This window comes from Streptomyces sp. NPDC051738 (genome assembly GCF_044453205.1).
Lineage (GTDB): Bacteria > Actinomycetota > Actinomycetes > Streptomycetales > Streptomycetaceae > Streptomyces.
Genome location: NZ_JBITCM010000006.1, coordinates 345029 through 389367 on the forward strand (window position 1 = coordinate 345029; position 44339 = coordinate 389367).

A 44339-nucleotide genomic window follows, 5' to 3' on the forward strand; every position below is an offset into this window, starting at 1 on the left:
GTGGGCGGCGATGTCGGCGACGAGGATCCGGGCGAAGTCGGGGGAGTCGGCCTGCTCGGCGATGCGGTCGCAGGCCAGGGCCAGGACGCCCGCCGTGCCGCAGCAGCGGCCGTTGTTGTCCCAGAAGCCCGGGCGCAGGCGGTTCGGCAGACCCGAGTGCGTGACGGTGTGCCAGCAGCGGTCGGCGAGGGCCGACCAGGCGGGGTCGGCGGTGACGTCCCGCAGCAGCCGGAAGACGTGCGCGTCGCCCGCCGGGCCGTGGCACCAGCCGTAGCTGTGGCGGTCGATCAGGTCAGGAAGGCGCTGCGGGTCGGAGTGCGGTACGAGGAACCCTTCGGGGCCACCCTCGTCGCGGGCCACGACATCCGCGACGCCGGCCCGCCCCAGCTCGACGAGATCCGCACGATCGGTGGCCGACCCGACGGCGGCCAGCGCGTACGCGATGCCGAGCGTGCCGTGCGACATGTGGTGCAGCCGTGACTCGATGCCCCGCCGGAACTCCCACGTGACACCCGCCGCGGTGGCCTGCGTCGTGCGCGTGTACGGCTCCAGCGCCAGTACGGCCAGCTCGGCGTCGCCCGCCGCCAACGCGCCCAGCCCGATGCCCGCGTTGCCGCCCATCAGCTCGAACAGGTCGCCCCAGCGCGTCCCGTCGAACCGTGACCGCACTTGGTCGAGGGCGCGATCCGCGGCCAAGTCGGCGTCGGCGTACCCGAGTTCACGGTGAACGGTCCGCAGGACGAGCGCGATACCGGTGCGACCGAAGTAGAGCGAGTCGTCAGGGTGGTCGTCGACCACGTCCACCAGGGAACGCGCGGCGCGCAACGCGAGGTCGGCGTACGCGTCGTCGCCGAAGTGCCGCCACGCCTCCAGCAGCACCGGCACGACCCCGGCCGTGCCGTTGTAGAGCATCGGGTCGACTCGGCCGTCCGAGCCCTTGACCGGCCAGCCGAGCCCGCCATCGCCCGTCTCCCGCGCACCCGAGAGCAGCCAGCGCAGCCCGTCCACCGCCAGCGCCTCGACCTCGTCCGGCGTCAAGTGCGTTGCCTCAGTCTCCGTCATGGCGACCACTCTGGCACGGGGGCTTCCGGGACCTCAGGCCCGCAGCACGAAACACCGCACCCCGCCTCCGTCGAGGTCGTACCACTCACCACGCCCCCATCCCTCCGTCACGACCGCCATGTCCTCGGCCGTCACCCCGATGTACCGCCGCTTCTGAGGCAGTCTCTCTGCCAGCGGCGTCGTCACCACCCACACCCCGCCGGGCGCCAGCAACTCCCGCACCCGCTCCCCGACCGCCACCTTGTCCGCCATGAAGGCGAGGACCAGCCGCATGGTCACGAGGTCGAAGCCCGCCCGCGGCAGCCTCGCCCGCACCTCGGCCGCGTCCTCGAAGTCGAGGCGGCTCACGCGGAGTCGGGGCTCCAGATCCGCGTACCGGTCACGGGTCGCCGCCACCGCCGCGTCCGACCAGTCGACGGCGAGGGTTTCGTAGCCGAGACCGGCGAGTGCGGCGGCATAGGTGCCCAGCCCGCAGCCGATGTCCAGGGCCCGGGCGCCCGCACGCGGCCCCACCGCCTCGCCGAGCAGCCGCAGTTCCCGCTCACGGACGCTCCGAAAGCCACGCCCTCGCGCGAAGTGGTCATCCCAGCACGCCAGTTCGACGGTTGTCACGCCCGCCTCAGCAACCGGTTCATCGCCCGCCCGAACACATACCGAGCAGTCCGCTCCACCATGCCGTCCAAGCCCCCCGGCACGAACCGCACCCGCAGTTCCTCCCGCCACACCACCCGTGCCCGCCCGCCCGGACCGGGCCGTACCTCGATCTCGGCCCAGCCCGTGAGCACGCGGCCGCGCTTCTCCAGCCTGCACCGGCCCGGTGTGTCGTCAGTCGGGGGCTGCCACACCGTCACCTCCATCGGGTCGTCCACGGAGAGCGGGCCGAGGCCGGAACGGGCGACGAAACGCGTGCCCACGCCCGTCGGTTCGGGGGTCGTGACACGGACGCGGGTCAGGGGGACGACCTCGGCGTGGCGGGGCCACTCCGTCAGGCGGCGCCACGCCTCGGTGAGAGGGAGTGGAACCGTGCGTTCGAGGAGGAAGTTCGCCACGGAGGCGATCTTACGGAACGGTTCTGTGGAATCCGGGCTGGTCACGGCCCGGTCGTATACGGGTCGTGCAGGCGGTCCAGCCGGCTGTCGGCGGGCAGGCGTACGTGAGGTGAACTCGGCTTCGGGCGCCGTGCCCGGCCCGTACCCTTCCTCCCAAGAGTGGGCAATCCGCCCACCTCCAGGGGGAGTTGATCGTCATGCCACTGAAGGCCTACGGCGTACTGATCGGACGAGCCGTCGACACCCGGCGCGAGGGCGGCGACGACTCGCCGCACTACCAGATCCATCTCACCGACGATCACGGCACGAACTACCGTGCCGCCGTCAACGTCCTGTCCCAGCAGCAGCCCTCGGAGCTGCTGTACTTCGTCAGCGAGGACTTCCGGCACCCGATCACGGACCGGCTGGCGGGCCTCGCGAGCGGCTGGAACACTCTGCCGTCCGGCCCCGGCGGCCCGAACCTCGACTACGTGCGCGGCAACCTCTTCGACCCGGCCCTGATGCGGAAGCTGCCCCCGGACCTCGAAGGCCCCGACAACGACCTCGCCGACCTCCTCGACCACTCCGTCCGCCGCGCGGTCGCCGACCAGGAGGCCCGGGTGTATCTGTTCGGCGAGCGCTGGGGGCCCGAGGCCGGGGTCAAGGACAAGGTCTTCGGCTTCCTGCCCGGCAACGGCGTCCACGACATCCATATGAACCAGGGCAACAGCCGCCGCTTCCGCGGCGACGACGGCGTCTGGCAGGACGGCGGACTGCTCGTCCATTTCCCGGCGCGGTCCCGCTGGGTCGGCATCTTCCTCGCTTTCCAGAGCCAGTCCTGGAAGACGGACGACGCCACCGGCCACGCCATCGAGGACGTCGACGGCTCCCGCCCCGTGCCCGGCACCCGGCCCGTCCGGATCGTCGCCGCCCTGGTCAACCCGCGCGGCCCCGCCCCCGAGGCCGAGACGGTGACCCTCCTCAACGCCTCGCCCGACCCCGTCGACCTGACCGGCTGGCACCTCCAGGACCGGCTGGGCAAGCGCTCCGCCGTGCCGCCCGGCCCGCTCGCGTCCGGCGCCTGCCTCACCGTCCCCCTCGGCGTCGGCGCCCAACTCGGCAACCACGGCGGCGAGATCAGCCTCCTCGACGACCGGAGGATCAAGGTCGACGGTGTCTCCTACACCGCCGAGCAGGCCGGGCGTGAGGGGTGGTCGGTCGTCTTCTGACCCCAGGGGTGCGGGGTCTCATGCGGTGGTGTCGCGGGTGTCCGACCATGCCTCCCACAGGGCCGCGTACGGACCCGCGGCGGCGCGCAGTTCGTCGTGCGTGCCGGTCTCCACGATCCGCCCGGCGTCCATGACGACGATGCGGTCGGCGCTCGCCGCCTGGCTGAGACGGTGGGCGACGATCAGCGCGGTGCGGCCGTCAACGGCCCGGGTGACCGCCTTCTCCAGGGCGCGCGCACCCGCGCTGCCGGCCTCGGCGGTGGCCTCGTCGAGGATCACCAGCGGCGGATCGGCGAGGACCAGCCGGGCGAGCGCCAGGGCCTGCGTCCGGTCTCCGCCGATCCGGTGGCCGCCGTCGCCGACGACCGTGGCGAGACCGTCGGGCAGCGCGTCGGCCCAGGCCAGGGCGTCGACGCGGTCGAGTGCGGCGCGCAGTTCGTCGTCGGTGGCGTCCGGTTTGGCCAGGCGCAGGTCGTCGGCGAGGGTCCCCGCGAAGACGTGGGTCTCCTGAGTGATCAGGGCGACCGTACGTCGGGCGGCCGCAGGGCCCAGCTCGCTCGGCGGGACACCGCCGATCAGGACCGTTCCTGCGGTGGGCGGCTGGATGCCGGCGACGAGCCTGGCCAACGTGGTCTTGCCGGCCCCGCTCGCACCCACGAGGGCCACCCGCTCGCCCTGCCGGATCGTCAGGTCGATGTCGTGCAGCACGAGATGTCCGGGCCGGTAGGCATGGTTCACCTCGCGCACGGTGACCTCGACCCGGCCCGCCTCGACCTGGCGGTCGGACCGTGGGGCGGAGGGCTGGTCGGTGACGCCGACGAGCCGGGCCAGGCCGGCCGTGGCCGACTGGGCGTCGTCGAGGAGGACGAGGGCGGCGTTGATCGGCGTGAACAGACTGTGGAAGTACAGGGCGGCCGCGGTCGCCGTACCGATGGATGCCGAGCCCTGCCGCACCAGCCAGTAGCCGGTGATCAGTACGGCGGCAAGACCCGTGTACTCGGCGATGTGGAGACGGCTGTAGAAGCCCAGGACCAGCCGGATCCCGCGCATCGTCAGCGCCACCACCGACCAGGACCGCTCGGCGACCCGCTCGGCGTGCTCCCGCTCCAGCCGGAACGCCCGCACCGTGGAGCTGCCCGCGACCGTGTCGAGCAGTTGCTGCTGCTGGGCGCTCGCGGCCGCGCGCTGCTCGGCGTAGAGCGGCACGGCCCGGGCGACGTACCAGCGCGCGGTGGCCGCCTGTACCGGCACCGCCAGCAGGGCGGCCAGCAGGAACCGCCAGTCGAGCAGCGCCATCGCCCCGAGCGTGAGGACGATGGTCAGCAGTGAGCGGGCCAGCTCCGGCAGGGCGCTGCGCACCGCCTCGGCGATCAGGGACACGTCGGCGGTGACCCGGGCGGTGAGATCACCGGCGCCGGCCTTCTCGACCCGCTCCAGGGGCAGTCCGAGCGCCCGCTCGACGAACCGCTCGCGCAACCGGGCCAGCGTCGTCTCGCCCAGCCGGGAGATCAGCGACAGCCCGAACCCGGCGGAGACGCCCTGCACGACGGCCACGGCCACGAGCAGCGCCGCCGTGACGGTGATGGCGTCGACGGACGCGCGGTCGGCGGCCAGGTCCACGATCCGGCCCAGCAGCGGCTGCACCAGCAGGCCGACGGCGGTGGAGCCGACCAGCACCGCGAACCCGGTCAGGGCCAACCGCCGGTGCGGGCGCACCAGTTCCAGGACCGCCGCGCGGGTGCGCGCGGACGTGGCGACGGGGAGCAGGTGCGCGCCGCCGGTCCGCGCACCGGCTTCGGACCGGCTCACGCGAGCACCGCCGTACGGTAGGCCGCGCACTCGTGCACCAGCCGCTCATGCCCACCGCTCGCGGCGACCCCACCCCCGTCGAGCAGGACGACCCGGTCGGTCACGGCGAGCAGGGCGGGGCTCGTGGTCACCACGACGGTGGTACGGCCCGCGCGCAGACCTCTGATCCCGGCGGCGATCCGCGCCTCCGTGACGGCGTCGACGGCCGTGGTCGGCTCGTGCAGGACCAGGACCGGCGCATCGGCGGCCAACGCCCGCGCCAGGGCGACGCGTTGCCGCTGCCCTCCGGAGAGCGAACGGCCGCGGGCGGTGACGGCCGTGTCGAGGCCGTCGGGGAGGGAGCGTACGACTTCGTCGGTGCCGGATGCGGTGATCGCGGCGGTGAGGGTCGTATCGGTGCGCGCCCCGGCGGTGGAGGCCGCGGCCGCGACGTTGTCCAGGACCGTGCCCTCGAACAGGTCCGCGTCGTGTTCGGCGACGAGGAGTGCGGTCCGTAGCTCCGCCAGGCCCAGGGCGGACAGGTGTGTCCCGTCCAGTTCGACGGTCCCGGCGTCCGGGTCGGCCCGGCGGCCGAGGCAGCGCAACAGCGCCGACGCGTCGGCCGGGTCGGTGGCGACGACGCCGACCGTCTCGCCGGGCGCGATGTCGAGGTCTACGGCGCGCAGGGACCCGTACGACAGGCCGCGCAGCCGTAGTCGGCCCTCCACCCGGTGCAGGACGGCGCCCCCGGACGAGGGGCCGGCAGAAACGGCGCGCTCGGCGTCGAGGACTTCGGCGATGCGGGCGGCGGAGGCGCGACCCTGGGCCAACTGCGCGTTGACCCAGGAGAACTCGGAGAGCGGGCCGATGAGGAACAGGGCCAGCGCCACGCAGGAGACCAGCTCGCCGAGGCCGATGTCGCCGCGTGCGGCAAGGCGTCCGCCGACGAGGACGACCAGGGCCAGGAACGCGCCGGTGAGCATGGTCACGACGCCGCTCTGCCAGGCCTCGGCGCGGGCCGCGCGCAGGGTGGCGGCCAGCGAGTCCCCGCTGACCCGCCGGTAGCGGGCGACGGCCGCCTGCTCGGCGCCGATGCCCTTGAGTACCCGCAGCCCGGCCACGAGGTCCGCCGCGACGCCGGAGGCCCGCGCCGCGCGCTCCTGTTCGGTCTCGCTGCGCCGCTCAAGTGGCTTGCTCAGCAGGTGCACCAGCCACAGCAGCAGGGGGGTGCCCAGCAGGACGAGGAGCCCGAGGGGCACGGACACCCGCAGCAGCACGACCGCGCCCACCGCCAGCCCGGTCGCCGCCGCGAGACCGACGACCAGGGCCATGGCCACGGCACCGACCCGCCGGGCGTCCTCGGTGGCGATGGTGGCCAGCTCGCCGGGCAACCTGCCTTCGTCCGCGCCTCCTTCGGGGGCGAGGGCCCGGCCGATGAGGTCGGTTCTGAGGCGGTGGGCGGCGGTCACCGAGGCCCGTTCGCCGGCCCGGGCGCCGTAGCGGTAGCTAACGGACAGCCCGACGTAGACGACGGCCAGGACGCCCAGCCACCGCAGCAGACCGGCGAGGTCCCCTTCCACGACGCCCCGTTCGACGGCCACGCCGATGAGCACCGGCACCAGCGCCTCGCCCGTCTGATGAGCCATGGCCAGCACCGCGCCGACCACGAGGTCACGGCGCTGCCCTGCCACCGCCCGCCACAGAACGCCCCGTCCCGGCAGGTCCGCTCTTCTCACGCATCCCCCCGGAGCGAGGGTTCACGGCGCCCCCGCATCATGCAGTGCAAACTTAGGTAAGCCTAACTATAGCTCCCTTGTTCGACCAGGGCGGGGCGGGCACCCCGTCCCGCCCTGGTGAGGCTCCTACTGGGCGTAGAACGTGGCGTCCGCCCTGTCCGTCGCCGTGCTCGGTGTCTGCAGCTGCAGCAGGTATTCGTAGTGCCGGATGTAGCGCCCGGCGTTGTTGGACGACTCGTACGAGACCCCCGCCGATTCGGACAGCCCGGCCCGCTTGAAGAAGCTCGCGTCGGCCGCGAACTGCGCCGTGCCGTCGTTCTTCTCCACCCACACCTCGAAGTTCTTGTGCCGCAGGTAGTAGCCGGGGAAGTTGGCCGACTCGAGGGAGACCGTGCCGCTGCCGCTCAGGCCGGTGACCACACGGAACTGCGAGTCCGCGAGCGGGGAGACGTTGGCCTCGATACGGGCCCGGTACTCCCAGTGCCGGATGAACCGGTCCGCGAAGTTGTACGACGAGAAGCGCTGCGGCGTGACCCCGTCGGCCACCGGGATGCCGAAGTCGGGGGTGCCGTCGGCCTTCCAGTACAGCTTCTGGAAGCGGGTGCGGCGGTTGGGGTCGTTGAGCGGGTCGCCGCTGATGTTCTTGTAGTCGCGGTCGTGGTAGACGAGGATATCCGACTTGCCGTCCTCGGACGTGGTGAAGCTGTTGTGGCCGGGACCGAACTGGCCGGTGGTGTCGTTGCTCTTGAAGACCGGCTCGGGGTTCTTGGTCCAGGACGCCGGGTTCATCAGGTCGGCGCCGGCGTCGGCGGTCAGCAGGCCGAGGCAGTAGTTGGCGTCGGTGGCGCTGGCGGAGAAGGTCATGAAGACCTTGCTGCCGTGCTGGATGAAGGCGGGGCCCTCGTTGACGGTCGCTCCGACCTTCTCCCAGGCGTGGGTGGGCCGGGCGATCATCACCGGACTGCCGCTGATGGTCCAGGGGTTGGACATGCGGGCCAGGTAGATGTTGGTGCCCGCGCCGACGGCGGGGTCGTTCTGGGCCCAGCTGAGGTAGCGGGTGCCGTTGTGCACGAACGTCGTGGCGTCGAGCGAGAAGGTGTCCAGCGGCAGGGAGATGCGGCCCTTCTCGGTCCAGGTGCCGGTGAGCGGGTTGGCGGAGCTGGTCTCCAGGACGTACGGCCGGATCTTCCACTTGTCGTTGGACCAGCCGGCGGTGAAGTAGACGTACCACTTGCCGTCGATGAAGTGGATCTCCGGGGCCCAGATGTGGGCGCCCATCTCACCGCTGGCGTGCTTGGTCCAGATCGTGGTCTCCGGGGCGGTGGCGAGCCCCTGGAGGGTGGTGGCCCGGCGCATGACGATCCTGTCGTACGCCGGAACGGTCGCCGTGAAGTAGTAGAAGCCGTCGGTGTGCTTGAAGATGTGCGGATCGGCGCGCTGCAGCGCGATCGGGTTGGTGAAGGTCACGGCGGGGGAGGCGGGCACGGCCGCCTCGGCGGCGGGACCGGGCCCGGCGAGGCAGGCCGCGAGGGCCATCAGGACGGCCGTGAGCAGCCGTACGGCGTTGCGTCTCAAGGTGCTTCTCCAGTGCGGGAGTTGGAAGGAAGGGATCACGTCGTGGGGACGAGTCGCCACTGCTGGCAGTTGTTGTTCAGCCACGTCCACTGCCGTACGTCGGCGCCGTTCGCGGAGGAGCAGTCGGCCACGTCGGCGACCTTGCCGGTGGACTCGTTGACGAGCCGGACGTAGTCGCCGGAGGCCGTGAACACCAGGCGGTAGCGCTGGCACTTGTTGTTGAGCCAGGTCCACTGCCGGATGTCGGCGCCGTCGGAGGCGGAGCAGTCGGCGACGTCCATCACCTTGCCGGTGGCGACGTTGACCAGCCGGTTGGTGTCGTCGCCGAGGTCCTCGACCTTCCACTTCTGGTTGGCCCCGCCGGTGCAGGTCCACTGGAAGATGTTGGTGCCGTCGGCCGTGGCGCCCCCGTTCACGTCCAGGCACTTGCCGCTGTTGCGGTTGACGAGGGTGTACGACGTCGGCGTCACGGCCGTCTCGCCGGACGGGCCGGGAAGGGTGGTGCCGAGCGCGACCGGCGTACCGAAGTTCGGGGTGCCGTCGGCGTTCCAGGTGAACTTCTGGGCGCGGGTTGTCCGTCCGTTGCCGCAGCCGCCGTTCGACGCGGAGTTGGCGTGGTAGACGATCCAGTTCTCGGTGCCGTCGGGCGAGCTGAAGAAGCCGTTGTGGCCGGGTCCGTACACGCTGTTGGCGTCACTGCGCTGGAAGACCGGTGTCTGCTTCTTCGTCCAGGAGGCGGGGTTGAGCGGATCGGAGCCGGTCAACTCCAGCTGCCCGAGCTTGTAGTCGGCGGTGCCGCAGAAGCTCGCCGAGTAGGTCAGGAAGGTGCGGCCGTTGTGATACAGCGGCTCGGGGCCCTCGTTGACGGGGCTGCCGGAGCGCTCCCAGTCCAGGGTCGGGCTGGAGATGATCGTGAAGGTGTTGCTTGCCAGGGTGTACGGATTGCTCATCGGCGCGATGACCAGGCTCTGCGTACTGCCGTTGATGAACCCGCTGCCGACCAGGTACAGCTTGTTGTTCGCCTGGAGCACACTCGCGTCGATCAGCCAGCCGCCCGGCGTGAGGTTGGACCCGGTGAGCGAACCCTTGTAGGTGTACGGCCCCATCGGATCGGTGCCGGCGCTCTCCAGCACATGCGTGCGCTGCGAGTCGCAGCAGGCGACGCCGCTCTGGCCGGCCGAGTAGTACACGTACCAGTGGCCGTTGATCAGATGCATCTCCGGCGCCCAGATATTGGTGTTGCGGGTCGACGTCGTGTCCGACCACACCTGCACGTTGGGCGCGGTGGCGAGCCCCGCGAGCGTCGGCGACTTGCGGATGCCGAGGATGCCGGTGAACGTCGTGGTGATCAGGTAGTAGCTGCCGTCGTGGTACTGCAGCCACGGGTCGGCGCCCTTGGACGACTTCAGCGGGTTCGTGTACGGGCGACCCTCCGCCGCGGACGCCGGTTGCGTGGTCGCCACCAGGGCCAGCAGCGCGGCGAGTACGCAGAGGATGAGTGATCTGCGGCGCTGTCTGAGCGGCGGGTGAGACATCCGGGGCATACGAGACCGTCCCTGTCCGTAAGTTCCGTCGGTAAGCTCTGTCCGAGATTTCGAACGGAGTTCGTGATTCCGATCGTGATTGGGACAGAAGATAAAAGTGGGGCATGTCTCCGTCAACGGTTTCGACATATGTGCTTTACAAACCCGCGTGCGGACGCACACCTGGTGTGGGCGTGCGATGGTGCGCTTGCCCGTTCAGGTGATCAAACAACGGATGGGCTCCCGGGACCCCAACTGCCCCCGTATCCAGGGCATATGGAAAATCACCGCGCGCCTGTCGGCCCGACCTCCCTTTCCCGGCGGAAGTTCACGACCGCGTCCGCCACGACGGCCGCCGCCCTCGCCGCGTTAACTCCCGCACAGGCGTCCGCCGCACCGGCCGCGCCCACCGCCCCTCACCGGCCGAAGTCCACCGCCGACTGGGACACCTGCCTGGCCGTCGCCCGCGCCCTGCTGGTGGTCGACGAGCACGACCGGCCGCTCGTGCCGGAGTACCAGAAGGTCCTCGATTCCGGGCTGCCGCGCACGGCGACGAAGACCGCGAGAAAGATCCTCGTCGTCGGCGCCGGACCGGCCGGCCTTGTCGCCGCCTGGCTGCTGAAGCGGGCCGGGCACCACGTCACGCTCGTCGAGGCCAACGGCAACCGCGTCGGCGGCCGTATCAAGACCTTCCGCACCGGCGGGCACGAGCACGCGGCGCAGGCGTTCGCCGACCCGGCCCAGTACGCCGAAGCCGGCGCCATGCGCATCCCCGGCAGCCATCCCCTGGTGATGCAGCTGATCGACCAACTCGGCGTGAAACGCCGCCGGTTCCACCTGGTCGATGTCGACGGCGAGGGCAAGCCCGTCAACAACGCCTGGCTGCACGTCAACGGCGTCCGCGTGCGCCGCTCCGAGTACGCGAAGGCGCCCCGCAGGATCAACCGCTCCTTCGGCGTCCCGCGCGAGTACTGGGACACGCCGTCCTCGACCATCCTGCGCCGCGCCCTGGACCCCGTACGCGACGAGTTCAGCACCGTCGGCCCGGACGGCAAGCGCGTCGACAAGCCGATGCCCGAGCGGGTCAAGGGCTGGGCGCGGGTCGTGCAGAAGTACGGCGACTGGTCGATGTACCGCTTCCTGACCGAGGAGGCGGGCTTCGACGAGCGGACCGTCGACCTGATCGGCACGCTGGAGAACCTCACCTCACGGCTGCCGCTCTCCTTCATCCACAGCTTCATCAGCCAGTCGCTGATCAGCCCGGACACCGCGTTCTGGGAGCTGGTCGGCGGTACGGCGACGCTTCCGGACGCGCTGCTGAAGGAGGTGGCCGACGTCCTGCGCCTGGACCGGCGGGCCACGCACATCGAGTACTGGGCTCCCGGCCGGCCCGGCGCCGACGACACCTCCCACGTGGGCGCCAAGGGCCCGCACGTCTGGATCGACACCGTCTCCGAGGGGCGCGACGGCAAGGTCGTGCGCGAGGAGTTCACCGGCGACCTCGCGATCGTCACGGTGCCGTTCTCGGGGCTCAGGCAGGTGCAGGTCAGCCCGCTGATGTCGTACAAGAAGCGGCGTTCGGTGGCCGAGCTGCACTACGACAGCGCCACCAAGGTGCTGCTCGAATTCGGCCTGCGCTGGTGGGAGTTCACCGAGGCCGACTGGAAGCGCGAGCTGGACGCCGTACGGCCCGGGCTCTACGACGACTACCGCAAGGGCAAGGCGCCCGCCGACGGCAGCCTCCTGGGCGCCCACCCCTCCGTCCCGGACGGCCACATCAGCGACGCGCAGCGCGTGCACTACGCCGCCAACCGCTGGGCCACCCGTGACCAGCCCGAGGCGGCGCACATCATCGGCGGCGGGTCGGTGTCCGACAACTCCAACCGCTTCATGATCAACCCGTCCCACCCGATCGAGGGCAGCAAGGGCGGCGTCGTCCTCGCCTCCTACAGCTGGGCCGACGACGCCTCCCGCTGGGACTCCCTCGACGAGGACGCCCGCTACCCGCACGCGCTGCGGGGCCTGCAACAGGTCTACGGGCAGCGGCTGGAGGTCTTCTACACCGGGGCCGGGCGCACCCAGAGCTGGCTGCGCGATCCGTACGCGTACGGCGAGGCGTCCGTGCTCCTGCCCGGCCAGCACACGGAGCTGCTGGAAGCGATCCGCACCCCCGAGGGTCCGCTGTACTTCGCCGGGGACCACACCTCGGTGAAGCCGTCGTGGATCGAGGGTGCCCTCGAATCGGGCGTGCGGGCGGCGCTGGAGGCGCACGGGGACTGAGCCCCCGCGCGACTACGCGGCGTCCGCCTCCGCCCTGGCCCGTACCGCGTCGGCCGGATCCCATCCCCGGCGCGGTACGGAGGCCAGCAGGAGGCGGGTGTACGGGTCCTCGGGGGCGTCGAGCACCCGGTCCGTCGGGCCCTGTTCCACCACCGTTCCGCGCCGCATCACCACCGTCTCCTCGGTGATGTGCCGGACCACGGCCAGGTCATGGCTGACGAACACCAGGGCCACGCCCGTCTCCTGCCGGATCTCGCCGAGGAGACCGAGGATCTGCGCCTGGATCGACACGTCCAGGGCGGCCACCGCCTCGTCCAGGACGAGGACACGAGGGTCGACGGCGAGGGCACGGGCGATGGCCAGGCGCTGGCACTGACCGCCGGACAGCTCGTGCGGGCGCGCGTCCGCCTCCCGGGTGCCGAGCCCCACCTGGTCCAGAAGGGCCGCGATCCGCCGGTCGTCGGCGTCGCGGCCGTGCAGGCGCAAGGAGGTGCGCAGACACTGACGGGCCGTCAGGCGGGGGTCGAGGGAGACGTACGGATCCTGGAAGACCATCTGGATCTCGCGGGCCCGGGCCAGCCGGTGCGCCGCCCGGCCCCTGGCGAGGGACGGGGGTCGCGCGGCACGGTCCCGGCCGTCCACCGCGACCGTGCCGGCGTCCGGCCGCACCAGGCCGACCAGCATCCGTGCGACGGTGCTCTTGCCCGACCCGGACTCGCCGACGATGCCGAGCGAGCCGCCGCGCGGGACGGTGAAGGAGACGCGGTCGGCCGCGGTGAGGCGGTCGCCGCCCGGCAGTCGGTACGCCTTGGTCAGGCCGTCGGCCACCAGCAGGGGAGCCTCGGGCCGGTTCTCGGTCGTGGTCACGGCGTGCTCCTCTGGGCCGGGGACGATGGGGCGACGGCCGGTTGCGAATCGGCGGATGCCTTGGCGCGGTCCGCGTCCGGTGAGGGGTCGCGCGCGTAGGGCGGGCCGGGGAGACGGCGGTACGTGGCTGTCCCGGCGCCGTCGGCCACGAGCGGGGACGCCTCGGGCCAGGTCTCGGACGTGGTCACAGCGTGCTCCTCTTGGCCACGGACGACTTGACCAGGGCAGACGGGACGGTGGTGAGCGGCTGCTCGGTGGATTCCTGCGAGGTCTCGGGCAGGTCGGGCAGGTCGGCCAGCCTCCGGCACGCGGCCGTCCCGCCGCCCGGGACCGCGACCGGCTCCGGGGTCCACGTCGCGCACTCCGGCTCGGCATGCTCGCAGCGTGTCGCGAACGGGCAGCCCGTGAACGCGTCTGACAGGGACGGCGGCCGGCCGGGGATCGGCTTCAACGCGCGCTCGGCGTCGCCGAGTTCGGGGGAACAGGCGAGCAGGCCGCGTGTGTAGGGGTGTCGGGCGTGGGTGAAGAGGCGGCCCGCGTCCTGTTGTTCGACCACGCGGCCCGCGTACATGACGTACACCCGGTCGCAGAACGCCGCCGCCAGATGCAGGTCGTGGGTGATGAACAGCATGCCCAGGTCCCGCTCCTCGCGCAGCGTGCGCAGCAGGGCGAGGATCTCCGCCTGCGTGGTCACGTCCAGCGCGCTGGTGGACTCGTCGGCCAGCAGCAGCCGCGGCTCGGCGGCGAGCGCGCCGGCGATGACCACGCGTTGCAGCATGCCGCCGGACATCTCGTGCGGCCGTTGGCCGAAGCGCCGCTCGGGGTCGGACAGGCCCACGGCGCCGAGGAGTTCGACGGCCTTGGCGCGTGCCGCCCGCCGGTCACGCGCGCGGCCGGCGCGGAGAAGGCGTTCGACGAGGAAGTCGCCGACCTTGCGCACCGGGTTGAGGGAGGAGCGCGGGTCCTGGTGGACCATCGCGACCGTACCGGCCCGGTGTTCGCGCAGCCCCGCCCCGCTCAGGGCGAGCACGTCGGCGCCGTCGACCAGTACACGGCCCGCGACCGACGCCTCCTCGGGCAGCAGCCGCAGCACCGCCTTCGCGGTCGTGGACTTGCCCGAGCCGGACTCGCCGACGAGACCGACGGTCTCCCCGGAGCCGACCCGCAGGCTCACCTCCGCGAGCAGGGGCCGGGCCGCACTTGGCAGGCCCAGGGTCAGGTTCTGGATGTCGAGCAGCATGGGGCTACCTCCTGGCGCCGAGCCGGTCGGCGGCCCAGACCCCGACCACGTTGAAGGCCACCACGACGGCGGCGATGGCGGTGCCCGGCACCAGCGCGGGCAGCAGGGCGCCCTGGACGATGGCGGCCTGGCCCTCCTGGACCATCAACCCCCAGTCGGAGCTGGGCGGTTGGGAGCCGAACCCCAGATAGCTGAGGGTGGCCAGACTCATCAGGGCCTCGCCGAACAGCACGACGAGGTACCCGACGATCGACCGGGCCAGGTTGGGCACCAGATGCCGTACGCAGATCCGCAGCCCGCCCATGCCCTGCACCCGATAGGAGTCGACGTAGGGCTTGGCCCGCTCGGCCAGCGCAACGCTGCGGGTGTACTTGGCGATCGTCGGCGCGAAGGCGAGCCCGAGGCCCAGGACGGACGTGGTGATGCCGGCCCCGAACACCGCGATGATCAGGACGACGAACAGCAGGCCCGGGAAGGCGTACATCACGTCCGTCACCCGGGACACCAGCGTGTCCACCCAGCCGCCGCGCCAGGCGGCGACCGTGCCCAGGGTCACCCCGAGCAGCGCGGCGATGGCCAGCAGCGCGAGCGGGGCGATCAGGCTGGTGCGGGCGCCGTACAGGACGCGCGAGAGCAGGTCCTGTCCGGAGGCGTCGGTGCCGAGCAGGTGGTCGCCGCTCGTGCCGACCAGGGACGCCGACAGGTCGACGGCGTCGGGGGCGTACGGCGCGAGCAGCGGCGCGAACACGGCGGCCAGGATCACCAGGCCGAGGAAGACGGCGCCGGTGATGACGAGGACCGGGCGGCGGGGGCGCTTGCGGCGGGCCGCCGGGAGCAGCACGTCGGCGGGGACGGCGGCGGTCATGCGGGGCTCCTCACGGACTTCAGACGCGGGTCGAGCAGCGGGTGCACGAGGTCCACGAGGGTGGTGACGGTGATGTAGCAGGCGACCATCAGCAGCAGCACCGCCTGGGCGACCGGGAAGTCATGGCTGTTGACCGCGCCGACCAGCAGCGAGCCGATGCCGGACAACCCGAAGACCGTCTCGATCGCCACCGTGCCGGCCAGCATCCCGGCGGTGACCAGGCCGCACATGGTGACGACCGGGCCCAGCGCGTTGCGCAGGACGTGCCGGCGGATGATCTGACGCTCCGGCAGCCCGGCCGCGCGGGCCACCTCCACATGGTCGGCCGCGCCCGCCTCGACCATCGCCTGCCGGGTGACCCGGGCGATGACGGCCACCGCGCCGAGCGTCATGGCCAGCGCGGGCAGGGTCAGGTGGTGGAGCGTGCCGCCGAAGCCCTCCCCGCTGCCCGTCACCGGGAACCAGCCGAGCCGTACCCCGAAGAAGGCGACCAGCGCGATACCGCCGACGAAGGACGGCACGGACGCGGTGAGGGTGGTGGTCCCGACGACGGCCGAGTCGACCCACGTTCCACGCCGGACCGCGGCGAGCACTCCGGCGCCCACGCCCACCACGACGAACAGGACCGTGGCGTAGCCGACCAGCGCGAGCGTCGTCGGGAAACGGGACGCCAGCAGGTCGGAGACCTGGTCGCCGTACTGGAAGGAACGGCCGAGGTCGAGATGGAGGCAGTCCCACAGCCAGCGGCCGTACTGGACGACCAGTGGCTCGTCGAGGTGGTACTGCTCCCGCACGGCGGCCAGCCGCTCCGGGGTGAGCTTGTCGCGGCCCCCCGCCAGGAACACGGCGGGGTCGCCGGGAGCCGCGTACACGGCGGCGAAGATGACGAAGGACGAGGCCAGCAGCGTGGCCAGCAGCCCCGCGAGGCGCCGTCCGATCGAGGCGAACATCGGTGCTCAGCCCTTCTTCGCGCCGAGCTGCGCGGCCCAGGGGTAGTAGAGGTACGCCATCGAGGCGGGCGGACCGGTGAGCTTCTCGTCGATGACGAGCGCGGTCGGCACCTGTGCGACCGGGATCCACACGGCCGCGTCCGCGAACCGTCGCTGCACGTCGATCGCGAGCTGGGCGCGCTTGGCGTCGTGGAGCGTGCGCAGGCCTTCCTCGACCTTGGCGTCGTACGCCGAACTCTTGAAGCCCACCCAGTTGTTGGAGCTGTCCGACAGACCGTTGTCGTAGAAGCCGAGCGGGTCGCTCTTGGAGATGTACCAGTCGGCCACCAGGAGGTCGATGTCGGCGCGGGCCTCCTTGTCGCCGTAGAACTCGCCGTACTGGGCGGCCGGGACGGTCTTGATCTGGCCCTTGAGCCCGATCTGCGTCAGCGCGGCGCGCACGGCGTTGGCGATGACCATACGGCCCTGGCTGCTGTCGGTGCCGATGACGATCGGTTCGTCGGGCGCGTGCTTGGCGTTCCTGACCAGCTCCTTCGCCTTGGCGAGGTCGTCCGCGTCAGGGCTGGCCGGGGCATCGGTGAGCTGCTTCTGGGCGGCGGCGAAGGTGTCCTTCGCGTAGCCCCAGGCGCCGGAGCCGACCGGGGTGGCCCACGGCTCGATCAGGCCGCCGTAACCGGACTTGGCGATGCCCGTGCGGTCCAGGACCAGGGAGAGGGCCTTGCGGATGTCGGGGTCGGCGAGGCCGCCGCGCTCGGTCGGGATGAGGGCGAGGGTGGAGGTGCTGGGGCCGAAGTACTCATCGAGGCCCTTCTTGCCGCGCAGGGCGGCCGCGGTGCCGATGTTGTCGGCGTACGTACCGTCGGCCGCTCCGGTGGCGAGCGCGTTGACCATGGCGCTGTCGTCGGCCCAGCGGAAGACGACCTTGCCGGTGAGCGGCTTCTCGCCCCAGTAGGAGTCGGCGCGGGTCAGCGTGATCGAGTCGCCGGACTTCCAGCCGGACAGCTCGTACGGCCCGGAACAGGCGTCGCCCTGACCGGGCGTGCCGAACTCCTCGCCGGCCTTCTCGACCTGCTCCCGGTTGTAGACGAGCCCGGCGTCACCGGCCAGCGCCTTGGTGAACAGGGCGTCGGGCTCCTTGAAGGTGATCGTGATCTCGTCGTCGCCGGTCTTGCGCATCGCGGAGACGTTGCCGAACTCGTCCGACTGCTCCATCTCCGGTGCCGCGTGCCGCTTGAGGCTGAAGAGGACGTCGTCCGCCGTCATCTTCGAGCCGTCGTGGAAGGTGACGTCGTCGCGGAGGGTGAGGACCAGGTGGGTCGCGTCGGGGCGGGCCACCTGCCGGGCGAGGAAGGGGCGTACGGACATGTCGGGCTGGAGCTGGTAGAGGCGCTCGCAGACGTTGGTCAGCACGGTGCGGCCCGCGCTGCCGCCCTGGGTGTCCAGGTCCAGGGAGTCCGGCTCGTCCTCCAGCAGCCAGTTCACGGAGGAGACGGCCTTGGTGGCCTTCGGGGTGGTGGGCGTGAGTCTGAGGTCGGCGACGTCGGCGGCCTTGCCGCCGCCCGCGGAGGCGCCGGTGGTGGCACCGCTGCACGCGGCGAGCAGGGCCATCGTCCCGGCGACACCGGCGGCGGTTGTCACGGTCTTGAGCTTCATTGCAGGGGCTCCTGAGCGGGGAGGGAGAACGGGAGCGGGGGGTGTCGGGTAAAGCCGTTGGGTAAGGCCGTTGGGCAGATCCGGTGACGGGCCGTCAGTTCGGGGCGTGGGGGCCGTCGTAGAGGTTCCAGGGAACGTGCTGGTACTCGCGGTCGCAGGGGGTGCCCGCGGTCACGTGGTAGTCGCCGGTGGTGAGGTCGACGCAGGAGGAGACGAGGGTCGTCCAGTGCCGGACCGCGGGCCTGCGGGAGTCGGCGTGGGTGCACAGCGACTCCGGGAAGCCGAGGTGGTCCGACATGGCGTCCTTGATCAGCTTGCGGGACTCGTCGGCGCCGGTGGACTCGCGCAGCCGCCGCAGGCCCGCCTCGGCGCGCGGTACGCGCACCAGGGAGTCGGAGGAGATCGGCCGGTAGCCGTCGGCCAGGGCGGCGGGGATGCCCGCCTGGTAGTGGTTGCCGTGGACGAGGAGGCCGTCGTCGGGGTACAGCCAGCCGTGGCCGGCCGGGGTGGTCTCCAGGTCGATGGCGAAGCCCTCGCGGCAGGTGAGAAGGGCGTTGCTGGCGATGTGCGCCCGGGTGCGGCACAGCACGTCCAGTGCGTCGGTGATGGCGGACTGGTCGAGGACGCTGCGCCGGACCACGGTCTGCGGCAGGCCGACGGCCTCGCCGAACCGGCCGCCGAGACCGTTGGCGTTCAGCGCGATCCCGGCCGAGTTGGCGCCCTGGCGGCCGATCTGGCCGGCCTCCACCTGCATGATCAGGGTCGGCTTGGGCGGCTGGACGATCCGGAGCATGACGACGGTGTCGGCGACCCCGGCCCGCCAGTCCCAGTTCTGCCCGGCCCACACATGCCCGTCGCCGCTCGCCGGACCGTACGCGGCGAAGGAGGTGCAGCCCTCGGCGGGCTCCTCCTGCGCGGCCATCCGGACGAAGGAGTCGTCGTAGATGACCTCGCCGCGGGCGTTCAGGGCGAGGACATCGAGCAGGTCGAGGCCGGCGCCGTCCGCGATGCCCCGCATCTCCTCCAGCAGATGCGGGGCGTACTCACGGACCGGTTTCAGCCACCGGGCGGCCCGGGCGGTCACCTGGTTCCAGGTCAGCCCCGAGGACGCGCCGAAGGCCTCCGTGTAGTAACCGAGCGCGATCGCGAGCTGGGGGGCCACGGCTTCGCCGTACTGTCGTCCCCGTTCCAGGGGGGTCCCCGAGATCTCGATGACCGGCAGGCTCTGTTTCATCAACGGGGACTCCTCGGGGCGTGCCACTGCTGAGACTGGTGCTGTAACATCCGTTCCGAAAATTCATCTTCTTGGAACGAGATGCTCAGAGCGTAATGGCCGAAACGTGAGAGTCAATACTTGTAATGAAGAATCCAGAATCTGGTAGCGCGGGACCCGGGGGGCTCACGCGGCTGCGGGCCGCCGTCCGAGACATGTGGGACGAGCTGTCCGCCTCGGAGCGCACGGTGGCCCAGTACCTCGCCAGCGCCCCCGCCGAGCAGATGATGTTCGCCAGCGCCCAGGAGCTGGGCGCGGCCAGCGGCACCAGCAACGCCACCGTCGTCCGCGCCCTGCAACGTCTCGGATACGCCGGCCTGCCCGCGCTCAAGCGGGAACTCGCCGCCGACTTCACCTCCGCACTCGCCCCCGAGGTGCGGCTCCAGCAGCGCATCGCGCATGTGGGCCGGGATCTGGAGGGCATCTGGAACGACGTCTTCGACGAGACGCAGGAGCGCATCGACCAGTGCCGGCGGCTGACCGGCGCCGACGAGCTCAAGCGGGCCGTCGAGGTGCTCGCCGAGGCCCGTGAGGTGTTCTGCTACGGCGTCGCCGCCTGCGAACTCGCCGCCCGGCACCTGGCGTTGGCCCTCGGCCGGATCGGACGGCGGGCGCGCTTCGTCGGCGAGACCGGCTTCGCCCTCGCCGATCCGCTGCTCACGCTCGGACAGGGCGATGCCGTCGTCGTGTTCCAGCCGGGGCGGCACCTGGCCGAGCTCAACGTGGTCGTCGAGCGGGCGCGCGCGGTCGGGGCCCGGATCGTCTTCGTCACCGACGAGCTGGGCGAGGTCTTCGAGGACCGCGTCGACGCCGTCCTCACCGCGCCCCACACGCCGACCGGCAACACCAACGAGGCCCTGACCGGCCTCGTAGTCGCCGACGCCCTCGTCCTCGCCCTCACCACCCTGGACGAGACCCGGGCCGTGGAGCACTCCCATCAGCTGACCGCCCTGCGCGAACAGCTCCTCGCACAGAAGGAGCCGCGTACCCGCAAGACCTGAGACGACCGCGCCGTATCGCGCGTGACGGCCGTAAGGCGCGATACGGCGCCGTCGTGCGTCGCGTTACGGCCGTTACAGCTCGGTCGGCCCGCTCGCCGGGTCCGTCAGCGGCTGTTCCGTCCAGATCACCTTGCCGTTCGCCGAGTACCGCGTGCCCCAGCGCTCGGCGAACTGCGCGACGAGGAACAGCCCCCGGCCGCCCTCGTCCGTGGTGGCCGCGCTGCGCAGGTGCGGGGCGGTGCTGCTGCCGTCGGAGACCTCGCAGATCAGGGCGCGGTCGCGGATCAGGCGGACCCGGATGGGGCCGGTGGCGTGGCGCAGGGCGTTGGTGACCAGCTCGCTGAGGATCAGCTCGGTCGTGAACGCCTCCTCCGTCAGCCCCCAGTCGTCCAGCGTCCGCGTGGCCGCCGCCCGGACCCGGGCCACGGCGGCGGGGTCGTCCGGCACGTCCCAGGCCGCCGTGCGGTCGGGGCTGAGCATCCGCGTCCGGGAGACGACGAGGGCGACGTCGTCGCGCGGCCGCTCGGGCAGCAGGGCCTCCAGCACCGCCTTGCAGGTGGCCTCCGGCGTCCGGCCGTGCGTCGGCGGCGCCGCGGCGAGCGCCCCGCGCAGCAGCTCAAGACCCTCGTCGATGTCCCGCCCCTGCAGCTCGACCAGCCCGTCCGTGTACAGGACCAGACCGCTGCCCTCGGGCAGCCACAGCTCGGTCGCCTCGAAGGGCAGGCTGCCGCTCAGGCCCAGCGGCGGTCCGCCCGGGACGGTGAGGAACTCGACGTCGCCGTCGGGGTGGACCAGGGCCGGTTCGAGGTGGCCGGCGCGGGCCAGGGTGCACAGCCCGGAGGACGGGTCGTACACGGCGTACAGGCAGGTCGCCCCGGTGACCGGCGCGCTCCGGTCGTCGCCCTCGTCCTGGTCGATGCGGGCCACCAGCTCGTCCAGGTGGCCGAGGAGTTCGTCGGGCGGGAGGTCCAGGGTGGAGAAGTTGTGGACCGCCGTACGCAGCCGTCCCATCGTGGCCGCCGCGTGCAGCCCGTGCCCCACGACGTCCCCCACGACCAGTGCCACCCGCGCACCCGGCAGCGGGATGACGTCGAACCAGTCCCCGCCGACGCCGCCCTGCGCCGCGTGCGCGGGCAGATAGCGGTAGGCGACGTCGAGGGCGCTCTGGTCCGGCAGGGCCCGGGGCAGCAGGCTGCGCTGGAGCGTGACCGCCAGTGTGTGCTCGCGGGTGTAGCGGCGGGCGTTGTCGATGCTGACGGCGGCGCGGGCCACCAGCTCCTCGGCGACGGCGACGTCGTCCTGCTCGAAGGGCTCGGGCCGGTCCGCGCGCCAGAAGGTGGCCATGCCCATGATCACGCCGCGGGCGCGCAGCGGGACCGTGAGCATCGCGTGGATGCCGAAGTCGACGATCCTGCGGGCGTTCTCGGGGTCCTCCTCCTGCCAGCCGGAGAAAGCGGGCATGTCCGCCTCCAGCACGGTCCGGCCCGTGTCGAAACCGAAGGCCTGCGGGGTGGCCGGGGAGAAGTGGATCAGCTTCCCGATCGGGTAGAGCGGGCTGCCCTCCCGCACCCCTTGGAACGCGACCCGGCGCATGTCGGTGCGGCCCTGCTTCGGCTCCCCGCCGCGCAGCACCGGATCCGCGAGATCGACGGAGACGAAGTCGGCGAACCGCGGCACCGCGAAGTCGGCCAGCTCCTGCGAGGTGCGCGTGACATCCAGGGTGGTGCCGATCTCCAGCCCCGCGTCGTACAGCAGCTTCAGCCGCTCCTGCGCCACGTCCGCCCTGCCGGTCATCGCCCGCAGCTCGGTCGTGTCCCGCAACGTCGCCACGCTGCCCGGCGGCCCGCCGTCCCGGTCGGTCGAGCGCTGACTGACCGCCAGCAGCCGGCCCTGCGCCAGATGCACCTCGTCGGTGGCGTCCCGGCCCGAGGAGAACAGCCCGGCGAGATCGCGCCCGATGCCCAGGGCGAAACACGGCCGCCCCTCCGCGTCCGGGGCCAGCCCCAGCAGCCGGCGCGCCTCGTCGTTCGCCAGCGCCAGGCGCCGCTTGCCGTCCAGGATCAGCACACCCTCCCGTACGGCGTGCAGGACGGCGTCGTGATGCTCGTACATCCGGGTCATCTCGACGGGCCCCAGGCCGTGCGTCTGCCGCAGCAGCCGCCTGCTGACCAGCGCGGTCCCGGCGGTGGCGAGGGCGAGCGCCGCCGCCGCCGCGCCGAGCAGCATCGGCAGCTGGTTGTCCACGACCCCGCCCACACTGGCCAGCGTCACCCCGGCCGCCACCAGCCCCACGACGTCGCCGTCGCCGTCGGTCACGGGGACCACGGCGCGCACGGACGGCCCCAGCGTTCCGGTGTACGTCTCCCGTACGACCCCGCCCGCCGCGGCCGGCGCGATGGTGCCGACGAAGTGCTTGCCGATCTGGTCCGGGTTGGGGTGGGTGTAGCGGATCCCGTCCTTGGTCATCACGACGATGAAGTCCACCTCGGTCGCCCGGCGGGCCGCCTCGGCACGTGGCTGGAGCAGCGCGGTCGGATCCGGGTCCGCCAGGGCATCGACGACACCCGGCGCGTTCGCGAACACCTCGGCAACGGCGAGAGACCGGTTACGGGCCTCCCGCTCGGTGTCGGTGCGGACCTGCAGCACCAGGGCCACCACCGCGGCGACGACGAGGAGCGCGACGATCGCCGCCTGCAGCACGAAAACCTGCCGGGCGACGGTACGCGCGCTCAACAGCGAGCGCAGGCGGCCGAGGAATCCGGCCATGCCTCTGTTTTAACACCGTTGGGTGGAGGTGGGCAGGGTGGCGGCCGCGGGGGACGGGTTCCCGCGGCCGCTGTGGGTGACGGGAGCCGTCGGCTTGTGCAGCAGGAGCAGGGCCGCGTCGTCGTGGAGACGGCCGCCGACATGGGCCAGCAGTTCGTCGTGGAGGGCGGTGACCGTGTGGGACGGCTCGTCGGAGGTGTGCCGGGCCAGGCTCTCGGCGAGCGGGTAGAACTCGCGGGCGTGGTTGCGGGCCTCGGTGACGCCGTCGGTGTACAGCAGCAGCTGGTCGCCGTCGGCGAAGGGCAGCACCTGGAGCGCGGGCGTCTCACCCGAGAGGGTGCGCAGTCCGAGGGGCGGGGCCGGACGCTCCGGGTCCACCGGGACGACGGCGGAGTCGCGCACCAGCAGCGGCGGCGCGTGGCCGCAGTTGACCACCTCCAGGTGCCCGTCCCGGGGGTAGCCCGCCACCACGGCGGTGACGAAGTCGTCGCTGCTGCCCAGGTTGCGCGCCAGGCTCCGCTCGATCCGTGCGACGACGGCGAGGAGGTCGGGCTCGTCGTAGGCGGCCTCGCGGAAGACCCCGACCACGAGGGCGGCCATCCCCACGGCCGGCAGCCCCTTGCCGCGCACGTCGCCGACGATCATCCGGACCCCGTACGGCGTCGACACGAGTGCGTAGAGGTCGCCGCCGATCCGGGCCTCCGCCGCGGCGGCGCTGTAGCGCACGGCCACCCGGAACGGCCCCACCGTCGCCGGTATGGGCTGCAGCAGCGCGTGCTGGGCGGCCTCGGCGACGGAGCGGACCGCCGCCAGCACGCGCTCGCGCCGCCCGCGCAGCGTGCTGGCCAGGCAGGCCGCCAGGGTGACGGCCAGCAGCGCGGACAGGACGACCGCCAGTTCGTCGCTCGGAGCGTCGTCGCGGACGCCGAGGACAGCGCCCACGGTGGCGCCGAGCAGCCCCACACACAGGACCCCGCGCGGCCCGTTCGTCGTCGCGGCGAGCGCCGGTCCCGTGGCGAGCAGCGGCAGCCAGGTCATCCCGGAGCCGCCGATGAGGTCCACGAGCACGACGGCCGAGATGATCAGGATGGGCAGTAGGGGCAGAGCGGCGACCAATCGCCTCGGCCAGTGATCGTGACCATGGTGCAGGGCGTGGCTCATGTCTCGTCCGCTGTCCTCACCTGTGCGGGGGAGCTTGCACCCCGGGTGGGGGCGCACGAACCCGTGAAATGTCCGGTTCGTCTAGGAAACGGGTTCGACCCGGGGCGGGACAAGGCACTGAATTTCAGATAGTGAGCGACAGCCCTCTGGTCACCCGGCCCGCGGTCGGGATCAGCCGCTCCCTGACCTCCTCCAGCCGGGAGAGCCGGTCGGCCCGCAACGAGACGCCGAGCGAGCCGAGGGTGGTCCCGCTGTAGACGGGCACCGCGACGCAGACCGTGCCGAGGGAGTACTCCTCCAGGTCCGTGACGGCCGGGGCCAGGGGGGAGGAGGCGAGCCGTCGCAGCAGCTCCGGGGTGTCGGTGATCGTCCTGGGCGTGAGGTCGGCGAGCGCGTGCCGGGAGAGGTAGTCCTTGCGCGCCTCCTCGTCCAGCTCGCGCAGCACCGACTTGCCCAGCGCCGTGGCGTGCCCGGCGTCCTCGAACCCCACCCACAGATCGACCCGGGGAGCGCGCGGCCCGTCGACGATCTCGGCGACCCGGATCTCCCCGTCCTCGTAGAAGGTGAGGTACGCGGCGGCCGACAGCTCGTCCCGCAGCGCGGCGAGCGTGGGGCGGATCCGGCTGAGCAGCGCCTGCGTCCGGCCCGCGGTGTGCAGCGTCTGGAGCCGCTCGCCCAGGATGAACCCGCCGTCGGCGAGCTTGCGCACATATCCGTCATGGACCAGCGTCCGCAGCAGGTGGTACGCCGTGGCCAGAGGCAGGCCCGTCTCCCGGGCCAGTTGCTTGGCCGGCGCGCCGTTCTCGTGCGCGCTCACCGCCTCCAGCAGGCGGAACGCGCGCTGGACGGAGCTGATGAGCGTAGGGCCAGGGCCGTCGTCGGCAGCCATATGAACAGGGTGCGCCGGGCACGGCGAGGGAGCAACTAAAGAACCCGCGCGACGAGCAGTGCGACGTCGTCGTGGTCGTCGGGATGGCGTAGGCCGTACAGCAGGAGGTCGCAGGTCTCCTCCAGGGGGCGGCGGGGTTCGTCGAGGAAGCCGAGGAGGACGTTCAGGCGGTCGTCGATGGGGTGGTGGCGGGTCTCGACGAGGCCGTCGGTGTAGAGGACCAGCAGATCGCCGGGGTCGAGGCGGACGGTGGTGGTCCCGAAGGGGACGCCGCCGACGCCGAGCGGGGCTCCGGCGGGCAGTTCGAGCAGTTCGGGCGGCCGGCCGGGGCGGGCCAGCGCGGGCGGCATGTGTCCGGCGTTGGCGATGTCGCACCGCCTGGTGCGGGGGTCGTACGCGGCGTAGAGGCACGTGACGATGTAGTGCTCCAGATCGCAGGTGATCTTGTCGAGGTGCTGGAGCACGGCGCCGGGTTCGAGGTCGAGGTCCGCGTAGGCGCAGGTGGCGGTGCGCAGCCGGCCCATGGTGGCGGCGGCGTCGATGCCGTTGCCCATGACGTCGCCGACGACGAGGGCGGTCCTGTCCTCGGCCAGCGGGAGGACGTCGTACCAGTCGCCGCCGACCTCGCTGGTGGCCTGGGCCGGCTGGTAGCGGGAGGCGAGCTCCAGACCGGTGTGGTGCGGGGGGTGGTCGGGCAGCAGGCTGCGCTGCAGGGTGAGGGCCGTGTTGCGCACGCTCTGGAACCAGCGGGCGTTGTCGATGGCCACGGCGGCCCGGCTGGCCAGCTCGCTCGCCAGGACCACGTCGTCCTCGTCGAACGGCACCGGGTTGCGGGTGCGCTTGAGGTCGAGGGCGCCGAGCACCTCGCCGTGCGCGATCAACGGCACCGCGAGATACGAGTGGACGCCGGCCCGCGCCAGCAGCGAGGTGGCCTCGTCGTCCCGGGCGATGCGCCGCAGATCGTGCTCGCCGACATGGCGCACCAGCACCGGCCGGGCGGTGTGCACGCACAGGGTGACCAGGCGGTCGCCGTCGTAGGCGGCGAGGTCGCCGGGCGGGTCGGCGGCGCGCAGGGCCACGCTGGGGTAGGCCGCCTTGAGGGCGAGGGCGCGGAACAGTTCGGGGCCGTTGTCCGGCCGGCGCGTACGGCGGCAGGCCAGGGCCGAGTCCAGGACGTCCACGGCGACCACGTCGGCCAGTTCGGGGGCGGCGATCTCGGCCAGTTCGCGGGCGGTCTGCTCCACCTCCAGCGTGGTGCCGACGCGGGTGGAGGCGTCGGCGACGAGGGCGAGGCGGCGCCGGGCCCGGTCGGCCTCGGCGGCGGCGCGGTGCCGTTCGGTGACATCGACGAACGAGATGGCCGCGCCCAGGACCCGCCCGCCGGGGTCGTCCAGCCGGTAGAAGGACAGCGACCAGGCGTGCTCGTGGTCGGGGTCGGCCGGCGGTCGGCCCACGTGGTACTGGTCCAGCAGCGGGGTACCTGTGGTCAGCACCTGACGCAGGCAGGACTCGATGGTGTCGATGTCCGGCAGCGGCAGGGTCTCCCGCAGCCGGCGGCCGATGTGGTCCTCGGCCGGGGTGGCGTCGATGCGCTCCAGTGCCGGGTTGACCAGCAGATAGTGCAGGTCGGGGTCGAGGAGGGCGATGCCGATCGGGGACTGGTTGATCAGCCGCTCGCACAGCGCCAGATCGGTCTCGACCCGCTTGAGCAGGGAGTGGTCGGCCGCGATGCCCAGCGCGTAGACGTCGCCGAGATCGTCCAGCAGCCGCATGTTGCGGAACTCCGTCACCCGGGTGCTGCCGTCCTTGTGCCGCACCGGGAAGGCGCCGGCCCAGCTCCGGCCGGTCTCCAGCACGTCGGCGAACAGCTTCGCCACGGCCGGCAGGTGCTCGGGGTGGATGAACAGCCGCGCCGCGTACGTGCCGAGCGCCTCCTCGGAGGTGTAGCCGAACAGCTCCTCGGCCTGCGGGGTCCAGAACACGATGCGCCCGGCGGCGTCGACGACCACCGCGGCCACGCTCAGCACGTCCAGCAGGCCGGTCGGCCGGGGCGGCTGCGGGCCGTACCCGCCGCCGTCGGGCTCGTACGATTCGGATTCAGCCGTCATCCCAGCTCCTCCGCCACCGGCCGACGCCGCCCGCGCCGACCTTCGGCCACACCCGGGTACCACGCCTGCCCCGACCGGCACCTCCATGCTCCCTCCGGGGCGGCGCATTGCCCAGCCCGGTGAGGTGCTTGGGGATGGGATGGGGCGGGATGGGTGCGGGCCGTCGGACGGTGGGCTTCGGGGCGAGGCCGCGGACCGTGCTGGTCAGGCTCCCTCCGCCTGACGTCCTGCCCGGTCCGGGCGCGTCGGGGCGGCTCCGGGCCGGGACCGCGTGTTCCAGGGCCCAGCGGATCGCCACCCACTCCTGGGAGAACTCCGCCGGCGGCCGGAAGACCGAGCAGCCGGGCTCATCCGACCCGGGCCCGTGGTGCGTACGCCGGGGCTCCCGCCACCCCCGCGCCCCACCCGCTCCCGCCGCGCATCCCCGCTCCCCGGAGGAGCCGTCGGCCGTCGGCCCGTGCACATCCGGCGGACTAGCAGGAACATGGTCGTGTACGGGATGGGACCCGTGGACGTTGCGTGAGGACCCATGGATGCTCCGCGAGAGGAACCGGACGCGCCCACGTCCGAAGGACCGCGCGCGCTCTTCGACGCGTCCTCCGACGCGGCGGCGGTGGTGTCCGGACACGGTGTGGTGCTCGGCTGGACGCGGGCCGCCGAGGAGCTCCTCGGCCACCCGGCGGCGGAGATCGTCGGCAGCTCGGCCGCGCGGCTGCTGGCGATGCCCGGCGATCCCGTGCGGGTGGCCGGCGTCGCGGAGCGCTGCCGTGCCGGCATGGGGTGGAGCGGGCTCATTCCCCTGCGGCACCGCGACGGCGGCCGTGTCGATGTGGGCCTGCGGGTCTCGGCGTCCTTCCTGATCGGCGCGGACGAGTGCTTTCTGATCTCGGCCCGCGAACAGCGCCAGCAGTGGACCGTGGGCCAGTCCATCCTCGACGGCTTCCTGACCCGCTCGCCGGTCGGCATGGCCGTGATGGACACGGAGCTGCGCTATGTCTGGCTGAACGACACCCTGGAGCGCTTCGGTGGTGTGCCCCGGGAGCAGCGCCTCGGCCGACGGCTGAGCGAACTGCTGCCGGGGCTGCAGGCGGAGACCATCGAGGGCCTGATGCGCAAGGTCCTCGACACCGGCCTCCCGGTCACCGACTACGAGTACGTCGGCTGGAGCTGGGCCGACCCGCATCGCCGGCACGCCTACTCCACGTCGTTCTTCCCGCTCGTGGACCCCGACGACTCGCTCACCGGGGTCTGCTACATGGTCCTGGACGTCACCGAGCGGTGGAACGCCCGCCAGCTGCTGGCGCTGGTCAACGAGGCCGGCACACGGATCGGCACGACGCTGGACGTGCTGCGCACGGCCCAGGAACTCGCCGACTTCGCGGTCCCCCGCTTCGCGGACTTCGTAGTCGTGGACCTGCTGGAGCCCGTGCTCAGCACCGAGGGACACGGAACCTGGCTCACCGACGCGGGACCGGCCCCCGCCAAGCCGGTGATGCGCCGGGCCGGTATGAGCTCGGTGCGCGAGGGTGTCCCCGAGGCCGTGGCGCAGGTCGGGGACCGGGTGGACTTCGTGCCCCCGCCGCACGACGCCCATCTGCTCATCGACGGCGAGCCGATCCTCATCCCGGTCCTCGACCCGTCCGACGAGGTGTGGGCCACCGAGCAGCCCGCGCGCGCGGCCAGCATCCGCGAGTTCGGCCTGCACTCCCTCATCTCCGTGCCGATGCGGGCCCGGAACACCGTCCTCGGCCTCACCACGTTCGTACGGTCGCTCAACCCCGTGTCGTTCCAGCCCGACGACGTCCTGGTCGCCCGCGAGCTGGTGGCCCGGGCGGCACTGTGCGTGGACAACGCCCGCCGCTACACCCGCGAACACACGGCGGCGGTCACCCTGCAGCGCAGCCTGCTTCCCCAGGCCCTGACGGGCGGTACGGCGCTGGAGGTGGCCTCCTCCTATCTGCCGGCGGACGCGACGGGCGGGGTCGGCGGCGACTGGTTCGACGTGATCCCGCTGTCCGGCGCCCGGGTGGGGCTCGTCGTCGGCGACGTCGTCGGCCACGGCATCACGGCCGCCGCGACCATGGGCCGTCTGCGCACCGCCGTACAGACCCTCGCCGACATGGAGATGCCCCCCGACGAACTGCTGGCCCACCTCGACGACCTGGTGCTCCGGCTCAGCGAGGAGCAACCCGACGAGAGTGCGGCGGGGACGGCCGGGGCGGTCGAGGCGGCCCACCGCAGCACGACCGCCTTCCTCGGCGCGACGTGCCTGTACGCCGTCTACGACCCGGTCAGCCGGCTCTGCACCATGGCCCGCGCCGGCCACCCGCCGCCGGTCGTCGTCGCCCCCGACGGGCAGGTCTCCTTCCCCGAACCGCCCGCCGGGCCGCCGCTCGGGCTGGGCGGGATGGCGTTCGAGGCCGCCGAGATCGAGCTGGCCGAGAACAGCCTGTTCGGCCTCTTCACCAACGGCCTCGTCGGGGCGGCTGACAGCGACATGGAGAGCGGCATGTCCCGACTCGGCGACCTGCTGTCCCGGCGCGACCCCGACCTCGGCGCGCTGTGCTCGTCCGCGGTGCGGCAACTCGTGCCCGAACCGCAGCCCGACGACATCGCCCTGCTCCTGACGCGCACCCACGCCCTGGGCCCCGAGCACGTCGTCTCGTGGGAGGTGCCCGTGGACCCGGCCGCCGTCGCCGACCTCCGGGGCCGTGCGACCCGCCAGGTGGAGGCCTGGGGCTACGGGGAACTGGCCATGACGACCGAGCTGATCGTCAGCGAGCTGGTCACCAACGCCATCCGCTACGCCGAACCCCCCATCCGCCTACGCCTGCTCCGCGACACCCGCCTGACCTGCGAGGTCGCCGATGCCAGCAGCACCGCCCCACGACTGCGCCACGCCCGCATCATGGACGAGGGCGGCCGCGGCCTGTTCCTGGTGGCCCAACTCGCCCACCGCTGGGGCGCCCGCTACACACCCGACGGAAAGATCATCTGGGCGGAGCAGGAGATCCTGTGACGGGGGCGCGGCCGGGAGGCGGGGCTACGTTTTGGCCGGGCACGAGACGCCCCGCTGAACTCGCGCGCGGGCTCCGAGCATCCGGCGCGCGGAGAACACTCGGGCACGGGGCTCTGCAGGACCCGCGCACGAGGCCCTCGTTGAACCTCTGTGCACGGTCCCGCGTGGAACTCACCCGCGATGCGCCGCACCGCCCCCGCGAGCCGACCCCGGCTCACCCCCCCTGAGGCCCGCCCCGAACCCGTCGCCCCCTCGACCCGTCAGTGCCGAGCCGCCTCCGGAGCGCGGCGTACGCCCACCGCCGCCACCAACGCGCCGGCCACGCACAGCACCCCGGCGACCAGCACGCTGGTGTGGACGCCGTTCATGAAGGCCTCGTGGCTTCCTTCGATCACGGCTGACTTGAGCTGAGCGGGCATGTCGGCGGAGGTCGGGGCCGCGCCCATGGCCACCGCGTCCTTCGCCTCGCTCAGACCCTGTGCCGTCTGGGCGGGCACCCCGGCGGAGGTCAGTTCGTCGGTCAGGGTGGAGCCGACCCGGCTGCTGATGAGGGACACCAGCACCGAGGTGCCGAGCGCGCCGCCGATCTGGAGCGCGGTCGCCTGCAGGCCGCCCGCCACGCCGCCGTCCTTGACCGGCGCGTTGCCGACGACGGCGTCGGACGAGGACGCCATCACCATGCCGACGCCCAGGCCGAGCGCGATGAACGGCGGCCACATGGTGGTGTACGAGGAGTCCGCGCCCCAACTGAGCATCGTGAAGCAGGCGATGGCCTGGAGCGCCATGCCGAGCGGCATCGTGAGGCGCGGCCCGAACCGCTCGGTGAGCGCCGCGCCGAGCGGGGACGCCACCACCGAGGCGAGGCTCAGCGGCAGGGTGCGCACACCGGCCTCGACGGGACTGAAGCCGCGCACGTTCTGCAGGTAGAGCATGACGAAGAAGATCACGCCGAGCAGCACGAAGAAGTTGAGTGCCGTGATGACGGTGCCGATGGTCAGCGCCGGGTTGCGGAACAGGCGCATGGGCAGCAGAGGCGAGGCGACCCGGGTCTCGTAGACCCCGAAGACGACCAGAAGCAGTACACCGGCCGCCATCGCACCCAGCGTGCCGCCCGAAGTCCAGCCCCACATCTCGCCCTTGACGACGCCGAACACGACGGCGAGCAGCCCCAGCGCCAACAGCACGACGCCGACGAAGTCGAACTTCTCGTCCGCGGCGGCGGTGTTCCTGGTCTGCGGCAGGACGAGGCAACTGAAGACGAGCCCGATGACGCCGATGGGGGCGTTGATGTAGAAGACCGACTCCCAGTTGACGTGCTGCACGAGCAGGCCGCCGACGATGGGGCCGAGCGCGGTGGAGACCGAGGAGACCATGGCCCAGATGCCGACCGCCATGCCGAACTTCCGCGGCGGGAAGACGGCCCGCAGCATGCCCAGCGTGTTGGGCATCAGCAACGCGCCGAAGAAGCCCTGCACCGCACGGAAGGCGATGACGCCCTCGATGGACCCGGCGAGCCCGATGGCGACGGACGCGAGGGTGAAGCCCACGACGCCGACCAGGTAGAAGGTACGGCGGCCGAACCGGTCGCCGAGCTTGCCGCCGAGGATCAGGGCGGCGGCGAGGGCCAGCAGGTAGGAGTTGGTGACCCATTGGAGGTCAACCGTGGAGGCGCCCAGATCCCGGCCGATCTCGGGGTTGGCGATCGAGACGACCGAGCCGTCGAGTCCGACCATGAACAGGCCGAAGGCGACGGCGATCAGCGTCAGCCAGGGGTTGGACCGCGCACCGCGTGGCTGGTCGGAGGCCGGCGGGGCAGGGGGAGCGGGAGCGGTGGATTCGGTGGTCGCGGAGGGCATGACTGTGCGTGTCCTTCGTCAGTACTGGAAGAGGAGCGCAGATCAGCGCGTGGGGCGGTGAAGCTGCTCCGTGAGCGCGTTGAGCGCGCTCAACGCCGAGCCGAGGGCGTCCAGTTCGCCGTCGGTCAGAGCACGCAGCGCCTGTGCGAGGCGGGTGCTCATCAGGTCCGAGACCTCGGCGAGCCGCTGCCGGGAGGTCGGGGTGAGGTGGAGGTGCGCGATGCGCTTGTCGGCGGAGTCCGCCCGGCGCTCCAGCATCCCCTGTTCGGTCATCTGAGTGACCAGTGCGCTGACGTTGTTCGGCTTCATCAGCAGGGCCTGCGCCGCCTCCCGCACCGTGACGCCCTCATGGGCCTCCACGTGTCGCAACAGGGCGAGCTGGGCCTCGGGGGGCCTGGGGTGCGGGAACTCCTTGCCGACCTGCCGGTCGAGGCCCCGGTGCAGCGCGGGCAGGCATGCCACCAGCGCGTCGGCCACGTGGCCGACGTCCCGGGCGGACGCGCTGTGCTGGGGCATGCCCACCAATATAGGTATGCAGAGATACCTATGTCAAAGGATCCTTTTTCCGGTCGAGCGGCAGCAGCGGCGCACCCGTCCGCGCCACGATGTCGTCCACCGCGACCCCGGGCGCCGTCTCGACCAGGGCGAGGCCCTCCGCCGTGACATCGAGAACGCCGAGGTCGGTGATGACCCGGTGCACGCAGCGCTCGCCGGTGAGCGGCAGGGTGCACTCGTCGACGAGCTTGGGCGAACCGTCCTTGGCGGTGTGCTCCATCAGCACGATCACCCGCCGCGCGCCGTGGACCAGGTCCATCGCCCCGCCCATGCCCTTGACCATCTTCCCGGGGATCATCCAGTTGGCCAGGTCGCCGCCCTGCGACACCTGCATGGCGCCCAGCACGGCGGTGTCGATGTGTCCGCCGCGGATCATGCCGAAGGACAGCGCCGAGTCGAAGAACGACGCCCCCGGCAGCACGGTGACCGTCTCCTTGCCGGCGTTGATCAGGTCCGGGTCGACCTGGTCGGCGGTCGGGTAGGGGCCGGTGCCGAGGATGCCGTTCTCGGAGTGCAGGACGACGTGCACGCCGGGCGGGAGGTGGTCCGGCACGAGGGTGGGCAGGCCGATGCCGAGGTTGACGTAGGAGCCGTCGGTGAGTTCGGCGGCGGCGCGGGCGGCCATCTGGTCGCGGGTCCAGGCCATCAGGAACGTACCGTCACCTTCTCTATGTGCTTGTCGGCTGCCTCTTCGGGCGTCAGCGGGACGACCCGCTGGACGAAGATCCCGGACAGATGAATCGCGTCGGCGCCGAGTTCACCCGGCTCCACCAGCTCCTCCACCTCGGCGACGGTGACCCGTCCGGCCATCGCCGCCAGCGGGTTGAAGTTGGCCGCCGCCCTGCGGAAGACGAGGTTGCCGTGCCGGTCGCCGCGCCAGGCGCGCACGAGGGCGAAGTCCGTGGTGATGGCGTGCTCCAGGACGTGCGGCCGGCCGCCGAAGACGCGGATCTCCTTGGCCGGCGACGCCACGGCCACCGAGCCGTCGGAGGCGTACCGCCACGGCAGGCCCCCGTTCGCGACCTGCGTGCCCACCCCGGCCGGCGTGAAGAACGCCGGAATGCCCGCGCCGCCCGCACGCAGCCGCTCGGCCAGCGTGCCCTGGGGCACCAGCTCCACCTCCAGCTCGCCGGACAGGTACTGCCGCGCGAACTCCTTGTTCTCGCCCACGTAGGAGCCGGTGACCCGGGCGATCCGGCCCGCCGCCAGCAGCACGCCCAGACCCCGTCCGTCCACGCCGCAGTTGTTCGACACGACCTTCAGACCGGTCGCGCCCTGTGCGTGCAACGCCTCGATGAGGACGGCCGGGATGCCGCTGAGACCGAAGCCGCCGACGGCCAGCGACGCACCGTCGGGTATGTCGGCGACCGCCTCGGCGGCGCTCGCGCGGACCTTGTTCACAAGGGGGCCTTTCTGGAAGGGGCCTTTCCGGAATGACGGGAGACGGTAACCGTTCACGAACGCACCGCGTCCGAAAGGGACTTGACGCCGCCATGCGCGGTGAGACCCCCGTCCACAGGGATCTCGGCGCCGGTGATGAAGGACGCCTCGCCGGAGAGCAGGAACACCACGAGCGGGGTGATCTCGTCCACCGTGCCGGTGCGGCCGAGCGGGGTCTCGCGGATGTTCGCCTCGCGGAAGGCGGGGGCCGCGGAGGCGGTCATCTCGGTCTCGATGTAGCCGGGGTGGATCGTGTTGACGCGGATGCCGCGCGGACCGAGCTCCACGGCGGCCGCCTTCGACAGCCCGCGCAGCGCCCACTTGCTGGCCGTGTAGGCGACCGGGTAGTGGCCGGTGAGCGCGGCCGTCGAGCCGACGTTGACGACGGACGAGCCCGGCGGCATCAGCGGAGCCAGGTGCTGGATGCCCAGCAGCGGGCCGGTGACGTTGACCGCGTGGACACGGTCGAAGTCCTCCGGACGCACCTCGCCGAGGCGGGCCCGCCAGGTGACGCCCGCGTTGTTGACCAGGCCGTCGACATGGCCGTACGACTCCCTGAGCTCGGCGGCGAGTTCGCCCCACTCCTGGTCGCTGGTGACGTCGAGGCGGCGGCAGCCGGGTGCCTCGGTCACGTCGGTGGCGATCACCCGGGCGCCATCGCGGGTCAGCGCCTCCGCCTCGGCGGCACCTTGGCCGCGGGCCGCGCCCGTGACGACCACGACCCTGCCGAGGAGCCTCTTGGGACGCAGGTCGGTCACGGCCGCTCCCGGGGGCGACGTCGAGCGACCGGAACCGGCACCGGATCGGCGCCGGCCACCACGGTGTTGGACACCGAACCGATGCCCTCCACGGTGAGGGTGACGGTGTCGCCGGGCTGCAGCGGCGGCGGGTCCTGTCTGCCGCGCACCCCCCACAGCTCGGCAAGACAGCCGCCGTTGCCGCAGGTCCCCGAGCCGAGCACGTCCCCGGGGCGTACCCATGTCCCGCGCGAGGCGTAGGCGACCATCTCCTCGAAGGTCCAGCTCATGTTGGACAGCAGGTCCTCGCCGACCACCTCGCCGTTCACCGAGGCGGTCAGCGCCAGCCGCAGGAAGCCGTCGGCGTCGCGGTAGGGCTCCAACTCGTCCGCGGTGATGAGGTACGGACCCAGCGTCGTGGCGGTGTCCTTGCCCTTGCAGGGGCCCAGCCCCACCTTCATCTCCGCCGACTGCAGATCGCGGGCCGACCAGTCGTTGAAGACGGTGTAGCCGACGATGTGCTCGCGCGCCTGCTCCGGGGTGAGGTCGCGGCCCTCGCGGCCGATCACGGCGGCGACCTCCAGCTCGAAGTCGAGCACGGCGCAGCCCGGCGGCATGGGGATGTCGTCGTGCGGGCCGTACACCGCGTAGGGGTTGGTGAAGTAGAAGGTCGGCGCCGCGTACCAGCGCTCCGGCACCCCAGAGGTCCCGTCCACGGAGCGCCGTACGCCCTCGACATGCTCCTCGAAGGTGACGAAGTCCCGCACGGTGGGCGGCTGGAGGGGCGGCAGCAGGGTCACGTCCGACAGCGGGACGGCCGCGCCCACGGGGCGGACGCCGCCGGCGTCGAGGGGTGAGGTGCCGTCCGGCAGGGCCCGGACGAGGGTGTCCTCCACGACCCCGCAGTAACGGCGCCCTTCGTACTCGTAAGTGGCGATGCGCATGTGCGGGCGCCCCTTACACCGGCGGCGCGACGAAGCAGCCGCGGTCGACGTCGTTGAACGACTCTTTGGCGACCAGCTCGTTCATCGGGTTCGCCGTGCCCCACTGGTCGGTGACCTCGGGCTGGGAGAAGTCGTAGACGTGGGGGTGCCAGGTGTCCTCGTCCAGCTCCTCCAGCTCGGTGGTGTACTCGACGGTGTTGCCGTGCGGGTCGAGGAAGTACGTGAAGGTGTTGTCCCCGGCCATGTGCCGCCCGGGGCCCCAGATCTTGCGCGTGCCGGACCGCATCACGCGTCCCGAGCCGCGCATGTACTCGTCCAGGCCGCGCATCTCGAAGGAGATGTGGTGCAGGGAGGTGTGCGGGCACTGGGCGATGGCCATCGAGTGGTGCTGGTTGCTGATCCGCATGAAGTGCATGACCTCGCCCATGTGCGGCGAGCTGAGCGTGTCGGAGAGGCGGAAGCCGAGGTGGGTCTCGTACCACTGACGGGTCTTGTTCAGGTCGGGGGAGTTGAGCACCACGTGCGACAGGCGGACCGGGATGGCCTCCTTCTCCTCGATACGACGGTGCTGCCGCGCCGCCACGTCCGCGGAGACCTCGATGGTGCGGCCGTCGCCGTCGAAGAAGCGGAAGCCGTAGCCCCCGCCGGGGGTGTCGAGCTTGCCCGGCTGGGACACCAACCGCACGCCCTGCGCGAGGAGTTGCTCGGCGAGCGTGTCGACGTCGGCCGGGCTGCCCGCGCCGTAGGAGACCAGGTCGAGACGCTTGTCGTCGGCCTTGCGCAGCCGTACGACGTACTGCTCGGGGCTGCCCTCGGCGGCCAGGAAGGAGATGCCGGAGTCCTCGGCGACCTTGGTCAGGCCCCAGACGCCGGCGTAGAAGTCGAGTTGCTTGTCGTAGTCGGGTACGGCGAGGTCGACGTGGCGCAGGTGGGTGAGCAGACGCATGGTGTCAGTCCTTCCTCAGGAGGGCGGCGGCGTTGCCGCCTCGTACGGCGTCGAAGTCGGTGTCGGACAGCCGCGCCGCGCGCAGGGCGCCGACGGGGTCCTCGGTGCCCATGTCGAAGGGGAAGTCGGAGCCGAGCAGAACCCGGTCGGCGCCGACGACGCGGATCAACTCCCGCAGGACGTGCGGGTCATGGACGAGGGAGTCGAAGTACAGGCGCTTCAGATAGCTGCTGGGCAGGTGCGCGCAGCCCGCACCCGCGTCGGAGCGTGCGGACCAGGCGTGGTCGGAGCGGCCGAGGTGCGTCGGCAGATAGCCGCCGCCGTGCGCCGCGATCAGCTTCAGCCCCGGATGGCGGTCCAGGACGCCCGAGAAGATGAGATGGGACAGCGCGACCGCGTTCTCCGTGGGCTGCCCGACGGTGTTGGACAGGTACCACCGGTCCAGACGCTCGTCGAGCGTGCAGCCGAAGGGGTGCAGGAAGAGGATCGCGCCCGTCTCCTCGGCCCGCGCCCAGAAGGGTTCGTACGCCGGATCCGACAGCTCGCGGCTGGGCCCCTCCTGCCCGATGGCGGGCAAGGAGGGAGCGTGCGAGGAGATCTCGACCCCCAACAGGCCCAGCCCCATGGCGTGTTCGAGGGCGCGCACCGCCAACTCCGGGTGCTGCAGGGGTGCGAGGCCGAGGCCGTGGAGCCGGCCGGGGGCCAGGGCGCAGTGCGCGGCCGTCGCCTCGCCCGCCAGCAGACAGAGATTCTCGGCCGTCTCCTCGTCCGCCCAGTAGTGGTAGTGCGACGGGGAGGGGCTGACCAGCTGCACGTCCACGCCCTGCGCGTCCATCGCGGCCAGGCGTACGGCGACGTCGGTCAGGGCCGGGATGCGCTGGCCCACCATGGGGCCGTTCACGGCGAGCGCGGCCGGGCCGTTGCGGCGGGCGTCCAGCGCCCTCGCCTCGGCGAGACCGGGCAGGCCGGCCACCAGGGCGTCGACCTCGGGGAGCAGGACGTGCGCGTGCACGTCGATGGTGGGCGTCGTCACGGCAGCTCCTTCAGGAGCGTCATCGTGCGGCCGATCAGCCCGGCCATGTCGGCGTCGCGCACACCGTCCAGCTGCCACTGGCCGATCTGCACCGACGCCTCGACGACGGTGCGCACCCGGGGGACACGGCGGTCGTAGTACGCCTGGAACAGCGCCTCGTCCCACTTCCGGCCGCTGGTCAGCAGCTCGGCGAGCACGGAGGCGTCCTCCAGCGACATGGCCGCGCCCTGCGCGATGGTGGGCGGGCAGCAGTGCGCGGCGTCGCCGACGAGCACGACCCGGCCCCGGTGCCAGGAGCCCTCGACGAGCAGCCGGTCGAACCAGGTGTAGTTGACCTTCCTCGGGTCGGTGATGTGCTCGGTGATCTCCGGCCAGGCCCCGCCGTAGGCCCGCGCCAGACGGCGCATCTCGTCGGCGTAGGCGGCGGGGTCGATGGCGGCGCGGTCGCGGCACGCCTCGACGACGTAGGCGTAGATGGTGTTCTCGCTGGTCGGGCAGTAGCCGGCGATGTAGGCGGGGCCGCCGTAGGCAAGGTCGGTGCGCGTCACGCTCGCGGGCCGTGGGGCGGCGACGCGCCAGATGGCCATGCCGGTCGGCTCGGGTTTCTCGATGATGCCGATCGCGGCACGGGTGGCGGAGTTGAGCCCGTCGGCGGCGATCACCAGGTCGTAGCGGCCCGTGTCGCCGTCGCTGAAGCGCACCGAGACACCGTCGGCGTCCTGTTCCAGGGACTCGGCGGTGGTGCCGAGCCGGACGCGGGCGCCACAGGCGCGGACCGCGTCGATGAGGATCTGCTGGAGCCGCGGACGCTGCATGCCGAGGGTGGCGGGCAGGTCCTCCCCGCCGGTCTGGATGTCCTCGGCGACGAAGAGAACGGTGCCGTCCGGGGCGGTGACACCCAAGGAGCCGTACGGATATCCGGAGGCGGCGACCCGCTCCCACACACCCAGTTCGCGCAGCACCCGCAGGGCATTGCCCTGGAGGGTGATGCCGGAGCCGGTGGTGGCGTTCCAGTCGGGCTTGGCCTCGATCAGGTCGACGGCGATGCCCGCGCGGCGGAGCAGGATGGTGACGGCGTTGCCGGCGGCGCCACCGCCGATGACGAGGACGGTGGGCGTATCCCCAGCCGGCGGCTGGGGGAGGGTACGGCTGTCGGTCATGTCGGGGTCCCTCCCGAGGTGGGGCCGCGCGGCGTCGGGCGGCCGGGGTGCGGGGTTGCGGCTCGCCACGCTCCGCATGCGAGCCGGACGATTCCGGCGGATAGTGGGTGGCGGTGGTGTGAGCGGCCACCCGTCAGTGAGCGGACTGACGGGTGGCCAGGGGCCGGATGGCCGCCGTGGCGGCGGCGAAGGGCACACCCAGCAGGCCGCCGGCGGGGCTGCTTGACGGTGCGGGGCCTACTTGACGGCGATGGGGTTGACGGGGGAGCCCACGGCCCCGGTGATCGGCAGCGGAGCGGCGGTCAGCCAGAACTCGTACACGCCGTCCGTCGCACAGTCCCCGGCGAGCGTCTCCAGGTCCCACATCTCGCCGATCAGCAGTCCCATGTTCGGGATGACGACCTGGTGCAACGGCTGGAAGGCGTTGTCGAACTCGTTCGGCCGAACCTCGAAGCCCCAGGTGTCCGTGGCGATCGCGGCGATCTCGGTACGGTGCAGCCAGCCGGCCGTGGTGAACGACAACCCCGGCGCGGACCCGCCCGCGTAGTCGCCCCAGCCGTCCCGGCGCACCCGGGCCAGCTGCCCGGTCCGCACGACGACGAGGTCACCGCGGCCCACGCTCACCCCGTGCGCCTCGGCGGTCGCGGCGAGGTGCTCCTCGGTGACGGCGAACCCGTCGGGCAGCTCTCCCCCACTCTCGACTGCGCTCGAGCGGGAGGGGCCCCCACCCCGGCCGATCACCCGGCCCACGTCCAGCAGCACGCCCCGCCCGGCGACGTACGGCGCCATGTGCTCGATGCCGGTGACGAGGTCGCCGTCGGAGGTGACGACCTTCTCCGCCGCCCGCCCGTTCCAGGCGTGGCCGTGGTCGAAGATGTGCCCGAGCCCGTCCCACTGCGTGGAGCACTGGAGCGGCATCGCGATCACGTCGTCGGCGCCACCGATGCCGTGCGGGAAGCCCTGGTTGCCCAGCGCCGCGTCGGTGCCGGTGTCGAGCATCGTGTGCACGGGGTTGGTGCGCCGGCGCCAGCCCTTCTGCGGGCCGTTCATGTCGAACCGCTGCGACAGCGAGAAGCTCACGCCCCGCCGCACCAGCGCGGCACCCTCCCGGCGCTTGGCCTCGTCGAGGAAGTTCAGGGTGCCGAGCACGTCGTCCGCGCCCCAGCGCCCCCAGTTGGAGTACGCCTTGGCGGCCTCGGCGATCGCGCCCTCGGGATCGTTCCGGTCCGGGCTCATGACGCCGTCTCCTCCACACACCGCGTGCGCTGGACGCCGAGCCCGGTGATCGACCCCTCCATGACGTCGCCGTCGCGCAGCAGCCGCCCCCAGTGGATGCCGTTACCGGCCGGGCTGCCGGTCAGCACCAGATCACCCGGCAGGAGCCGCGCGGTCTGCGAGATGTACGACACCAGCCGGGCGACACCGAAGAGCATGTCCTTGGTGGACTCGTCCTGCATGGTCTCGCCGTTCAGCTTGAGAGTGACCCGCAGATCACCGGGATCCGCGATCGACTCGGCCGGCACGAGCCACGGCCCGAGCGGCGTGAACCCCGGGGCGTTCTTGCAGCGCAGCCAGTCGGTGCCGATGGCCTTCATGTCCCGGCGGAAGACGGTGGCCCGGTCGGTGAGGTCGTTGGCGATCGTGTACCCGGCGACGTACTCAAGGGCCTCCTCGACGGACACCCGATAAGCGGGCTTGGCGATCACGGCCGCCAACTCCAGCTCCCAGTCCGGCTGTTCGGCCCCTGCGGGCAGGACGACATCGTCATACGGACCGGCGACGGTGCTGGGCAGACCGATGAACACGTACGGCAGGTCCTCGGCGGCCCGCCGGTCCATGACCGCGGCGATCTCGGCCCGCGCCTCCTCGACCGTGCGCGGGTCGTCGGGGGAGCGGTGGGCGACCTCCAGGTCGATGACGTGCTGCCGGTAGTTGGCGCCGGACTGGAAGATCTGCCGAGGCTCGACGGGGGCGTGCACCCGCAGGCCCTCCAGCGGCTGCCACTCCCCGGCGTCGTCATCGGCGAGGGCGCGCAGCAGGGGGAGCGTGTCCTCCCACCGTTCCAGTACGGCACGCAGCCCGGCCGGCGCCGAGTCCAGGGCCCGGCCCAGGTCGAGCACCCGGCCCTCGGCCAGGAGACCGGGGAACGGCTCGCCGTCCGGGGCGGAGAACGTGCCGAGCGCGAACGGGCCGGCAGGTTGCACGAGTGTTGCCATGAGATGTCCTCCCGCTGGGTTGCGGTCTACTCTGACCCCGATCGGCGGATCACGGAAATCAATCCTGTGAATGCGCCGAATCCACGACATGGATGGCTTTCGCTCGCTAGGTGGTGCCCGGTGAACCTGTCCCGACTCGACCTCAACCTGGTCGTAGCCCTGCGCGCCCTGCTGGAGGAACGCAACGTCACCCGGGCCGGCGAGCGCATCGGACTGAGCCAGCCGGCGATGAGCGCGGCCCTGTCCCGGCTGCGCCGCCATTTCGACGACGAATTGCTCGCCCGGACCGGCAACGCCTACGAACTGACGCCGCTCGGCGTCGCGTTGCGGGACCGCAGCGCCACCGCCTGCGACCTGCTGGAGCGCGTCTTCGCCAGCCAGGCCGACTTCGACCCGGCCGCCGAGTCACGCGAGTTCACGCTGCTCGCCTCCGACTACAGCGCGTCCGTGTTCGGCTCCGCACTCGCCCGCGCCGTCCACCACGAGGCCCCCGGCATCCGGCTCGTCTTCCAGCACCCGGCCCCCTCGGTCGAGGAGAACACCGCCGTCCTGCTGAGCACGGTCGACGGACTGCTGATGCCGCACGGCGTCATCGACGGCTTCCCCGCCATCGACCTCTTCCAGGACCGCTGGCTGTGCATGATCGCCGACGACCACCCCGAGGTCGGTGACGCCCTCACCCTCGACCACCTGGCCCGCCTCCCCTGGGCCGTCTACCAGCGCCCCTACGACGCCCCCGCCGCGCGCCAGCTGAGCATGCTCGGCATCAGTCCCCAGGTGGAGGTCTCCGTCCAGACGTTCCAGCTGCTGCCGTACATGGTCGAGGGCACCCGCAGGGTCGCGATGATCCAGGAGCGCCTGGCACGCAGGGCGGTGCGGTCGGCGGGGGTGCGTGTGCTGCCGTGTCCCTTCGAGGCGGTGCCGGTGCAGGTGGCGTTGTGGTGGCATCCGGTGCATGCGCAGGATGCGGCGCATATCTGGCTGCGGCAGAAGGCGGCGGAGGTAGGGGCGACGCTCACGGCTGGGGGCAACGGGCCGGCAGTGCCCTAAGGGGCGCGGGACCGTATCGATGTGCGGCTCCGCCGCGTGGGCGCGGCCAGCCACGATGGTGCCGCAGACGGTCAATGACACAGCGCAGCCATCACATTGGCCGTCACACCAGTTGCTCCGGCAACGGCCGCGGATCGACGGCACCCGCCCGCCGCCGGGCGGCCACCCACAACCCCATCGCAACCAGCGCCGCAGCCACACCCAACACACCCACGGCCCCCGCGAGCGAGCCCACCCCCGACTCCACGGCGAGCAGCACGAGCGGGCACACGAACTCCCCACCGAAGAAGGCCGCCATCCACAGCCCCGTCCCCCGGCCACGGTCCTCGAACGCCAGCCGCGACATGGCGCTCGTCAGCAAGGCGGGCAACAACATGCCCGTACCCAGGCAGTTGATCACCGCTCCGACGACCAGCAGCGGCGTGCTGCCCGCCAGGAACATCACTGCGAATCCGGCCGCGCAGAGCGCGAACACGGCGGGCAGCATCGGATCGGGGGAGCGCTTCAGCCGGGCGAAGACGACGGCCCCGCCCACGGTGGCGGCACTGGCGATCGCGGTGGCGAGGCCGATGACGCCGGAGTCCGCCACGCCGAGGTCATCGAGCAGATACGCCATCTCCACCGGGACGGTGTAGAAGACCATCGCCCCGAAGAAGGTGAGGGCGCAGATGCCCGCCAACTGCCGCCAGGGGAAGGGACGTCGGGGCGCCGACGCGACGGAGTCCTCTTCGATGGCCTCTTCAATGGCCTCTTCGGTGGCCGGGCGGGCCGCCGGGCTGGGCAGGGAGGAGGCCATCAGCGGGGCGAGGACCAGGCTCACGGCGTAGACCCAGAAGGGCACCTTCCAGCCCGCCGCGCCCACGGCGCCGCCGAGCACGAAGAAGACGGTGGCCGACGCGGAGGCGCACATCGTCTGCAGCGCGAGGTACTTCACCCGGCGGTGACCGGAGTAGTAGTCGCCGATCAGGGTGGTGCAGCACGTCATGATGGCGGCCTCGGCGACACCGACCAGGGCCCGGCTGGCGATGATCGCGCCGAGCGAGTCCAGCCAGAGCGGTGCCGTGCCGAACACGGCGTACAGGACGGTCATGACGACCAGCAGCCGCTTACGGCCCAGCCGGTCCACGATCACCCCGGCGAACGGGGCCAGCAGCGCCAGCGACAGCGCCGGGACGGTCAGCGCGAGGGGGACGAGCGCCTTGGCGCCCGGCGTCGAGGCGAAGTGGTCCTGCATCTTGGGCAGCACCGGGGCGATCAGCACGGCCCCCAGGATCGGCAGACAGCTGCCCGCCATCAGCAGGGCCACGCGCACCAGATGGGCGGGGCCCGACACGGCGACGGGCGACGGAGCGGCGTCGTCGACCGCGGCGGGAGACGGGGGCGGGGACACGGAACCGGGCATGGCGACTCCAGGGGGCGTGTACGGGAGCGGGCATGCCTTCTACGGGCGCCGACGGCGCACGGCATGCTGTGGATGCCCACACGGCGGATGCGGTGGACGGCCGTACGCCGGCGGCTGGTCCGGACAGCGGCGTGCGGGTAGGACGACTATGAGCCGTCCAACTCCCCGCCGCCATCCTCCACGCGATCCGAATCCCGGATCCGGCTCATCCACGCGGTGGATGACCTCTGAAACGCCGGTCCGGCTCACGACGAGGCGATCACGACGACGATGCCGCCGAAGTTTGCCGCAACCGGCAGGCCTGCCCGCCCGGCACCGACCCCTACCCCTGCGCCGCGGGTCTTCCGCCTCCGCCCCGACAGCCAGCGTCGGCTCCTGAGGCGCGCGCACCCACGCACCTGGCCCCGGGTTCCCCGGACCCCCGGACAACGGAGTGCCGGGCCCGGATACCCGGGCCCGGCATTACGGCCGACCTGTGCCGTCCCCTGAGGGACCGAGGATCAGCTTCTCCTTGCCGTTGTCACCAGCCCTGCTTCTTCGAGTGCTCGTGGTGGTCGGACTTCTTGGGGTGGTCCGGCTTGGACGGGAGTGAGGGCTTGGAGGGCTTCTCGGGGATGGAGGGCTTGGAGGGCAGCGCGGGCTTGTGGGGGATGGATGGCTTGGAGGGGAGTTCGGGCTTGGAGGGGATTGCGGGCTTGTGCGGGATGGAGGGCTTGGACGGGAGTTCGGGCTTGGAGGGGAGCGCGGGCTTCTGAGGAATGGAGGGCTTGGCCGGGAGCGCAGGCTTCTCGGGCAGTGCGGGCTTCGCCGGGAGTGCGGGCTTGGCGGGAAGCGCGGGCTTTTCGGGGAGAGCGGGCTTCGCCGGAAGCTCAGGCTTGGCGGGCAGTGCGGGCTTGGCCGGGAGCGCGGGCTTCTCGGGCAGTGCGGGCTTCGCCGGGAGTGCGGGCTTGGCGGGAAGCGCGGGCTTTTCGGGGAGAGCGGGCTTCG

At 72.1% G+C, this 44339-nt stretch carries 35 protein-coding genes and 2 pseudogenes (1 of these 37 cut by a window edge); 5 read left to right on the forward strand and 32 right to left on the reverse strand.

Translation table 11 applies throughout. The annotated features are described in order from the left end of the window. The 3 genes in view from ACIA8X_RS17035 to ACIA8X_RS17045 are tightly spaced (at most 33 nt apart) and all read right to left on the reverse strand, a layout consistent with a single transcriptional unit that may run on beyond the window. Positions 1–1062, reverse strand: the 5' portion of a protein-coding gene (locus tag ACIA8X_RS17035) for a lanthionine synthetase LanC family protein (protein WP_399458577.1). It extends 249 nt beyond the left edge of the window; the window shows 1062 of its 1311 coding nt (coding positions 1–1062); its start codon is at positions 1060–1062; its stop codon lies off the left edge, out of view. 33 nt (positions 1063–1095) lie between these two features. Beyond that, a complete protein-coding gene (locus tag ACIA8X_RS17040; RefSeq protein ID WP_399458578.1) occupies positions 1096–1674 on the reverse strand; it encodes a class I SAM-dependent methyltransferase in 579 nt (192 codons plus the stop codon). Continuing rightward, entirely contained in the window at positions 1671–2111 is a 441-nt protein-coding gene (locus ACIA8X_RS17045) for an SRPBCC family protein (RefSeq protein ID WP_399458580.1), read from the reverse strand. The genes ACIA8X_RS17040 and ACIA8X_RS17045 overlap by 4 nt, the downstream gene beginning before the upstream one ends. Positions 2112–2308: 197 nt before the next feature. On the opposite strand from ACIA8X_RS17045, the gene ACIA8X_RS17050 reads away from it, so the two are divergent. Next, positions 2309–3319, forward strand: a complete 1011-nt coding sequence (locus ACIA8X_RS17050) for a DUF2278 family protein (protein WP_399458581.1) — start codon at positions 2309–2311, stop codon at positions 3317–3319. An 18-nt stretch (positions 3320–3337) separates the two neighbouring features. On the opposite strand, the gene ACIA8X_RS17055 is transcribed toward ACIA8X_RS17050, so the two are convergent. The 4 genes from ACIA8X_RS17055 to ACIA8X_RS17070 all read right to left on the reverse strand — a co-directional run bounded on the left by ACIA8X_RS17055 (position 3338) and on the right by ACIA8X_RS17070 (position 9953). After that, complete coding sequence (locus ACIA8X_RS17055; protein ID WP_399458582.1) at positions 3338–5128, reverse strand: ABC transporter ATP-binding protein; 1791 nt, start codon at positions 5126–5128, stop codon at positions 3338–3340. After that, on the reverse strand, positions 5125–6843 hold the full coding sequence (locus ACIA8X_RS17060) for an ABC transporter ATP-binding protein (protein WP_399458583.1): 1719 nt from the start codon (positions 6841–6843) through the stop codon (positions 5125–5127). The genes ACIA8X_RS17055 and ACIA8X_RS17060 overlap by 4 nt, the downstream gene beginning before the upstream one ends. Positions 6844–6969: 126 nt before the next feature. Then, entirely contained in the window at positions 6970–8379 is a 1410-nt protein-coding gene (locus tag ACIA8X_RS17065; protein ID WP_399458644.1) for a family 43 glycosylhydrolase, read from the reverse strand. 74 nt (positions 8380–8453) lie between these two features. Further along, on the reverse strand, positions 8454–9953 hold the full coding sequence (locus ACIA8X_RS17070; RefSeq protein ID WP_393447877.1) for a family 43 glycosylhydrolase: 1500 nt from the start codon (positions 9951–9953) through the stop codon (positions 8454–8456). A gap of 264 nt (positions 9954–10217) precedes the next feature. Between ACIA8X_RS17070 and ACIA8X_RS17075 the strand changes: the two genes are divergently transcribed. Next, on the forward strand, positions 10218–12221 hold the full coding sequence (locus ACIA8X_RS17075; RefSeq protein WP_399458584.1) for a flavin monoamine oxidase family protein: 2004 nt from the start codon (positions 10218–10220) through the stop codon (positions 12219–12221). Between the two features lie 12 nt (positions 12222–12233). On the opposite strand, the gene ACIA8X_RS17080 is transcribed toward ACIA8X_RS17075, so the two are convergent. From ACIA8X_RS17080 to ACIA8X_RS17110, 7 genes are all read right to left on the reverse strand, one after another. Beyond that, positions 12234–13088 carry an ABC transporter ATP-binding protein gene (locus ACIA8X_RS17080; RefSeq protein WP_393447879.1) on the reverse strand — a complete coding sequence of 285 codons (855 nt, stop codon included), beginning with the start codon at positions 13086–13088 and terminating at the stop codon, positions 12234–12236. Next, positions 13085–13276 carry a hypothetical protein gene (locus tag ACIA8X_RS17085; protein WP_393447880.1) on the reverse strand — a complete coding sequence of 64 codons (192 nt, stop codon included), beginning with the start codon at positions 13274–13276 and terminating at the stop codon, positions 13085–13087. The genes ACIA8X_RS17080 and ACIA8X_RS17085 overlap by 4 nt, the downstream gene beginning before the upstream one ends. Next, positions 13273–14328 (reverse strand): ABC transporter ATP-binding protein, encoded by a 1056-nt coding sequence (locus tag ACIA8X_RS17090; protein ID WP_399458585.1) that lies wholly within the window; start codon positions 14326–14328, stop codon positions 13273–13275. Before ACIA8X_RS17090 ends, ACIA8X_RS17085 begins: the two co-directional genes overlap by 4 nt. Positions 14329–14332: 4 nt before the next feature. Next, positions 14333–15193 carry an ABC transporter permease gene (locus ACIA8X_RS17095; protein ID WP_399458586.1) on the reverse strand — a complete coding sequence of 287 codons (861 nt, stop codon included), beginning with the start codon at positions 15191–15193 and terminating at the stop codon, positions 14333–14335. Beyond that, a complete protein-coding gene (locus tag ACIA8X_RS17100; protein ID WP_393447886.1) occupies positions 15190–16143 on the reverse strand; it encodes an ABC transporter permease in 954 nt (317 codons plus the stop codon). Before ACIA8X_RS17100 ends, ACIA8X_RS17095 begins: the two co-directional genes overlap by 4 nt. Before the next feature lie 6 nt (positions 16144–16149). After that, positions 16150–17796, reverse strand: a complete 1647-nt coding sequence (locus tag ACIA8X_RS17105) for an ABC transporter substrate-binding protein (RefSeq protein WP_399458587.1) — start codon at positions 17794–17796, stop codon at positions 16150–16152. 94 nt (positions 17797–17890) lie between these two features. After that, entirely contained in the window at positions 17891–19030 is a 1140-nt protein-coding gene (locus tag ACIA8X_RS17110) for a C45 family autoproteolytic acyltransferase/hydolase (protein WP_393447890.1), read from the reverse strand. 125 nt (positions 19031–19155) lie between these two features. Between ACIA8X_RS17110 and ACIA8X_RS17115 the strand changes: the two genes are divergently transcribed. After that, entirely contained in the window at positions 19156–20070 is a 915-nt protein-coding gene (locus tag ACIA8X_RS17115; RefSeq protein WP_399458589.1) for a MurR/RpiR family transcriptional regulator, read from the forward strand. A gap of 72 nt (positions 20071–20142) precedes the next feature. Here ACIA8X_RS17115 and ACIA8X_RS17120 read toward each other — a convergent pair whose 3' ends face one another. The 5 genes and pseudogenes from ACIA8X_RS17120 to ACIA8X_RS17140 all read right to left on the reverse strand — a co-directional run. Next, positions 20143–22836, reverse strand: a complete 2694-nt coding sequence (locus tag ACIA8X_RS17120) for a SpoIIE family protein phosphatase (protein ID WP_393447894.1) — start codon at positions 22834–22836, stop codon at positions 20143–20145. A gap of 9 nt (positions 22837–22845) precedes the next feature. Next, positions 22846–23997 (reverse strand): PP2C family protein-serine/threonine phosphatase, encoded by a 1152-nt coding sequence (locus ACIA8X_RS17125; RefSeq protein WP_393447896.1) that lies wholly within the window; start codon positions 23995–23997, stop codon positions 22846–22848. Positions 23998–24121: 124 nt separating this feature from the next. Further along, on the reverse strand, positions 24122–24886 hold the full coding sequence (locus ACIA8X_RS17130; protein ID WP_393447898.1) for an IclR family transcriptional regulator: 765 nt from the start codon (positions 24884–24886) through the stop codon (positions 24122–24124). 35 nt (positions 24887–24921) lie between these two features. Further along, the gene (locus ACIA8X_RS17135; RefSeq protein ID WP_393447900.1) at positions 24922–26994 is read right to left on the reverse strand and encodes a SpoIIE family protein phosphatase; all 2073 of its coding nucleotides are present in this window, start codon (positions 26992–26994) and stop codon (positions 24922–24924) included. A 256-nt stretch (positions 26995–27250) separates the two neighbouring features. Next, a pseudogene (locus ACIA8X_RS17140) lies at positions 27251–27346 on the reverse strand (DUF5682 family protein); the annotation flags it as partial. Positions 27347–27523: 177 nt separating this feature from the next. Here ACIA8X_RS17140 and ACIA8X_RS17145 point away from each other — a divergent pair. Next, a complete protein-coding gene (locus tag ACIA8X_RS17145) occupies positions 27524–30013 on the forward strand; it encodes a SpoIIE family protein phosphatase (RefSeq protein ID WP_393447902.1) in 2490 nt (829 codons plus the stop codon). Positions 30014–30273: 260 nt separating this feature from the next. Here ACIA8X_RS17145 and ACIA8X_RS17150 read toward each other — a convergent pair whose 3' ends face one another. From ACIA8X_RS17150 to ACIA8X_RS17200, 11 genes are all read right to left on the reverse strand, one after another. Next, complete coding sequence (locus ACIA8X_RS17150; protein WP_399458590.1) at positions 30274–31869, reverse strand: MFS transporter; 1596 nt, start codon at positions 31867–31869, stop codon at positions 30274–30276. Positions 31870–31911: 42 nt separating this feature from the next. Further along, complete coding sequence (locus ACIA8X_RS17155; protein ID WP_393447906.1) at positions 31912–32385, reverse strand: MarR family winged helix-turn-helix transcriptional regulator; 474 nt, start codon at positions 32383–32385, stop codon at positions 31912–31914. A 28-nt stretch (positions 32386–32413) separates the two neighbouring features. Next, a complete protein-coding gene (locus ACIA8X_RS17160; protein WP_399458591.1) occupies positions 32414–33070 on the reverse strand; it encodes a CoA transferase subunit B in 657 nt (218 codons plus the stop codon). After that, entirely contained in the window at positions 33070–33825 is a 756-nt protein-coding gene (locus ACIA8X_RS17165; RefSeq protein ID WP_399458592.1) for a CoA transferase subunit A, read from the reverse strand. Before ACIA8X_RS17165 ends, ACIA8X_RS17160 begins: the two co-directional genes overlap by 1 nt. A gap of 53 nt (positions 33826–33878) precedes the next feature. Further along, positions 33879–34622, reverse strand: a complete 744-nt coding sequence (locus tag ACIA8X_RS17170; RefSeq protein ID WP_399458593.1) for an SDR family NAD(P)-dependent oxidoreductase — start codon at positions 34620–34622, stop codon at positions 33879–33881. Continuing rightward, a complete protein-coding gene (locus tag ACIA8X_RS17175) occupies positions 34619–35545 on the reverse strand; it encodes a fumarylacetoacetate hydrolase family protein (RefSeq protein ID WP_399458594.1) in 927 nt (308 codons plus the stop codon). The genes ACIA8X_RS17170 and ACIA8X_RS17175 overlap by 4 nt, the downstream gene beginning before the upstream one ends. 13 nt (positions 35546–35558) lie before the next feature. Then, complete coding sequence (locus tag ACIA8X_RS17180) at positions 35559–36491, reverse strand: VOC family protein (protein WP_393447916.1); 933 nt, start codon at positions 36489–36491, stop codon at positions 35559–35561. Between the two features lie 4 nt (positions 36492–36495). Next, entirely contained in the window at positions 36496–37524 is a 1029-nt protein-coding gene (locus ACIA8X_RS17185) for an amidohydrolase family protein (protein WP_399458595.1), read from the reverse strand. Continuing rightward, positions 37521–38684 (reverse strand): FAD-dependent oxidoreductase, encoded by a 1164-nt coding sequence (locus ACIA8X_RS17190; protein WP_399458596.1) that lies wholly within the window; start codon positions 38682–38684, stop codon positions 37521–37523. Before ACIA8X_RS17190 ends, ACIA8X_RS17185 begins: the two co-directional genes overlap by 4 nt. Before the next feature lie 237 nt (positions 38685–38921). Beyond that, on the reverse strand, positions 38922–39920 hold the full coding sequence (locus ACIA8X_RS17195; RefSeq protein ID WP_393447922.1) for a cyclase family protein: 999 nt from the start codon (positions 39918–39920) through the stop codon (positions 38922–38924). Then, entirely contained in the window at positions 39917–40900 is a 984-nt protein-coding gene (locus ACIA8X_RS17200; protein WP_393447924.1) for a fumarylacetoacetate hydrolase family protein, read from the reverse strand. The genes ACIA8X_RS17195 and ACIA8X_RS17200 overlap by 4 nt, the downstream gene beginning before the upstream one ends. Positions 40901–41020: 120 nt before the next feature. On the opposite strand from ACIA8X_RS17200, the gene ACIA8X_RS17205 reads away from it, so the two are divergent. Then, entirely contained in the window at positions 41021–41950 is a 930-nt protein-coding gene (locus tag ACIA8X_RS17205) for a LysR family transcriptional regulator (protein WP_393447926.1), read from the forward strand. A 103-nt stretch (positions 41951–42053) separates the two neighbouring features. Here the strand turns inward: ACIA8X_RS17205 and ACIA8X_RS17210 are convergent, their stop codons facing one another. Further along, a complete protein-coding gene (locus ACIA8X_RS17210) occupies positions 42054–43352 on the reverse strand; it encodes an MFS transporter (RefSeq protein ID WP_399458597.1) in 1299 nt (432 codons plus the stop codon). Between the two features lie 520 nt (positions 43353–43872). Beyond that, a pseudogene (locus ACIA8X_RS17215) lies at positions 43873–44339 on the reverse strand (hypothetical protein); the annotation flags it as partial.

What these genes read in the sequence shown, in the direction of transcription:
- ACIA8X_RS17125 (WP_393447896.1), bottom strand. Translation starts at nt 23,997, where the DNA reads ATGAGCCACGCCCTGCACCATGGTCACGATCACTGGCCGAGGCGATTG.
- ACIA8X_RS17105 (WP_399458587.1), bottom strand. Translation starts at nt 17,796, where the DNA reads ATGAAGCTCAAGACCGTGACAACCGCCGCCGGTGTCGCCGGGACGATG.
- ACIA8X_RS17200 (WP_393447924.1), bottom strand. Translation starts at nt 40,900, where the DNA reads ATGGCAACACTCGTGCAACCTGCCGGCCCGTTCGCGCTCGGCACGTTC.
- ACIA8X_RS17110 (WP_393447890.1), bottom strand. Translation starts at nt 19,030, where the DNA reads ATGAAACAGAGCCTGCCGGTCATCGAGATCTCGGGGACCCCCCTGGAA.
- ACIA8X_RS17130 (WP_393447898.1), bottom strand. Translation starts at nt 24,886, where the DNA reads ATGGCTGCCGACGACGGCCCTGGCCCTACGCTCATCAGCTCCGTCCAG.
- ACIA8X_RS17145 (WP_393447902.1), top strand. Translation starts at nt 27,524, where the DNA reads ATGGATGCTCCGCGAGAGGAACCGGACGCGCCCACGTCCGAAGGACCG.
- ACIA8X_RS17175 (WP_399458594.1), bottom strand. Translation starts at nt 35,545, where the DNA reads ATGCGCATCGCCACTTACGAGTACGAAGGGCGCCGTTACTGCGGGGTC.
- ACIA8X_RS17050 (WP_399458581.1), top strand. Translation starts at nt 2,309, where the DNA reads ATGCCACTGAAGGCCTACGGCGTACTGATCGGACGAGCCGTCGACACC.
- ACIA8X_RS17100 (WP_393447886.1), bottom strand. Translation starts at nt 16,143, where the DNA reads ATGTTCGCCTCGATCGGACGGCGCCTCGCGGGGCTGCTGGCCACGCTG.
- ACIA8X_RS17210 (WP_399458597.1), bottom strand. Translation starts at nt 43,352, where the DNA reads ATGCCCGGTTCCGTGTCCCCGCCCCCGTCTCCCGCCGCGGTCGACGAC.
- ACIA8X_RS17120 (WP_393447894.1), bottom strand. Translation starts at nt 22,836, where the DNA reads ATGGCCGGATTCCTCGGCCGCCTGCGCTCGCTGTTGAGCGCGCGTACC.
- ACIA8X_RS17095 (WP_399458586.1), bottom strand. Translation starts at nt 15,193, where the DNA reads ATGACCGCCGCCGTCCCCGCCGACGTGCTGCTCCCGGCGGCCCGCCGC.
- ACIA8X_RS17075 (WP_399458584.1), top strand. Translation starts at nt 10,218, where the DNA reads ATGGAAAATCACCGCGCGCCTGTCGGCCCGACCTCCCTTTCCCGGCGG.
- ACIA8X_RS17115 (WP_399458589.1), top strand. Translation starts at nt 19,156, where the DNA reads ATGAAGAATCCAGAATCTGGTAGCGCGGGACCCGGGGGGCTCACGCGG.
- ACIA8X_RS17070 (WP_393447877.1), bottom strand. Translation starts at nt 9,953, where the DNA reads ATGTCTCACCCGCCGCTCAGACAGCGCCGCAGATCACTCATCCTCTGC.
- ACIA8X_RS17190 (WP_399458596.1), bottom strand. Translation starts at nt 38,684, where the DNA reads ATGACCGACAGCCGTACCCTCCCCCAGCCGCCGGCTGGGGATACGCCC.
- ACIA8X_RS17195 (WP_393447922.1), bottom strand. Translation starts at nt 39,920, where the DNA reads ATGAGCCCGGACCGGAACGATCCCGAGGGCGCGATCGCCGAGGCCGCC.
- ACIA8X_RS17150 (WP_399458590.1), bottom strand. Translation starts at nt 31,869, where the DNA reads ATGCCCTCCGCGACCACCGAATCCACCGCTCCCGCTCCCCCTGCCCCG.
- ACIA8X_RS17180 (WP_393447916.1), bottom strand. Translation starts at nt 36,491, where the DNA reads ATGCGTCTGCTCACCCACCTGCGCCACGTCGACCTCGCCGTACCCGAC.
- ACIA8X_RS17135 (WP_393447900.1), bottom strand. Translation starts at nt 26,994, where the DNA reads ATGACGGCTGAATCCGAATCGTACGAGCCCGACGGCGGCGGGTACGGC.
- ACIA8X_RS17090 (WP_399458585.1), bottom strand. Translation starts at nt 14,328, where the DNA reads ATGCTGCTCGACATCCAGAACCTGACCCTGGGCCTGCCAAGTGCGGCC.
- ACIA8X_RS17160 (WP_399458591.1), bottom strand. Translation starts at nt 33,070, where the DNA reads ATGGCCTGGACCCGCGACCAGATGGCCGCCCGCGCCGCCGCCGAACTC.
- ACIA8X_RS17155 (WP_393447906.1), bottom strand. Translation starts at nt 32,385, where the DNA reads ATGCCCCAGCACAGCGCGTCCGCCCGGGACGTCGGCCACGTGGCCGAC.
- ACIA8X_RS17065 (WP_399458644.1), bottom strand. Translation starts at nt 8,379, where the DNA reads ATGGCCCTCGCGGCCTGCCTCGCCGGGCCCGGTCCCGCCGCCGAGGCG.